The sequence below is a fragment of the Massilia rhizosphaerae genome (genome assembly GCF_016093545.1).
GTDB classification, from domain to species: Bacteria; Pseudomonadota; Gammaproteobacteria; order Burkholderiales; family Burkholderiaceae_D; genus Telluria; species Telluria rhizosphaerae.
In genome coordinates this window covers 55,601-112,271 of the sequence record NZ_JADKYX010000013.1, presented here as the reverse complement: position 1 = coordinate 112,271, position 56,671 = coordinate 55,601, and the positions used below count along the sequence as shown (strand labels likewise).

Genomic DNA, 56,671 nt, shown 5'->3' with positions numbered 1-56,671 from the left:
AGCCCTACCGGCTGAACCTGCTGGGCGAGTTCCCTTACCAGGTCCATGACGATTTGCCGATGTTCAGCCTGGACCACAGCGATTGCGTCGTATTCGCGGAACACACCTACGCGATGGCCTTGTCGCAATCGTGGGAGGAATTCTTCTGGATGCTGCAGCGCATCCGCTACCGCGACGGCATCATCGGCGTGGCCACGCGCAACCACTACACGGAGATGGACTGGAACGTCGCCAACCGCTGGCTCGTCACGGACATCAGCGCCGACCTGGCCGGCCCCGACGGTCCCACCTACACGATGACGATCGACCGCGCCCGCTTCCTCAAGACGCGCCACCACACGGACGCCAGCATCCCCATCGAGACGAGCACGCAGGCCTACGTGCCGAAAGACCGCGTGGCCGCCATCGCGGGCCAGCTGCGTGAAGGCGACCTCGTCAACGTGATCTCGACGCGCGACGGCCGCTACTGGGCGTCGCACGTGGGGCTGGTCGTGCTGGGCCCCGACGGCGAGCGCCACTTCATCCACTCGTCCGAGCCGCAGGTGCGCGAGGAAACGTTCGATGCGTTCATCGCCCGCGCCGCCGCGCGCGAAGAGCGCAACCGCCAGGCAGGCAAGAACGGCCAGGTGCTGGCCGGCTTCAAGTTCCTGCGCCTGAACGACGACATCGTGGTGCCGCCGATGGCGCCCCAGCCGCGCCCGGGCCGTCCGGCCGGCGCCTGACCCTCCCCCGTCCGGCGCCCGCGACCGCCGGACGGCAAGTTTCCCCCCGGCGGTAATCCGCCATCTCTCCCTTCCCGCCTTTCCGAATTTATTTCGGCAAATAAATTTCCTATTTTATTAAATGGGGAAATTTCTTTAAAACATATTCCCCAATTCAATTTCCTATTTTCATGTTCGTGTCATTTGCGACAAATTCCGTTTAGGCGGTTGAGCATGGTCAAACCCGTAATTCATATACGCCGAGATAATAAACTTACTCAGCAATATTTAATCTAACTGGCGGCACACTCCATCCATCGACAGATCACCTCAGGAACAAAAGCGCACGTTCGATCACCCGTTTGTTTTTACTGACGGATATTCATCTTTGCCAACTCACGCCGCGTTTCAGAATCATGATCAAGCTAAATCAAGCGCTTATCAGTCGATTTTGCTCCAGAATGGTGTCCCTGCATCGCACGACGAAAATCGCGCTGATGGTCACGGCTGATCTGATCGCACTGCCATTCTGTTTTCTGATCGCAATGCTGCTGCGCGGCGGCGATCTGAGACTGGCCTCTCATTTCGGGCCGGCCTCCTATATTCTGGTGGCGGTCGTGACGATCGCCGCATTTTCCGTTTCCGATTTATATCGCGCCGTCATTCGCTTCATCGACCAGCGCTTATTGAGCGTCACCGGCATCGCATTGGCCGTCGCCATTTTATGCGCCTACGCCGTCACGTTTTCGATCAAGGAAGAAAACTTCCCGCGCAGCGCATTGGCCATTTACTGGTTTATCGTCTTTTCCTATGTCATCGCGTCACGCATTGGCGTACGTAATTTTCTGCGCAATCAGCAGGCGGGCCCGCGCAGCGCCACGGAAGTGGTGGCCATCTACGGCGCGGGCGAAGCCGGCGCGCGGCTGGCCCAAGCCATGCGCAACAGCGACGAATACCGCCCGGTCTGCTTCTTCGACGACAAGCACGCGCTGAACGAACGCAACATCGGCGGGCTGCGCGTATTCCATACGGATCGCCTCGTGGAGATCGTGGGCGCGATGGGCGTCCGCGCCATCGTGATCGCCATCCCGTCCGTGTCGCCCGAGCGCCTGCGCGACATCATGCAGCGGCTCGCCCAGGCCGGCATTCCCACCAAGATCCTGAGCCGCCTCGTCGACCTCGCCGACGACAAGGTCACGCCGCGCGACAGCATCCGCGACCTGAAGTTCGAAGACCTGCTCGGCCGACCTCCGGTGCCGCCGCGCGTCGACCTGTTCGCCCGCTGCGTGCGCGGCAAGACGGTACTCGTGACCGGCGCGGGCGGCTCCATCGGCAGCGAGCTGTGTCGCCAGATCGTCACCCTCGGCCCGAACCGCCTGCACCTGCTCGACCACTCCGAGTTTGCGCTGTACACCATCCGCCAGGAGCTGGCCAACCGCGTCCCCGACATCCCCGTGGAAGCCCACCTGGGCTCCGTCTGCAATGCGGACCTCGTGGAACGCATCCTGCGCGCCGGTCCCGTCGACACGATCTACCACGCGGCCGCCTACAAGCACGTGCCCCTCGTCGAAACCAACATCGTCGAAGGCTTGCGCAACAACGTCCTCGGCGCCCAGGTGATCGCCAGCCAGGCGGCCAGGAACGGCGTCGAGACCTGCGTGCTGATCTCGAGCGACAAGGCCGTGCGGCCCACCAACATCATGGGCGCCAGCAAGCGCATCGCGGAGCTGATCTTCCAGGCCGCGGCGGTGCGGCAAGGTGTCGGCGACGGCCCGCGCACCACGTTCTGCATGGTCCGCTTCGGCAACGTGCTCGGGTCGTCGGGCTCCGTGATCCCCCTGTTCCAGCGCCAGATCGCGCGCGGCGGCCCGCTCACGATCACGCATCCCGACGTGTCGCGCTACTTCATGCTGATCCCGGAGGCGGCCCAGCTGGTGATCCAGGCCGGCGCCATGGCCAAGGGCGGCGACGTGTTCGTGCTCGACATGGGCGAACCGGTCCGCATCGTCGACCTCGCGCGCACCCTGATCGCCCTGTCCGGCCTAACCGAAAAGTCGCCGCAGAACCCGGACGGCGAGATCGAGATCCGCTACGTCGGCCTGTTCCCCGGCGAAAAGCTGCACGAGGAATTGCTGACGGACGGCGTCGTTTTCCCCAGCGACCATCCACGCATCATGCGCATGAAGGAAAACGCCTTGAGGCCGGGCGTGCTGGACACCTTCATCACCTGCCTGATGATGGCTTGCGAGACCCATGAGCGTCCCATGATCGAGGCGATGGTCAAGGCCATCGTCACCGAATACAGCCCCAACCGGTCCACGCTCGAACCGGCGACTTCCGCGACCGCGGCCACCGCACCGGCCGCGCCGGCTGCGGCGCCGCTCGCGGCCCCGCAGCCGCGCCTGGGCCTGATCAGGCGATTCGTGCCGTTCCGGATTTGACGACGACCCTTCCACCCACTGTTTGGCGAGGACACACATGCGTGACGAAAGCAAACCGGCCTATCTCGAACAGCTCACCACCCGGCTGCGTGAGCGCACCGCCGTCATCGGCATCATCGGACTGGGCTACGTCGGCCTGCCGCTGACCTTGCGCTATGCCGAAGCCGGTTTCCGCGTGCTCGGCATCGACATCGACGGCGCCAAGGTCGAACGCCTGAACGGTGGCGAAAGCTACATCCACCACATCGCCGCCGCCGACATCGCCCGCGCCCGCGAACGGGGCTTCGAAGCCACCACCGACTTCTCCCGCGCCGGCGAGCCGGACGCCCTGATCATCTGCGTGCCGACGCCCCTCAACGCCTACCGCGAACCCGACCTGTCGTTCGTGCTCGACACGACGGACGCCCTGCTGCCCTTCATGCGGCCCGGCCAGCTGCTGTCGCTGGAAAGCACCACCTATCCCGGCACGACGGACGAGGAACTCAAGCCGCGCCTGGAATCGCGCGGCTTCTCGATCGGGCAGGACGTCTTCCTCGTGTTCTCGCCCGAGCGCGAAGATCCGGGCAACCCCGACTTCCACACGCGTACGATCCCGAAAGTGTGCGGCGGCGTCACGCCGGCCTGCCTGGAAGCGGGCATCGCGCTGTACAGCCCGGCAATCGACCGCGTCGTGCCCGTCAGCTCGACCCGCGCGGCCGAACTGACCAAGCTGCTGGAAAACATCCACCGCGCCGTCAACATCGGCCTCGTGAACGAGATGAAGATCATCGCCGACCGCATGCAGATCGACATCCACGAGGTGATCCGCGCGGCGGCCACGAAGCCCTTCGGCTTCACGCCCTACTACCCGGGCCCGGGCCTGGGCGGCCACTGCATCCCGATCGACCCGTTCTACCTCACCTGGAAGGCGCGCGAATACGGCCTGCACACGCGCTTCATCGAGCTCGCCGGCGAAATCAACAGCGACATGCCGCACTGGGTCATCGGCAAACTCACGGACGCGCTGAACCGGCGCGGCAAGGCCGTGATGGGCAGCCGCGTGCTCGTGCTGGGCATCGCCTACAAGAAGGACGTCGAGGACATGCGCGAATCGCCGTCCGTGGAACTGATGGAGATCCTGCGCGAGAAAGGCGCCGTCGTCGACTATTCCGACCCGCATGTGCCCGTGTTCCCGCGCATGCGCGAACACCATTTCGACCTCAGGAGCGTCGAGCTGACGCCGCAGCGAATCGCGTCCTGCGACGTCGTGCTGATCGCGACGGCGCACAGCGCCTTCGACTACGAACTGGTGCGCCAGTACGCCAGCCTGATCGTCGACACCCGCGGCGTCTACCCGTCGCCGTTGCCGAACCTCGTCAAAGCCTGAGGAGCCCCCCATGCGCCAGTATCCCGCTCCCATCACGGACCGCAAGATCCGCTTCGCGCTGGTCGGCTGCGGACGCATCGCCGCCAACCACTTCGAAGCGCTGAGACAGCACGAGGACCGTGCCCAGCTGGTCGGCGTGTGCGACGTCGACCCGCGCGCCCTCGACCGCGCCGTCGGAGCCACCGGCGCGGCCGCCTACACGAGCCTGGAATCGATGCTGCGCGATTGCGCGGCCGACGCCTTCATCGTCACGACGCCGTCCGGCCTGCATCCCGAGCAGGCGATCCGCATCGCCCAGGCCGGCCGCCACGTGATCACGGAAAAGCCGATGGCCACGCGCTGGGACGACGGCAAGCGCATGGTGGCGGCGGCCGACGCGGCCGGCGTGCGCCTGTTCGTCGTCAAGCAGAACCGCCGCAACGCCACGCTGCAGCTGCTCAAGCGCGCCGTCGACAAGAAGCGCTTCGGCCGCATCTATATGGTGAACCTGAACGTGTTCTGGACGCGCCCGCCCGAGTATTACCGCAGCGCCGGCTGGCGCGGCACGTGGGAATTCGACGGCGGCGCGTTCATGAACCAGGCCAGTCACTACGTCGACCTGATCGACTGGATCATCGGCCCCGTGGAAAGCCTGCAGGCCTACACGGCCACGCTGGCGCGCGACATCGAGGTCGAGGACACGGGCGTGCTCAGCCTGCGCTGGCGCAACGGCGCGCTCGGCTCCATGAACGTCACGATGCTCACCTACCCGCGCAACCTGGAAGGGTCGATCACGGTGCTGGGCGAACACGGGACCGTGCGCATCGGCGGCGTCGCCGTCAACGAGATCCAGCAATGGGAATTCGCCACGCCGGACCCGGACGACGCGCTCGTCACGGACGCCAGCTACCAGACGACGTCCGTGTACGGTTTCGGGCATCCGCTGTACTACGACAACGTGATCCGCGTGCTGCGCGGCGAGGCCGAGCCGGAAACGGACGGCCGCGAAGGCCTCAAGTCGCTGGAAGTGCTCGTCGCCGCGTACATGTCCGCACGCGACGGAAAACGTGTCGCGCTGCCCCTGGAGTACTGACATGAACATCCATGACACCCCGGCCGAACCCCAGGCGATCCATCCCAGCGCCATCGTCGACGCGGGCGCCGTGCTCGGGCCGGGCACGCGCGTGTGGCATTTCACCCACGTCTGCGGCGGCGCCCGCATCGGTGGCGGCTGCTCGCTCGGACAGAACGTCTTCGTCGGCAACGACGTCGTGATCGGGAACGGCGTCAAGATCCAGAACAACGTGTCCGTGTACGACGCCGTCACGCTCGAGGACGACGTGTTCTGCGGTCCCAGCATGGTGTTCACGAACGTCTACAACCCGCGCGCCGGCATCGTTCGCAAGGACCAGTACCGCCGCACCGTCGTGAAGCGGGGCGCCACCATCGGCGCCAACGCGACGATCGTCTGCGGCGTGACGGTCGGCCGCCACGCGTTCGTGGGCGCCGGCGCCGTCGTCAAGCGCGACGTGCCCGACTTCGCCCTGATGGCGGGCGTGCCGGCGCGCCAGATCGGCTGGATCAGCCGCTTCGGCGAACGCCTGGCGCTGCCGCTGTCCGGCAGCGGCGAAGCCACCTGCCCCCACACGGGCGACGTCTACGTGCTGCGCGACGGGATCTGCACCTTGGCCCCGGCGTCCCATCAACCGTGATCACCTCTTCCCGACCGCCATGGAATTCATCGATCTCAAATCCCAGTACCTCGCATCGCGCGACCAGATCAACCGGCGCATCCAGGCCGTGCTCGACCACGGCCAATACATCATGGGGCCGGAAGTCGCCGAGCTCGAGGCACGGCTGGCCGCCTACACGGGCGCGCGCCACTGCGTCACGGTCGCCTCGGGCACGGAGGCACTGCTGATCGCCCTGATGGCGCTCGGCATCAAGCCGGGCGACGAAATCATCACGACACCGTTCACGTTCATCGCCACGGCCGAGACGATCGTGCTGCTGGGCGCCGTTCCCGTGTTCGTGGACGTGGACGGGCGCACCGGCAACCTGGATCCGGCCCTCGTCGAGGCCTGCATCGGGCCGCGCACGCGCGCCATCATGCCCGTCGCGCTGTACGGCCAGCCGGCCGACATGGACGAGATCGACGCCATCGCGGCCCGCCACGGCCTGGCCGTGATCGAGGACGCGGCGCAAAGTTTCGGCGCGGACTATCGCGGCCGCAAGAGCTGCAACCTGTCGACGATCGCCTGCACGAGCTTCTTCCCCAGCAAGCCGCTCGGGTGCTACGGCGACGGGGGTGCGCTGTTCACGAGCGACGACGACCTGGCGCGCGCCATGCGCGAGATCCGCGTGCACGGCCAGAGCCGGCGCTACGTGCACACCCGGATCGGCGTCGGCGGCCGCATGGACACGCTGCAATGCGCCATCGTGCTGGCCAAGCTCGACCTGTTCGACTGGGAGCTCGCACAGCGCCGCCGCGCCGCCGCCACGTATGACGCCCTGTTGGCGGGTCAGGTCGACCTCGTCGCCCGCAACGCCGACCGCACCAGCGCGTTCGCCCAGTACACGGTGCTGGTCGACCGGCGCAACGACGTCCAGCGCGCCCTGCAGGACGCCGGCATCCCGACGGCGGTGCATTATCCGGTGCCGATCCACATGCAGCCGGCGTATGCGCACCTGGGCGGCGGCGCGACGTGCCCCGTGGCGCGCGCCCTGGCGGACCGGGTCATGAGCCTGCCGATGAGTCCCTACCTGCCCGACGAAGACATCCGGCGGGTGTGCGCGGCACTGCTGCAAGCCGTCGGTACGCCGGCCGAACAGGCGGCTGCCGGCGCGCCGGCCCGGCCCTCCTCAACGGCGGCCGTGCCCGTATGAATCTGCCCGGCTTCTGGAGACACGTGGCAACTGTCCTGGGCGGCGCGCTCGGCGCCCAGGCGTTGCCCTTGCTGGCGGCACCGCTGATCACGCGCATGTGCACGCCCAGCGAGATGGGGGCCTTTTCGGTGTGGCTCGGCGTCGTCGCCGTGTCCGCCATCATCGCCACCCTGCGTCTCGAGACCGCCATGATCCTCGATCACGAACCGGAACAGCAGCGGGTCTGCTTTTCCGTCGTGTTCTATTGCGCCAGCACGATCTCCGTGCTCGTCTCGCTGTGCGCGCTGCTGGCCCACGCGCTGGGACTGGCCGCGCTGAGCGGGCAATCGTGGGGCGCGCTGCTGCTCGTCGGCGCCGGCACCTGGCTCACGGCCTACACCCAGACGACACTGGCGTACGCGACGTCGCACAAGGCCTTCGGCAAGGCCGCGCGGGCCAAGGTGTGGGGTGCCGGCACCATTGCACTCACCCAACTGCTCCTGCTGATGCTGGGCGCCGGCGAAGCGGGCCTGCTGATGGGCCAGTTGATCGGGCTCGCGGCCGGCCTCGCCGCGGCCACGCTGTTGCTGCGTCCGCCACGTCCGCGGCTGGCGTTGCGCCTGGATGGCGCCGCGTTTGCGTATCTGCACCGGCACCGGAAATTCTGGCGCTTCTCGCTGCCGTCCAACCTGCTCAACGCCCTCGTGAGCCAGATGCCGCTGTTCCTGATCGGCTGGCGCCACGGCGCCGTGGCGGCCGGCCTGTATGCCCTCACCCAACGCGTGCTGTCGGCACCGGTGTCGCTGCTGGCATCCTCCGTGCTCGAAGTGTTCAAGCGCGAATCCGTGCACGAGTTCCAGACGCTCGGCCATTGCAGCCATGCATACCGCTACACGTTCAAGGCCTTGTTCATGCTGGGCGCGGGGCCGGCCCTCGTGCTGCTGCTGTTCTCGCCCGAGCTGTTCGGCCACGTGTTCGGGGCTTCCTGGCGCCCCGCCGGCGAACTGGCGCAGATCCTCGCGCCCTTGTGCTTCCTGAATTTCATCGCGAGCCCGCTCAGCTATGTGTTCTTTGTCACGGGCAAGCAGCAGGTCGACCTGATCTGGCAGATCGCGCTGTTCTTCACGACATTGGGCACCTTCCTGATGCCGGGATCGCTGCATGACAACGTGCTGTGGTACGCGATCGGCTATTCGGTGCTCTACCTGGTGTATCTGCACATGTCGTGGCAGATCTCGCAGAATCGCCTGGCGGCGGCATGAGGGCCAGCGCATGAAGACGAAGACGACCTACGGCGCCGCCACTTCCGCACGCGAGCAGCTGCTGCTGAACTCTGCGTTCTTCCTGCTGTTCCCCGGCTTCTTCTATTACCACACCCTGCTGGGCACCGGCACGATGGGGGCCTTCCTGGGCGGCTATTTCTCGCCCATGTCGCTCGTCTATATGCTGCCGCTGGCATTGGTCTACTACAGACGCCTGCGCCGGGATCCATGCCGCCTGTCGCCGATCGACATGCACTACGGCCTGTTCAATGCCTACTTCATCGCGGTGATCGTCGTGAACGCGGCCGGCGGGGCCGACCGGGCCATCGTGGCACACCACCTGGGCGGCATCCTGTTCATGGTGAACACGTTCTTCATGTTCGCGCTCATCGACTTCGAACACCGGCAATTCCGCCTGATGGGCCTGGCCAGCCTTGCGGCCATGAGCGCGATCGTGTTCACGTTCTCGATCGACGGCGTGTTCTTCCTGGGCGCGCTCGGCATCGCCAAGGATCCGGACGCCCTCGCCACCTACCAGGGTTTCTCGCGTTCCTACCTGATGACGATCCTGCCCGTCCTCGCCTACACGCGTTCGCTGCCGCTGCGCCTGGTCCTGTATGCCGGCGGCGCAGCCACGCTCTACGTCAACACGGCACGCAGCGAATTCGCGGCGCTGCTGTTCGTGATTCCCATCATCGAATTCTATTACTCGCGCCACAAGCTGGTGTTCATCTGCCTGGCCGTGCTGGCCACGTTGCTGGTCATGGCACACATGGACGAGATCATCGCCGCGCTGCCCGACAACCGCATTCTCGAATTACTGGATCTGTCGCAATCGACGTCCGCCAACAAACGGCATCACCTGGCGCAGTACGCCGAGCACACCATCGCCGCACACCCGCTGCTGGGCGATTACGGCAGTTACACCCTCGGCTATTACTCGCACAACGTGCTCTCGGCCTGGGTCGACCTGGGCCTGTTCGGTTTCGTCTATCTGCTGGCAATCACGGCGCTGCCGGCCGTGCCGATGTTTTTCAAGGAGTATTTTGCCGGCCGGCGCCGCCCGGAGTTCATCCACGCGTTCGCACTGGCCTGCGTCACCCTGCTCCTGCTGATCTCTTCCCACTACTTCACCGACATGCTGATCGGTGCCACGCTCGGCGCTTACGCGCAATACCGGTACGAGAGAAAACATGGCAAATATCGTCCACCTGACATCAGCCCATCCGCGCTACGATACCCGGATTTTCATCAAGCAGTGCCGCAGCCTGAACGAACGGGGACATGACGTGACGCTGGTGGTGGCCGATGGTCTGGGCGACGAAAGCGTGGACGGCGTACGCATCGTCGACGTCGGCCGGCCTGCCGGCCGCGTCGAACGGATGCTGAAGACCACGCGCCGCGTGCTGCGCACGGCGCTGCGGCTCGATGCGGACGTCTACCAGCTGCACGATCCTGAGCTGCTGCCGGCCGGTTTGCGCCTCAAGCGCAACGGCAAGCGGGTGGTCTTCGATTCCCACGAGGACGTGCCGATGCAACTGCTCGCCAAACCCTACCTCGGCAAGATGGCGCGGCTGACGCTCTCGCGCGCGTTCGGCCTCTACGAAAAATATGCATACCGCCACTTCGACGGCCTGATCGCGGCGACGCCATGCATCCGCACACGCCTGGCGCGGCTGCATCCGCACACGGTCGACATCAACAATTATCCGCTGCTGCAGGAATTCGGCGAGGCGGCCGACTGGGACCGCAAGGCTCAGGAAGTCTGCTATGTCGGCAGCATCTCGGCCATCCGCGGCATCCGCGAACTGGTGCGGGCTTGCGAGCTGCTGCATTCGCCGGCGCGCCTGGCGCTCGTCGGCACGTTCTCCGAACCTGCTTTGGCCCGCGAAGTCGCGCGCTCTCCGGGCTGGGCGCGGGTGCAGGCGCACGGCCACCTCGACCGCATCGGCGTGCAGCAGGTCATGCGGCGGTCGATGGCGGGGCTCGTGACGTTGCACCCCGTCGTCAACTACCTCGATGCGCTGCCCGTCAAGATGTTCGAGTACATGGCCGCGGGCCTGCCCGTCATCGCGTCGCGCTTTCCGCTGTGGCAGGACATCGTCGAAGGCAACCAGTGCGGCGTCTGCGTCGATCCCGGTAATCCGGCCGCGATCGCCGCCGCGATCGACCACTTCTGCCGCCATCCGCACATTGCGCGGCGCATGGGCGAAAACGGACGCCGCGCCGTGCACACGCGCTACAACTGGCGCAGCGAGGCCGACAAGCTCGCCGCGTTCTACGACGCCCTGCTACCGGGCTGCGCGGCCGGGTGCCGCGCGGGCCACGGCGACGGCCTGCATGCCGGCTTCCCCTAGGCATTGAAGTCCGCTGCGCTTCCGCCCGTTTTCCACCGACCGTGCACCGCCGAGCCCACGTACCATGACGACCCTGCTGCGCCATTTCGACACGCTGCGCCAGGTCCTCGCTCTCCCCCGAGCGGACCTGTGCTTCGATACCCGGATCGAGCCGGACGACATCCCGGCCACCTATCGCTATTACACGAAACCGCATCCGCGCTACAAGCTCATCGGCCACAAGACGATCGGCGCCGCGCTGGTCGACCTGGCCCGCTATCCCGCCGCGCCGGCCTACTTCGATGCCATCCAGGGCAAGAACAAAGGCGCGTGGCACGCCAAGCGGGCCAGGGCACGCGGCTATGTCTGCACGGAGATCGAACGCAACGACCACGTCGACGCCATCCACGCGATCAACACGTCGCTCGACGTGCGCCAGGGACGGCCGATGGACGGCAAGTACCTGGACAAGGTCACGCGTTACGAGCGCCAGCCCCACTTCGACTATTACGGCGTCCTGAACGACGCGGGCCGGCTCGTCGCCTACGCGAACATCGGACGCTACGGCAATTTCAGCGCGTTCTCGCAATTGATCGGCCTGCGCAACAACGACGGCATCATGCACCTGCTCATCGTCGAGATCATCGCGCGCCTCATCGAGCGCCAACGCGTGCGCTACGTCATGTACGACACGTTCTTCGGTGCGCAGTCCGGGCTGCAGCACTTCAAGCGCATCGTCGGCTTCGAACCCTATCGCGTGAAGTACCGGCTGCAATGAAGACCTTGCTCAACCGTCTCTACTCGGACTACCTGATGCCGTCGCGGCTGTCCGAGTACGATGCCCTCCTCGTCCGGGCCGCCGAGCGCGGCTACCGGCAGATATCCGTGCGCGACTTCCACCGCGCCATCGGCCGGGACACGGCGCCGCCTGCGCGCGTGCTGGTCCACCGCCACGACATCGACAGCGACCTGCGCACGGCGCGCAAGATGTTCGCGCTCGAGACGAAACATGGCGTCCGGGCCAGTTATTACTTCCGCCTCAGTACGCTGGACTACGGCTTCATGCGGGACATCGAGGCGGCCGGCAGCGAAGCCAGCTACCACTACGAGGAAGTCGCGACGTATGCCAAGCGCCACCGCCTGCGCCGCGCCGACGAGGTGCGGGCCCGCTTCCCCGAGATCCGCGAGCAGTTCGTGCGCAACTTCATGCGCATCGGCGAGCACCTGGGCACGCCGATGACGACGGTCGCCAGCCATGGCGACTTCGCCAACCGCCGCCTGAACGTGATCAACCACGAGCTCTTGAGCGACCCGGACCTGCGCCGGCGCTGCGGCATCGAATGCGAAACCTACGATGCCGACCTGCTGCGCCACTTCGACGTCTACATCAGCGACCGGCCGCCCCCCGTGTACTACCACCCGCTGTCGCCGTTCGATGCGCTCGGCCGCCACGAACGCGTCTGCTTCCTCACCCATCCCGTGCAATGGGAAACGAATTGGCTGGAAAGCACCCGCTGCAACGCGGTGCGCCTGGCCGAAGAAGTGGTGTGGCACACATGAATATCCTGCTGATCAACCACTACGCCGGATCGGTACGCCACGGCATGGAATACCGTCCTTACTACCTCGCGCGGGAATGGGTGCGCGCGGGGCACGAGGTCACCATCGTCGCCGCCTCTGCCTCGCATGTGCGCACGCAGGCGCCGACCATGGGCCTGCGCACGCGGATGGAAGAAACCATCGACGGCATCGCCTACGTCTGGCTGGCGACACCGCCGTATCGCGGCAACGGCGCGGCGCGACTGCGCAATATGGCGGCGTTCCTGTGGCGCCTGCACGCGGCGGGCGACCAGCTGGCGCGCACGGTCAAGCCGGACGCCGTGATCGCGTCCAGCACGTATCCGCTCGACATCTGGCCGGCCGCCCGCATCGCGCGCCGCGCCGGCGCCCGCCTGGTGCACGAGGTACACGACCTGTGGCCGCTGTCGCCGATGGAACTGGGCGGCTATTCGCCCCGCCATCCGTTCATCATGCTGCTGCAGGCTGCGGAAGACTTCGCCTGCCGCCGCGCCGACGCCATCGTCTCGATCCTGCCCAAGGTGCGTCCCCACCTCGAAGCGCACGGCATGGCGCCGCACAAGCTGCACCTGGTGCCGAACGGCGTCGATCCGGACGAATGGAAAGGCGCTGCGGTGCCGCTGCCCGGCCGGCTCGACGTCGTCCTCGACGGCTTGCGCCGGCAGGACCGGTTCATCGTCGGCTATGCCGGCACGCACGGCATCGCGAACGCGCTCGGCACGCTGCTCGACGCGGCGCACCGGCTGCGCGGCCGTCCCGTCGCCTTCGTGCTGGTCGGCGGCGGTCCCGACAAGCCCGCGCTGGAGGCACGGGCCGCCGCGCTGGGCCTGGACAACGTCCACTTCTTCGACCCGGTCGCGAAATCCCAGGTGCCCGCCCTGCTGCGGCGCTTCGACGTCGCCTACATCGGCTGGCGCCGCCAGGCGCTGTACCGCTTCGGCATCTCGCCGAACAAGCTGATCGACTACATGATGGCCGGCCGTCCCATCGTCCACGCCGTCGAGGCCGGCAACGACCCCGTCATGGAGGCCGGCTGCGGATTGACGGTCGCACCGGACGATCCGCAAGCCATCGCCGACGCCGTACTCGCCATGCAGGCGCTGGACGCGCCCACGCGCGCCGCGCTCGGCCGGCGCGGGCGCGATCACGCGCTGGCCAACCACACGTATCCCGTCCTCGGTCGACGCTTCCTGACCGCACTCGCTGGAGAACCGCCATGCCTGAAGACCTGACCTCCACCAACGCCCCCGTCACCGCCACGCCTTTCCTGCCGTTCGCCCTGCCCGATATCGACGAGGCGGAAATCGACGCCGTCGTCGCCTGCCTGCGCTCCGGCTGGGTCACGACCGGCCCGGCCACCCGGCAATTCGAGCAGGATTTCGGCGCCTACCTGGGCAGCGGCCTGCAGACGATTTCCGTGAACTCCGCCACGGCGGGCCTGCACCTCGCGCTGGAAAGCCTGGGCATCGGCCCCGGCGACGACGTCATCGTCCCCACGCTCACGTTCACGGCCACGGCCGAGGTCGTGCGCTACCTGGGGGCCCGTCCCGTGTTCGTCGACGTGGAACCGGACCGGATGACGCTGTCCGTCGAGGCCGTCGAAGCGGCGCTCACGCCGCGCACGCGCGCCGTCGTCCCCGTCCACTATGCCGGCCTGGCCTGCGACATGGATGCCCTGCTGGCGCTGGCGCGCCGCCATGGTCTGCGCGTCGTGGAGGACGCCGCGCACGCCTTCCCGACCCGCTACAAGGGCCGGCTGGTCGGCACCCTGGACAGCGACGTCACCGTGTTCAGCTTTTACGCCAACAAGACGATGACGACGGGTGAAGGCGGCATGGTCGTCACGCGCGATCCCGAACTCGCGCGGCGCGTGCGCGTGATGCGCCTGCACGGCATCAGCCAGGACGCCTTCGACCGCTACGTGTCGCACAAGCCGGCCTGGTATTACGAGGTCGTGGCCGCCGGCTTCAAGTACAACCTGACGGACATCGCCTCCGCCATCGGCATCCAGCAACTGCGCAAGATCGACCGCTTCGCCGCGCGCCGGGCCCACCTGGCGCGGCGCTACCACGACGGCCTCGCGGGCCTGCCGTTGCGGCTGCCCGCCCGTCCGGACGGCGCCAGCACGCATGCCTGGCATTTGTACGTGGTCCGCCTGGCGCCGGAGGCGCGGCTCGGGCGCGACGCGCTGATCGCCGAGCTCGCCCGGCGCGGCATCGGCACCAGCGTGCACTTCATTCCGCTGCACCGCCATCCTTACTGGCGCGACACCTACGACCTGTCGCCCGCCCGCTTCCCCGTCGCCGAAGCGTGCTACCAGGGCATGCTCACGCTGCCGCTGTACACGAAGATGAGCGACGCCGACCAGGACCGCGTCATCCGCCACCTGGTCGAGCTGCTGGCATGAGCAAGCGCCTGTTCGACGTGGCGGCGGCAGCGCTCGGCCTGATCCTGCTGGCGCCCGCGCTGCTCGCGATCGCGCTGTGGATCCGGCTCGACTCGCCCGGACCGGCGCTGTTCCGCCAGCGCCGCGTCGGACGCCACGGCCGCCACTTCCACATCTATAAATTCCGCACGATGGCCGACCGCCCCGACGGCGGCCGCCAGCTGACGGTCGGCCAGGACCCGCGCATCACCCGCGCGGGCCGCTTCCTGCGCCGCACGAAACTGGACGAACTGCCCCAGCTGTTGAACGTGCTGGAGGGCACGATGAGCCTCGTCGGCCCGCGGCCGGAAGTGCCGCGCTACGTCGACCGCTATCCGCCTGCGGTACGCCAGACCGTGCTGTCGGTGGCGCCCGGGATCACGGACCTGGCGGCCATCCTGTACAAGGATGAGAACGACATCCTCGGACGCGCGCAGGATCCCGAGCGGACGTACGTCGAGACGATCCTGCCCGTCAAGCTCGAGTATTACCAACGCTATGTGCGCGAGCGGACGTTCTGGCTCGACCTGCGCATCATCTTCCGGACGCTCGCCGCGATCCTGAAGTAGCAAGCCGGTTGCCGCCATGGACTGGTCCAAACTGTTCCACCTGGGCGACTTGTCCCTCACGCTCCCGGCCGGCAGTGCGATCGCCGCGTGGCTGCTGGCGGCCCGCGCCTGGCGCGCCGCCCTCGGCTGGTGTCTCGTGTTCGGGCTCGCGCTGGGCCTCGTCGCGGCGACCAAGGTCGCCTTCCTGGGCTGGGATACGGGCTTGCCGGCGCTGGGCTACAAGGCCGTCAGCGGCCACGCCGCCGGGTTCACGGCCGCCGTCCCCACGCTGTGCTGGCTAGTGACGCAACGCTGCGCGCCGGCGGTGCGTCGCGGTGCCGCCCTGCTGGCGCTCGGTCTCGGTGTCGCCGTGGCCATGGCCCTCGTCCATGCCGGCGAACACACGCCGGCCGAAGCCGTCGCCGGCTGGATCATCGGCACGGCCGCGTTCCTTTGCACCGTCCACCTGGCGGGCGGCGCACCCGCGCCGCCGACGGGCCGTGCCATCGCCTGCGCCGCCCTCGCGTCCGGCGCGACGGCACTGGCCCTGCACGCGGTGTCCGTCGGCTACTGGATGGTCCGGCTCGCGTTGGCCCTCTCCGGCAATTCCTATCCCTACCCCTGGGACAACTGCGGCTAAGGTCCCGGGTCCTTTCATCAGGAGGTTTCCATGTCAACCACGCACCTTCCATCCATCCACTGGCAGCGACAGAGCCAGCTCGACAACACTACCGGTTGCTCCGTGCTGATCTCCCTGATGCGTGGCCTGGCGGCGTTGCAAGTCGCGGCCGCGCACCTGCGCGCCGAAATATTCCCGGGGCTGCATGAGATCGTCCATCCCCCCATCTATTACCAGGCGCTGGCCTTCGCCACCGGCTTCGCGCACCAGGCGGTCGTCATCTTTTTCCTGATCAGCGGCTGGCTGGTCGGCGGCAGCCTGCTCAACAAACTGGGACGCGCAGCCGGGCCGGCGGACGCCGCGGAGGACGATACCTCGCCGTGGCTGCCCTACGCGATCGATCGCCTCACACGGCTGTGGACGGTCCTCATCCCGGCCCTGTGCCTGATGCTGCTCGTCGGTATCCTGACGAACGGCGTCGATCCTTCCCGCGCCGATGTGGCGACCGCCAACGACTACTCGGCCACCACGTTTCTCGGCAACCTGGTGGGTCTGCAAACCGTCGTCGTGGAAAATTTCGGGGGCAACTATGCGCTGTGGAGCCTGGCCAACGAGACCTGGTACTACATCCAGTTTCCCCTGCTGCTGATCATGTTCTTGAGCCGAAGCCGCGTACGCCAGGTTGGTGCCGCGGCCCTGCTCCTGGTGCTGGGCACGTCCCTGCCTTTCTCGATCACCTTGTACTTCACGCTCTGGCTGCTTGGCGCCGCGTTCTCGCGCATCCGCATCGACTGCGGCAATGGCGCGCGCCTGGCCACGATCACGGTCGCGGCCGCCTGTTCGATCTACTTCCGCCTGCGCGGCAGCAATGACGACCTCAACCTGACCTCGTTCGCGCAAGATCTCGTGTACAGCCTGCCCTTGCTCGTCTTCCTGGCGTCGATGCAGACGCCGCTCGCCACGACCTCGTCCTGGATGCACGGCATCACCCGGGTTGCGCACACGCTGTCGGAGTTTTCGTTCACGCTCTACGTCACGCACATTCCCATCATCAAACTGCTGCGGCACGCCGGGCTGCAAACGTTCGGGCGCGATCGCCTTGTACCCCATGCGCCACTGGATTACGCCGTGTATGCCGGCATGCTGGCGATCCTGCTGGCCGCCGCATGGCTGTCGTACCGGCTGTTCGAATCCCATACGTTCCGCGTGCGCCGCGCGGTCAAGAATGCGCTGCAGCCACGCCCCCGGCGCGCGTCGATGGCTTCGTCCTCGATGAAGTGACAGGTGGTCCTCACCCTCCATCCGGCCACGATCACGCCGGCGGTCGACTCACCGTCCGCGCGATCGCCCGTTCGCTGCAACCGCACGCGCGGCCTCGCAGCACGCGCAGCAAGCTGGCGCGGATGTCCCGCGCTCCAGGAACCGTTCGCTTGGAATCGTCCTTGGAATCGTCAATGCGAGGCAGTCGACCGCTTCGTCCGACCTCCACGCCGTAAAGGATGGAGGTCGACGCAACCCTTCCGCTCAACCGGCGGAAAAGCCGATCTGTCCCGCCGCCGTGAACTTGGTATAGGCACCGTAAGCGCCGAGGCGGGGCGCCATGTCGTTGAACAGCACGCCCTGGGGGGAGATCCCGGCGTGGTTCAGGCGCTTGATCGATTCGTTGATCTCGGATTCGTTCGTGCGCCCCGAGCGGGCGACGATGAAGACGGCGCCCGCGTGCCCGCCGATGATCAGTGCATCCGCCACGTCGAGCAACGGCGGCGGATCGAGCAACACCAGGTCGTAGTGGGCCGCGACCCGGTGCAGCAGGCCGCCGAAGTTCAGGTGCAGCAGGAATTCGGAACGGTTCGGCGGCAATTCCCCCGTCGGGATGAAGTCGAGGTTCTCGACGACGTCGTGATGGATCACCTCGTCGATCGACGACTGGCCCAGGATGGCACGCGACAGGCCCCGCTCGCGGCTGATGCCGAAATAGCGGTGGAGCTGGCCGTTGCGCAAATCCGAGTCGATCAGCAGCACGCGCTTGCCGCTGGCCGCCATCACGGCCGCGAAGTTGGCGGACACGAAGGACTTGCCGAGGCCCCGCGTGGGTCCGGCGAACATCACGATATTGTTGCGGAAATGAGGCATGGAAAACAGCAGCGCGGCGCGGAAGCTGCGCAGGCTTTCGATGGCGGGATCCTCGGGAATGATCTGGGCCAGCAGCGGCAGCACGCCGCCGTCGCTCCTCGCCTTGCGCATCAGCTTGTCCTGGTTATTGCTGTGCGGGATGGTCGCATAGACGACGCGCGCACGCAGCAACCGCTCGATGGCTTGCGGATCGTCGATCCCGCCCATCATGGCCTTGCGCGTGAACGCGATCAGGGTGCCGAGGAACAGGCCCGTGACGACGGCCAGCGCCACGATCAGCGGCCGGTTCGGCTTGATCGGCTTTTCCGGCGCGATCGGCGCGTCGACCATCCGCACATTGCTGACCCGTCCGACCGAAATCAGGCGCAATTGCTGGGCGGTGTTCGACAAGGCCGTATAGAGATCGGTATTGACCTTGATGTCGCGCGTCAGGCGCGCTTCATCCTGCTCGAGCACGGGTAAGTCCTTGATGCGGGCGTTGACCTGGTCGATTTCCGTGTCGACTTCCTTGAGCTGGCGGTTGATCGCGGCGACGATGGGATGGTCTTCCGTGAAGCGGGCCAGCAACTCCGTCTTCTTCTGGATCAGGTCCATGCGCCGTGCCCGCGCCGCCGCGGCCTGGGCCAGGCTCATGCGCGCTTCTTCCTGCAGGTCGACCGTGTTGTGGGCGTTACGGAACTGGTTGTAGCGGTCTTCCGCCTGTTCCAGCTGGCGCTTGAGGATGGGCAGTTGCTGATTGAGGAAGGCCAGCGACTTTTCCGCTTCCTCGGTCTTGCGCGCGAGATTCTGCCGCATGTATTCACGGCCGAGTTCGCTCAGCACGGCATACGTGCGACGCGCATTCTCTCCCTGCAGCCTGACTTCGATGATGCCGGACTGCTTGCCCTGCTCGGTGATCACGAGCGCGTTCTGGATCGCCTCGATCATCGCGAAGCGCGACATGCGGCGCAGGCGGAAGCGGCCGCCCGGATTCGCGGACAGGCGGTCGACCTTGAGTTCGATGAGCCCTTCGGGCGTCGGCACGCGGTAGCGCAGCCCGACCTCGCCTTCGAACACGATGCGCTGGCCGCCGCCGGAAAACCGGTAGCGGTCGTGGCCGAGCGCCGTCAGCGTGAACTCGCGTCCCAGCCATGCCTCCGGCACTTCGAACAGCGACACCTCGGCCCGTTCGCTGCCCCAGACGTAGCCGCCGTAACCGAACAGGCCCGGCTTCGACAGCGCGTTGGCGTTCTGGTTGGCGAACCAGAAGCCGGCGATGGGGAAGTACTTGGGCCGCACGTCGATGTACAACTGCAGGTTGTCGACCGCGCGCGAGACGACCATGCGCGAGCGCAGCAACTCCATCTCGGCGATGGCCGCCTTCTTGGTTTCGAACAGCGACGACGCTTCGGAGAGGATGTTCTTCGACGCGTTCGGGCTTTCTTCCTCGACGTGGATCATCAGATTGGCTTCGAACACGGGCTTGGCGACGAGCGCGTACAACACGGCCACCAGGGTGATGAAGGCCGTGATGCCGCCGATCAGCCAGCGGCTGTCGTACAGCGTGTTCAGGTAACCCCTGAGGTCGAATGCGGGTTCCTCGCGCGGCCCGTCGACGGCGCGCGGATCGAACGGCACGCCGATAATCGGCGGGCGGGGCATGACGGGCGACAGGGCGTGCGACTCACCAGTGGTACTCATGGGGTGCTCCGTGGATCGGCATGGGCAGGCATGACGGAATGGGCGTGGACGATGGGGTCAAGGCCGGTTGGCCGCGTTCACCGCCGACGTCAGCGCGCCCGGGAACAGGAGGCTCAGGTTGCGGTTCCAGTTGGCCAACGGCGTCGCCGCCACGTACACGATGTCCTTGGGTTGCAGCTCGAACGCTTCGGCCATCGCCAGCGATCCGGCCACGCGCGCGTCGAGCTGGAACACGCGCGTGCGCTGCGGCGTCTTGCGCACCACGTAGACCTGGCGCGCGTCGCCGCTCAGGGGGCTGATGCCGCCGCTCTCCCCCAGCGCTTCGTTGAGCGTCAGGCGGCCGTCGTGCATGGTCAGCGCCTTGGGCGTGACGACCTCGCCCGACACGAACACCTTGCTTTCGTCGCGCGAGTGCACGCGCACGACGTCGCCCGGCGCGAGCATCACGAGGCCGGGATTGATGTTCTTCTGGACCAGGTCGCGCAGGTTGATCGCGTAATGCGCCTTGCCGCGTTCCAGTTCGATGCGGCTCTGGTCGGCCGTGGGCAGCAGGCCGCCGGCGCGGTTGATGGCTTCGACCAGCGTCATCGGGATGTCGTTGATGGCCTGCAGGCCGGGCGACTTGACCTCGCCGTCGATGTACACACGCTTGCTGCGGTAGGCCTGTACGCGCAGCGTCACGTTCGGGTTCGCGAGATACTTCGCGAGCCGTGACGTCAGCAGTGCGCGCGCCTGCTCTTCCGTCAGCCCTTCGACGCGCAGGAGCCCGGCCAGCGGGAACTGGATGCGGCCCTGGTGGTCGACGACGAAGCCCTGCGGCGCCGCATTCGCGTTCGTGGCCGCGGCCGCGGCCAAGGCGGGATCGGCGTTGGCCGCCGTGACGAGACCGCCCGTCAGCTCGGGGTGGTCCCACACGACGATCGCCAGGATGTCGCCGCTGCCGATCGCGTACGGCGGCGGGTTCGGCACCAGCAGTTGTTCCAGGTCTTCGTTGGCGCGCACCTGATGCCGCTGGCGTTCCGCCGCGATCAGCCGTTCCGTGATCATTTCCGTCGGCGGCGCGGGTTCGTCCGCCCCGGCCTGGTCTTGCGAACGGAAATGGATGGTGGGCGCACAGCCCGCGAGCAGGCCGGCGAACAACCATGGCAGGGCCACGGCCGGGATCCGGACCGCGGCGAATCTTAGAAATTGCGTGATGGAAGCATTCATGTGTTGCCTGTCGAAATGGGCTGCCAACCTCTGGCAATCAGAGTCAGGGTAAGCCGCTCAACCGGCAGGACTTTGGCGCACGTCAAGCACCAGGCATAGGTCAACCGCGGGCGCCGGCGGTCGTCAGCGCATCTCTTCCAGCAGGCGCAGGGCGCCGGCGAAGCGCCACACGCGCCGCAATTCGACCACGTCGTAATTCGCCGCGACGTTCGGCGGAAACACCGAGTAGCGCGCGTTCAGCCGCACGACGCGGCGCACGAATTCGTCGATGTCGGCGCGCCCGCTGGAGCGAAGGATGACCACGTCCTCGACGCTGCCGTCGCTGCGGATCGCCACGCTGACGATAACGTGAAAGACATGATGGTCGGGGCGTGAGTTGCCCTGGCCATCGAAGGCCATCGATGTGAGCGCACGCTGGATCAGACAGGTTGAGGAATCAACCCGAACTTGACCAGTGACTTGATCCAGCGTGGAGCGTTCTTCCTGACCGACAGTTCTTCATAATTGGTGGCGCTATCCCGGTAATACTGGCCACGCTGGAGCATGAAGAAGATGGTGCGTAACAACTTGTGGGCGATGGCGATGATCGATCGTTTGTGACCGCGCCGAATCAGCAATGCTTGAAACTTCGATTTGAACACGCAGGTCGTGCGACTGGCGGAGTGGGCGAATTCGCACAACAGGCGCCGTACGTAAGGGTTGCCTTTACCGACCCGTCCGGATTTTCGCTTCCCCGCCGATTCGTTGTTGCCGGGGCAGACGCCAACCCAGGAGGCAAGGCGATCGGGGCTGCCGAACGCGGTCATGTCGGTGCCGATCTCGACGAGCAGCATCGCTGCGCCGATGACGTCGATACCTGGTAACGTCTGCAATAGCGCCATCGCGTTTCGGTGCTCGACCATCCCGGCTAGCAATTGATGATCGAAGCGGGTGATCCGCGCTTCGATCTCTTCGATGTGTTGCATGAGCTCGCCAAGGACGAAGCGGTGGCTCGACGTCAGGTCGCCTTGCAAAGCGTCGAACAGTTCTTCGCGGCTGGCCTTGAAGCGTTTGCTGGCCAGTTCGAGGATATCGTGCACCGGAGCGCCGGCGATCAGCGCCTTGACCATCTTGCGCGCCGCGGCTCCATGCACATCGCTGACGACCACGCCCAACCGGATGCCGCTGTCGGTCAGCACTTTGTGCAGACGATTCTTTTCCGCCGCGAGTTGCCCGACCAGCTTTTGGCGCTGGCGCGAAATCAGACGCAGCTCACGCAATTGCGCCGGTGGAATGAACGATCCACGCAACAGCCCGGCCCGCGCCAGGGTGGCGAGCCACTGAGCATCGCCGATGTCGGTCTTGCGGCCCGGCACATTCTTGACATGCTTGGCGTTGACAACCAGCGTCTTGATGCCGGTCGCTTCCAACGCGGCGTACGGGCTCTTCCAGTAAATGCCCGTGCTTTCCATAACGACCAGTTCGGCTCGCAGTTGCAGAGCCCATTCGGCCAGGGCCCGGCGATCGCGTTTGAAAGTGCCGAACTGCCGCTGCTCGATCCGGCTTTCCCCGGACTCGTCCTGAACAATCGCACAAGCCGTAATTTGCGCCTGGTGCACGTCTAGGCCAATCACACGTTTGTGGAGCGTCGTCAATTCCATCTCGCCTCCTTCCGCTATAAGTCAAAAGTGGAAGGCGGCGATGCGCAAAGCTGAAGGAGCCTGAAGGCGACAAGTCGCCAACGGCCTGCTTAACGTTCGCTCTCTGAGACGCAATCCGGGGTACGAGTCAGCTGCGCGGGTCACGTTAGGGTCGGGGTACGATCCTCCACGATTACAGCTCGACCTCTATCGCCGACCTTCCACCCTCAACTGTCTTTCATGTCCCGGGGTGGCATCGCGACGCTCAGCAATGAACGTTGGGGTCGATGCGCACGACGCCGGCCGCCAGCTGCCCCTCGCTCAGGACCGCGTTGCGCTCGATCTTCTGGCGCACGCTGTCGATGTACATGCGCAGCGGAATGTCGTGACGCGCGGCCTGCGCGAGCGCGCGCCGCAGCGTGCGTGCGGCGTCCTCGGCCGGGCGCACGGCCTGCGGCACGGATTTCAGGATGTCGATGCCGCGCATCAGCTCGTGCGCACGCGAGCCCAGGTCGCTGCCCAGCGCGGCGCGCCCGACCGTGCCGTTGCCCGGCCCCGCGCCATCGCCCGCGCGTGCCGGCCCCGGCGCAGCCGTCGGCGCCGGCCCGCCGGCCAGGTCCCGTTCGCGGTCGCGGCGCGCCTGCTCTTGCGCGAGCCGGGCGCTCTCCTCGGCCTGACGGCGTGCGGCCTGTTCAGCCTGCTGTGCACGCTCCTGGCGCAAGCGTTCGTCGGCCAGTTGGCGGGCACGCTCCTGTTCCGCCAATTGCTGGCGCGCGTTTTCTGCCGCGCGGCGCTGCTCCTCCATCTGTCGTGTGCGCTCCTGTTCCTGCTGGATGCGCTGCTGCTCCGCCAACTGCTGCGCACGTTCCTGCTCGGCCTGCTGCGCCGCGCGTTGCTGTTCGGCCAAACGCTGTTCTTCCTCCTGGCGGGCGCGCGCCTGCGCTTCGTCGGCCAACGCCGTCTCGAATTGCGCGGACTGCTCGGCGAGGCGCTGCCGCTGCACCTCGGCCTCGGCGCGCAGCCTGGCTTCGGCGTCCTGGCGCAGGCGGGCTTCGTCCGCTTCGCGCCGGCGCTCCTGTTCGCGCTCGCGTTCGTCGGCCAGGCGGGCGCGCTCGGCCCGAGCCTCGGTCCCGGTTGCAGCGTCGTCGTCGACGGCCTTGTCGGGCGTAGGCGCGGGCGCGGGCGGCGGTTCGGTACGCGCCAGCGGGTCCGGTGCGGGATCGGGTGCCACGGCCGGCAGCGGCACGTCGAACGTGTTGTCCCGATGCGCTTCCTGCGCGATCACGCGCGCGTGCAGGCCGTCCGCCACGTGCGTGGCCGGCGGCTTGCGGCGCCGCTTGACGACGCGTCGCGGCGGCGGCGCGGGTACAGGCGTCGGCACGGCCGGCGGTGGCGCAGGCGCGACGGGATCGACGAGTCTGAACCCCTGATGCGGCACCTCAGGCAATGGCAACGGCGCCGGCGTCGGCTGCGCCTGGACAACCGGATGCGCCGCGACGGGTGGCGGCGGCGTCGGCACGGGCACCGGCACCGGCACCGGCGGCGCAAGGGTGACGGTAGGCGCAGGGGCCAGCCGGACGGTGATCGGCCCGGCGGACCCGGGCCGCAGGCCGGGAATGCCGAACTGCAAAGACAGCACGAGTGCGTGCAGCAGCACGGAAACCAGCACACCCATTGCCAGCCGGCGCTCGGATGCGTCCATGGATGAGGCGGCGCGTGCCGCGGTGGCGTTGGGCATGCTGGTCGTGAGCGTCAGGGATACACGGTGAAATGTTGACGAATTGATAGCACAGCTTACACGCGACAGTAAAGGGGGTGCGCACGGTTCGGAACGCTATTTGCAATCCCGGCTACAATAAATTGGACCGATCAGCAAGGAGAGGTTCGCATGTCGCCTGGATTTATTTTCGCTACAGGGATCGAAAACAGCATTCCGACGATCGACAACGGTCGGGTTCGGATGGACGAGATGGAAAAGTGCGGCCATTACAAGCATTGGCGCACGGACTTCGACCTCGTCCAGGAACTCGGCCTGAAGGTCTTGCGCTACGGCCCGCCGCTGCACAAGGCCTGGCTCGGCCCGAAACGCTACGACTGGGAATTCGCGGATCTGTCGCTCAACGATCTGCGCCAGCGCAATATCGCATCGATCGTGGACCTGTGCCACTTCGGCCTGCCCGACTGGCTCGGCAACTTCCAGAACCCGGATTTTCCCGAGTTGTTCGCCGATTATGCCGGCACGTTCGCGCGGCGCTATCCGTGGCTGCAGTTGTACACGCCGATCAACGAGATGTCGATCTGCGCCCTCTTTTCCGCCCTGTACGGCTGGTGGAACGAGCAGATGACGACGGACCGCGCCTACGTCACCGCGACGAAGAATCTCGTCAAGGCGAACATCCTCGCCATGCACGCCATTCTGAAAGTCCGTCCCGACGCCTTGTTCATCCAGAGCGAATCGACGGAATACTTTCACGCCGAAAGTCCATCCGCCATCGGCCCCGCCGAGTTGTACAACGCGCGGCGCTTTCTCTCGCTCGACCTGAATTACGGCCGCCGTGTGGATTCGGAAATGTACGAATACATGATGGACAACGGGATGACGCGCGAGGAATACCATTTCTTCCTGAATAATAATCTGAAGCACCACTGCATCATGGGCAACGATTATTACCAGACCAACGAGCACTACGTGTCGGCGGACGGATTGACGCGCGCGGCCGGTGAAATCTTCGGCTATGCCGTCATCACGCACCAGTACTACAACCGCTACCGGCTGCCCGTGATGCACACGGAAACGAATCTGTGCGAAGGGCCGCGCGGCGACGAGGCTGTGCACTGGCTGCGCAAGGAATGGGCCAACGTCCTGCGCGTGCGCAACAATGGCGTGCCGCTCGTCGGCTTCACGTGGTATTCGCTGACGGACCAGGTCGACTGGGACACGGCCCTGCGCGAGAACAACGGCAATGTCAACTCGCTCGGCTTGTACGACCTCGACCGCAAGATCCGCCCCGTCGGCATCGCCTACAAGGAACTCGTGCGCGCCTGGATGGAAGTGCTGCCCACGCAGAGCGTCTGCCTGCAGGTGCCGATCGTGATGCCGCACGAATTCCAGCGCCACGTGCCGCCGCCCAGCGGCTGGCCGTTCGACGAGAATGCGACCATGGCCCCGCGCACCGAAGAGCGCGAATGAGCCCGGCTACGCCCACCGTCGTCGATACGTTCCCGGCATCCGGCGCGGACGTCGCGGCGGGCGTCAAGCAGCAACTGGAAGCCGACGCGCGGCGGTTCGGCGGCCTGCGTCTGCTCGACGGCCGCTTCATGGTCATCCAGCATGCAATTGGCACGCCGAAGCGCCGAGGCGCAAACGCTTGGTAAGGCACCAAATAGATTGGCCTGCCCAACAGGAATCGAACCTGTGACCCGCAGCTTAGAAGGCTGCTGCTCTATCCAACTGAGCTATGGGCAGTGCAAGGAAGGACCGGACGGCAGGGGCCGGTCTTCACAAATGAAAACGGGCCGTCCGCGACAGCCCGTTTGCAAAACGGTGGTCGGAGTACAAGGATTCGAACCTTGGACCCCCTGCTCCCAAAGCAGGTGCGCTACCGGGCTGCGCTACACTCCGATTGGAACGATCATACCCCGCCGGGCGGTAAGCGTCAATGAAGCCTCCCGCCCCGCACAGGTCACACTTCGAAGCGGGCGGCGATCCGTTTGGCCATCGTTTCGGCCAGTTCGGCGCTCTTCGCTTCCACCATGACGCGTACCAGCGGTTCCGTTCCCGACGGACGGATCAAGACGCGGCCATCGTCGCCCAGTTCGCGTTCGACATGGTCCTTCTCGGTCACGACGGCGGCGTTCTTCGTCCAGTCGGTGCCTGGCTGCACGCGGACATTGATCAGCGTCTGGGGATACAGTTTCAGATCGCTGCAGCAATCGGCCAGCCCACGGTCGGAACGCTTGAGTGCGGTCAGCACCTGCAGCGCCGAGACGATGCCGTCGCCCGTCGTGTGCTTGTCCAGCGCCAGCAGGTGGCCGGAGCCTTCGCCGCCCAGCAGCCAGCCCCGCTCCTGCATCATTTCCAGGACATAACGGTCGCCGACTTTCGCGCGCGCGAAGCCGATGCCCATGTCCTTGAACGCCACTTCGAGCGCCATATTGGTCATCAAGGTGCCGACGGCGCCGGCCACCGGGCCCGTCGCCATGCGCGCCCGCACCATCACGTAGAGGAGCTCGTCGCCGTTGTACAGGCGGCCTTCGGCGTCGCACATGATCAGGCGGTCGGCGTCGCCGTCCAGCGCGATGCCGAGATCGGCCTTGTGTTCGAGAACGGCCGCGGCCATCGCCTTCGGTGCCGTGGCGCCGACGCCGTCGTTGATGTTGAAGCCGTCCGGCTTGGTGCCCAGTTCCACGACCTCGGCACCCAGTTCATGGAACACGTGCGGGGCGATGTTGTACGCGGCGCCGTGGGCGCAGTCCACGACGATCTTGAGGCCGCGCAGGTCGAGTTCGTTCGGGAACGTGCTCTTGCAGAATTCGATGTAACGGCCCTGGGCATCGCGCAGGCGCGTGGCACGGCCCAGTTTTTCCGACGACACGCAGCCCATCGGCTGGTCGATCATCTCCTCGATTTCGAGCTCGACGGCGTCCGGCAGCTTGGTGCCGTGGCCGGAGAAGAACTTGATGCCATTGTCCTGGAAGGGATTGTGCGAGGCCGAGATCACGACGCCGGCCTGCAGGCGCAGCGCGCGCGTCAGGTAGGCGATCGCGGGCGTCGGCATCGGGCCGGCCAGCATCACGTCGACGCCCGCCGCCGAGAAACCCGCTTCCAGCGCCGCTTCCAGCATGTAGCCGGAAATGCGCGTGTCCTTGCCGATCAGGACCGTGGGACGCTCGCTCGTGCCGGCCTTGTCCTTGGCCAGCACCTTGCCGGCCGCGTAGCCCAGGCGCATCACGAAATCAGGGGTGATGGGCGACTTGCCCACCAGGCCGCGTACGCCATCGGTACCGAAATATTTGCGTGCCATTAAATTCTCTTCATCTATTGATTATTCGTAGTGGCCGCTTGCCAAACCTTCAGCGCATCCACCGTCTCTGCCACATCATGGACCCGCACGATCCGGGCGCCCTGCGCTACCGCAGCGAGCGCGCCGGCCAGGCTGCCCGCCAGGCGCTGCTCCACGCTGCGCCCCGTCACGGCGCCAATCATCGATTTGCGCGACAGCCCCGCCAACACCGGCTGGCCTAGTTCACTTTCCATGCGGCTTATGCTTTGGAGCAAAGCATAATTATGCGCGACACTCTTCCCAAAACCAAATCCGGGATCGATCGTGATGCGTTCGCGCGCCACGCCGGCCGCCAGCAGCGCAGCTATCCTCTCGCGCAGGAAGGCGATCACATCGGCCACCACGTCCCCATACGCGGGCTGCACCTGCATGTCCTGGGGCGTGCCCTGCATGTGCATCACGCACAGCGCGCAGTCGCTGTCCTTCACGGCCTCGATGGCGCCCGGCGCCCGGAAACCGTTGATATCGTTGATCATGTCGGCGCCCGCGATGATCGCCTCCCGCATCACGTCCGGCTTGCACGTGTCGATCGACAATGGATAGCCCAGTTCGCGCAACGCATAAAGCGCCGGCATGACCCGGCGCAGTTCTTCGTCGGCGGGCACGCTGGGCGAGCCCGGACGCGTGGATTCGCCGCCGATGTCGATGATGTCGACGCCGTCCTTGATCATCTGTTCGGCCCGCTCCACGGCGAATTCGAGGGCCTGGTAGCGGCCGCCGTCGGAAAAGGAATCCGGGGTCACGTTGAGGATGCCCATGACCAGTGGCCGCTGGGCGAGGTTATAGCCGAAACGGCCGCACTGCAGGTATTGACGCATGACGAAAGACCAACGGGATGAAGAATAAAAAGGCACCCGCTCGGGGTGCCTTTTGGTGCAACGAGGTCGGCGATCAGGCCGGCGCGGTCGCGTTCTGGGCGACGCCGCCGCCGTTGTCGCTCGGCGGCGTGCGCTTGGTCAGCACGACCGACTTGGGCGGACGGGGCTCGCGGCCGGCCATGATGTCGTTGATCTGGTCGGCGTCGATGGTTTCCCACTCGAGCAGCGCCTTCGTCATCACTTCGACCTTGTCGCGGTTTTCTTCCAGCAGGCGGCGCGCCAGCGTGTATTGCGTGTCGAGGATGTTGCGGATCTCGGCATCGACTTTTTGCTGCGTCGCTTCGGAAATGGTCTTCACGGAGCCGCCGAAGAAGCCTTCGTTCGGATCGTCCTCGTAGACCATCACGCCCATGCTTTCGGACATGCCGAAGCGGGTCACCATCGAGCGCGCCAGTTTGGTAGCGCGGGCGAAGTCGTTCGATGCGCCCGTCGACATCTGGCCGACAAAGATTTCCTCGGCGATGCGGCCGCCGAACAGGATCGAGATTTCTTCCAGCATCTTGTCCTTGTAGCCGGACAGGCTGTCGTGTTCCGGCAACTGCCACGTCAGGCCCAGCGCATAGCCGCGCGGCATGATCGTGACCTTGTGCACGGGATCGGCCTTCGGCAACAGCTTGGCGATCACTGCGTGGCCGGACTCGTGGTACGCGGTGTTGCGGCGCTCTTCCTCGCGCATGACCATCGACTTGCGCTCCGGACCCATGAAGATCTTGTCCTTCGCGTCTTCGAAGTCGCTCATCTCGACGAGCCGCTTGCTGCGGCGCGCGGCGAACAGCGCGGCCTCGTTGACGAGATTGGCCAGGTCGGCGCCGGAGAAGCCCGGGGTGCCGCGGGCCAGGATGTCGGCCTTCACGTCGGTGCCGATCGGCACTTTACGCATGTGCACGTTGAGGATCTGTTCGCGGCCGCGGATGTCGGGCAGGCCCACCATGACCTGGCGGTCGAAACGGCCCGGACGCAGCAGCGCCTTGTCCAGCACGTCGGCACGGTTGGTCGCGGCGATCACGATCACGCCCGATGATGCCTCGAAGCCGTCCATCTCGACCAGCAGCTGGTTCAGCGTCTGTTCGCGCTCGTCGTTGCCGCCGCCCATACCGGCGCCGCGGTGGCGGCCGACGGCGTCGATCTCGTCGATGAAGATGATGCACGGCGAGTGTTTTTTCGCGTTCTCGAACATGTCGCGCACGCGCGACGCGCCCACGCCGACGAACATCTCGACGAAGTCCGAACCGGAGATCGAGAAGAACGGCACCTTGGCTTCGCCGGCGATGGCGCGGGCCAGCAGCGTTTTACCGGTACCCGGGGGGCCGACCATCAGCACGCCGCGCGGGATGCGGCCGCCCAGTTTCTGGAACTTGGTCGGATCCTTCAGGAAGTCGACGATCTCGCCCACTTCTTCCTTCGCTTCGTCGCAGCCGGCGACGTCGGCGAACGTGACGGTGTTGTTCGTTTCATCCATCATGCGCGCCTTCGACTTGCCGAACGAGAATGCCCCGCCCTTGCCGCCGCCTTGCATCTGGCGCATGAAGAACACCCAGACCCCGATCAGGAGCAGCATCGGGAACCAGGAAATGAAGACTTGCTGCAGGAACGACGGCTCCTCGGGCGGCTTGACGTCGAAGCGGACGTTGTTGTCGCGCAGGTCGCCGATCAGGCCGCGGTCGAGCATCGTCGCGGTGGTGTGGACCTTGGTGTCGTCGGTGCGGGTCGCGGTGATGCTCGACCCTTCGATCACGACGTCCTTGATGCGTTTCGCCTTGACGTCATCGAGCAGCTCGGAATAAGCAATGGTCTTGCTGCCGCCCGCGACGCTGTGGTTGTCGAACTGCTTGAACAGCATGAACAACAGCAGCGCGACGACCACCCAGATGGCGGATTTGGAAAACATATTATTCACGAAGACTCCTCTGATGCGAACGCATCTTTTCCCATTTTTTCAAAGGCAGATTTTACCGCATTAAGCAGGCGGTGCCACGCACGGCCGCTCTTGGTGCCTTGTACGCCACTATAGCCGGTTTTTATTTCCGCTGCGCAGGCATCATGAACATTCCATCCCGCGCGGAACGCAGATATGGCTGTCCTTTGCTGATGTGCGGTTGCGCTCCTGAAAATCAAGGGCGATCGCGGCGATTTTCGCGGTGTCAGCTCGCCGGATTCTTGAGACCGCGCCCCAGCAGGAAGATTTCCGATGATTTGTCGCGACTGGCCTTGGGCTTGATCTGTTTGACGACCTTGAATTCGGTACGGAACTTCTCCAGGATCTGGGTGAACCCCATGTCCTTGAAGCATTTCACTAACAATGCGCCGGATGGTTTGAGGTGCATTTGAGAGAACTCAATAGCAAGATCAATCAAATCCTCCATGCGCGCCGCATCCGCCGACGGAATGCCGGACAAATTCGGCGCCATATCGGACAGCACGAGGTCGGCCATGCGGCCCTGCAGGACGCCGGACAGCTCGTCGAGCACGTCCTGCTCGCGGAAATCGCCCTGGATGAAATGCATGTCGGCGATCGGCTCCATCGGCAGGATGTCGAGCCCGATCATCGTGCCCTTGATGCCGCCCTCGTCGCCGCCGGCCAGCTTGCGCCGCGTGTACTGGCCCCAGCTGCCGGGGGTGCAGCCGAGGTCGACGATCACCTGGCCCGGCTTGATGAGCTTTTCGCTTTCGTCGATTTCCTTCAGCTTGTAGGCCGCACGGGCCCGGTAGCCCTCTTTCTGTGCCAATTTGACATAGGGATCGTTGATGTGATCGTGGATCCAGTTTTTATTGAATTTGTTCTTGGCCATTCGCGTAAAATACTGCTTTTAATAGGTATCTCAAAATAACATCATGATCAAACTTACACCGGTCGAGCGTGCGGCGCTGCGTGCGGAAGCCCACGGACTCAATCCTGTCGTCATGATCGGCGAAGCCGGTCTGACCGAGGCCGTCCTGAAGGAAATCTCGTCCAGCCTGGATGCGCACGGCCTGATCAAGGTCCGCGTGTTCGGCGACGACCGCGAAGAGCGCGTCGCGATCTACGAACGGATCTCCGCCGAACTGGACGCCGCCCCGGTGCAGCACATCGGCAAGCTGCTCGTTCTGTATCGTCCGAAGAAGGACGCCGTCAAGGAACGTGCGACGAAGACGGGCAAGGGCCTGCGCGAAGTCACCATCGTCAAGCCTAGCCCCAGCGGCACCAAGAAGCCGACCGTGACCAAGGTCTTGCTGAAAGGGAACGAGCGCGTGACCCAGGGCGGCAACATCAAGCGGGCCAAGGCGCGCCAGGCCAGCACCAAGAAGACGGCGTTGAAATAAATCCCTCTTCAAAAAATTAACCGGGGCCGATGCCCCGGTTTTTTTATGCGTCGACGCATGCATGGTGGGCGGAGGCCGCCCACCCTATGTCATTCGTTGCCCCCGACAATGACATACCGTAGGGTGGGCGGCCCTCCGCCCACCAAAACGCCCGCATTATCGGGCTTTCACGACCAGAATCGCGCCCAGGATACTCTCGGCCAGGTACAACGCCTGCGACACCCCGTGCAAGGCCGCGAACGTCCCCCACTGCGGTGATGCCCGCACACCGGCCGGTCCGGCCGCCGCGCGGATCGCCGCCATCGTCGGCTGCAGCCCCAGGTAGACGACCAGGCTGCACGCCAGCATGCCGCCGGCCAGTCCGTACAGCCAGCGCCGGCGCCGCGCGTCGAGATCGGCCGAACGCGCGACGACCAGGACCAGCAGCACGGCCAGCGCGATCGCGAGCCAGGCCGAACGCGTCAGCATCATGCCGACGACGTTGCCGGCCTGGGTGCTGTCGAGGACGGCGAACGCGCTCGGCGCGGCCAGGTAGCTGACCGCCCACACGCTGCCGGCCCACAGGGCCGCGAGCAGCAGGCGCGCGTTGGCGACCATCGCGGCGGACTCAGACGTAGCGGACTTCCAGGATTTCGTATTCGCGCGGACCGGACGGGGCCTGCACTTCGACCACGTCGCCGGCGTATTTGCCGATCAGCGCGCGCGCGATCGGGGACGTGACGGAGACCTTGTTCTCCTTGAGGTCGGCTTCATCGATGCCGACGATCTGGTAGGTGACTTTCTGGCCGTTCTCGAGGTCCTCGAGGTCGACCGTGGAGGCGAACACGACGCGGCCTTCCGCGTCCAGCGTGGACGGGTCGATGATCTGGGCGGTGGACAGCTTCTGTTCCAGCTCGGCGATGCGGCCTTCGACGAAGGCCTGGCGTTCCTTGGCGGCGTCGTATTCGGCGTTTTCGGACAGGTCACCATGCGAACGCGCCTCGGCGATCGCATCGATCACGTTGCGGCGTTCCTTGGTCTTGAGCTGGTGCAGCTCTTCCTTCAACTTCTCGGCGCCGAATTTGGTCAATGGAGTGTTCATGGCTACTCGTTCTCAGTGTTTGCGGACGTACCAAGTGAAAACCACAGAGCCGCACGGCGCGAGCCGCGCGAACTCTGTGGTCTTAGGTACTGCTCAGGTACTGCTTTGCCGCTTAGTTTAAGGTTTTATGCAGGCCTTGTAAATCGTACACCCGCAACTCGTCCAGATGGCGCATGCCCTGCACGGCCGCCTCGGCACCGGCGATGGTCGTGTAGGTGACCACGCGCGACTGCAGCGCCGACGTACGGATCGTACGCGAATCGGCGATGGCGCTGCGCTTCTCTTCCACCGTGTTCACGACCATGGCGATCTCGTGGTTCTTGATCATGTCGACGACGTGCGGACGGCCCTCGATCACCTTGTTGACCGGGGTGACCGGGATGCCGGCCGCGGCGATGACGGCCGCGGTGCCCTTGGTCGCGACGAGCGAGAAGCCCAGGTCGACGAGGTCGCGCGCCACCGTCACGGTGCGCGGCTTGTCCGAGCCCTTCACGGACAGGAACACGCGGCCCGACGTCGGCAAGGTGATGCCGGCGGCCAGCTGCGACTTGACGAAGGCTTCGCCGAACGTCGTACCCACGCCCATCACCTCGCCCGTCGACTTCATCTCGGGGCCGAGGATCGTGTCGACGCCCGGGAACTTCACGAACGGGAACACGGCTTCCTTGACGCTGTAGAACGGCGGCGTGATCTCTTTCGTGATGCCCTGCTGTGCGAGCGTCTGGCCGACCATGCAGCGCGCGGCGATCTTCGCCAGCTGCAGGCCCGTCGCCTTCGACACGAACGGCACGGTGCGCGACGCGCGCGGGTTCACTTCCAGCACGTACACGGTATCGACCGTCTGGCCGTCCACTTCCGACTGCTGGATCGCGAACTGCACGTTCATCAGGCCGACGACGTTCAGCGCCTTCGCCATCAGCGAGGTCTGGCGCTTCAGTTCATCGATCGTGGCTTGCGCCAGCGAGTACGGCGGCAGCGAGCACGCGGAGTCGCCCGAGTGCACGCCGGCCTGTTCGATGTGCTCCATCACGCCGCCGATGAACGTCGTCTCGCCGTCGGAGATGCAGTCGACGTCGACTTCGATCGCGTCGTTCAGGAAGCGGTCCAGCAGCACCGGCGAATCGTTCGACACCTTGACCGCTTCGCGCATGTAGCGCTCGAGGTCGCGCTGCTCGTGGACGATCTCCATCGCGCGGCCGCCCAGCACGTACGACGGGCGCACGACGAGCGGATAGCCGATCTCGGACGCCAGCGCCAGCGCTTCGGCTTCCGTGCGCGCGGTGCGGTTCGGCGGCTGGCGCAGGCCCAGGTCCTGCAGCAGCTTCTGGAAGCGCTCGCGGTCTTCGGCCGCGTCGATCATGTCCGGCGACGTGCCGATGATCGGGACGCCGTTCTTTTCCAGGTCCAGCGCCAGCTTCAGCGGGGTCTGGCCGCCGTACTGGACGATCACGCCTTCCGGCTTTTCCAGGTCGACGATTTCCAGCACGTCTTCCAGGGTCAGCGATTCGAAGTACAGGCGGTCGGACGTGTCGTAGTCGGTCGACACGGTCTCCGGGTTGCAGTTGACCATGATGGTCTCGTAGCCGTCTTCGCGCATCGCGAGGGCCGCGTGCACGCAGCAGTAGTCGAACTCGATGCCCTGGCCGATGCGGTTCGGACCGCCGCCCAGCACCATGATCTTCTTCTTGTCCGTCGGGTTCGACTCGCATTCCTCGTCGTACGTCGAGTACATGTACGCGGTGTTCGTCGCGAATTCGGCGGCGCAGGTGTCGACGCGCTTGTAGACCGGACGGATGCCGAACTCGTGGCGCTTGGCGCGCACGGCTTCCGGCGTCGTCTGCATCAGGAAGGCCAGGCGGCGGTCCGAGAAGCCCTTCTGCTTCAGCTTGTACAAGGTCGGCTTGTCGAGGCTGTCCAGCTTCTGGTGATCCAGCCACAGCTCGATGTCGACGATTTCTTTGATCTGGATGAGGAACCACGGATCGATCTTGGTGAGGTTGTGCACCTCTTCCAGGGTGAAGCCTTGCGCGAATGCGTCGCCCACGTACCAGATGCGCTCCGGACCCGGCTCGCCCAGTTCTTCCTCGATCTTTTCGCGGTCGCGGGTCTTTTCGTTCAGGCCGTCGACGCCCACTTCCAGGCCGCGCAGGGCTTTCTGGAACGATTCCTGGAACGTGCGGCCCATCGCCATCACTTCGCCGACGGACTTCATCTGCGTCGTCAGGTGCTTGTCCGCGGCCGGGAATTTCTCGAACGTGAAGCGCGGGATCTTGGTGACGACGTAGTCGATCGACGGCTCGAACGAGGCCGGGGTCGCGCCGCCGGTGATCTCGTTGCGCAGCTCATCGAGCGTGAAGCCGACGGCCAGTTTCGCCGCGACCTTCGCGATCGGGAAGCCGGTCGCCTTGGAAGCCAGCGCGGACGAACGCGACACGCGCGGGTTCATCTCGATGACGATCATGCGGCCGTCCTTCGGGTTGATCGAGAACTGCACGTTCGAGCCGCCCGTGTCGACGCCGATCTCGCGCAGCACGTTGATCGACGCGTTGCGCATGATCTGGTATTCCTTGTCCGTCAGGGTCTGCGCCGGCGCGACGGTGATCGAGTCGCCGGTGTGCACGCCCATCGGGTCCAGGTTCTCGATCGAGCAGACGATGATGCAGTTGTCCTTCTTGTCGCGGACGACTTCCATCTCGTACTCTTTCCAGCCGAGCAGCGATTCCTCGATCAGGAGTTCCGACGTCGGCGACGCTTCCAGGCCGCGCTTGCAGATCGCTTCGAACTCTTCCTCGTTGTACGCGATGCCGCCGCCCGAGCCGCCCATCGTGAACGACGGACGGATGATGGTCGGGAAGCCCAGTTCGCGCTGCACGGCGCGTGCTTCGTCCATCGAGTGGGCGATGCCGGAACGGGCCGAGCCCAGGCCGATCTTGGTCATCGCTTCCTTGAACTTGAAGCGGTCCTCGGCCTTGTCGATGGCTTCCGGCGTGGCGCCGATCAGCTCGACCTTGTACTTGTCCAGCACGCCGTGGCGGTGCAGGTCCAGCGCGCAGTTCAGCGCGGTCTGGCCGCCCATCGTCGGCAGGATCGCGTCCGGGCGCTCCTTGTCGATGATGCGCTCGACGGCCTTCCACGTGATCGGTTCGATATAGGTGACGTCGGCCGTTTCCGGGTCGGTCATGATGGTCGCCGGGTTCGAGTTGACCAGGATGACCTTGTAGCCTTCTTCGCGCAGCGCCTTGCAGGCCTGGGCGCCGGAGTAGTCGAATTCGACCGCCTGGCCGATGACGATCGGGCCCGCGCCGATGATCAGGATGCTTTTGATGTCAGTACGTTTTGGCATTTATTTCTTCTCGCTTGCGTGGGCTTGCATCTTGCTGATGAAACGGTCGAACAGGTAGGCGACGTCGGTCGGGCCGGGCGACGCTTCCGGGTGGCCCTGGAAGCAGAACGCCGGCTTGTCCGTGCGCTCGAAACCCTGCAGCGAGCCGTCGAACAGCGACACGTGGGTCACGCGGCAATTGGCCGGCAAGGTGGCCGCGTCGACCGCGAAGCCGTGGTTTTGCGAGGTGATCAAGACCTGCTTGGAATCCAGGTCCTGCACCGGGTGGTTGGCGCCGTGGTGGCCGAACTTCATCTTGACGGTCCGCGCGCCCGAGGCCAGCGCCATGATCTGGTGGCCGAGGCAGATGCCGAACGTCGGGATGCCCGACTCGATCACTTTCCTGGTCGCGGCGATCGCGTAGTCGCACGCGGCCGGGTCGCCCGGACCGTTGGCGAGGAAGATGCCGTCCGGGTTCAGCGCGAGGGCTTCTTCCGCGGTGGCTTGCGCCGGCAGCACGGTGATCTTGCAGCCGCGCTCGGCCAGCATGCGCAGGATGTTGCGCTTGACGCCGTAGTCGAAGGCGACCACGTGGAACTTCGGGTTCTCCTGCTTGCCGTAGCCCTGGCCGAGCTTCCATTCGGTCTGGTCGAACACGTACGGTTCCTTGACGGACACGACCTTCGCCAGGTCCATGCCGTTCAGGCCCGGGAACGAGCGCGCCAGCTCCAGCGCCTGTGCTTCCGACGGTTCGTTGCCTTGCGTGCCGGTGAGGATCGCGCCGTTCTGGGCACCTTTTTCGCGCAGGATGCGGGTCAGCTTGCGGGTGTCGATGCCGGCGATGGCCACCACGTTCTCGGCCTTCAGGTAATCCGCCAGCGACTGCGTGGAACGGAAATTCGAAGCCAGCAGCGGCAGGTCACGGATGATCAGGCCGGCGGCGTGCACCTTGGTCGCCTCGACGTCTTCCGGATTGACGCCGTAGTTGCCGATGTGCGGATAGGTCAGCGTCACGATTTGACGCGAATAGCTGGGGTCAGTCAGGATTTCCTGATAACCGGTGATGGCGGTATTGAACACCACCTCGCCGGTCGTGTGACCGGCGGCGCCGATCGAATATCCTTTGAAAATGGTTCCGTCTGCCAGGGCAAGGATGGCTGGAACGGCTGGGCCAGAAAAAAATGGCGGCAAGGGCAACTCCCGATAAAGTCGCCGTAGGCTGCGCCACGTCAGACCGGCCTGAACAGGGTGTGGGCAAGCAATCGCCCGGTGTTGCAGGTCGTTAGATAGAGGTATGGGTGGGTAGTCGCTACGGCAGATAAGTGATGGCTAAACCTCTGAATTATAGCGCGATTTATATCGGCCGGCAATCGCCTTGCCTACCCTTTTCGTCTAAATGCCCTGCGGAAATCGCTCCTCGCGGTCTGGTGGGCACGTTCCATTTGAGGCCCCCGGCCTCAAATGCCCACCAAGCGGGAATGGAAATTACAGGCCCAGCGCCGCGATACCGGCCTTGGCGATCTGCGCATCTTCCGCCGACTTCACGCCCGACACGCCCACGGCGCCCACCACGTAGCCGTCCACGACGATGGGCACGCCGCCTTCCAGCATGCCGTCCAGTTCCGGCGCGCGGGCGAACGACACGCGGCCGTTGTTGATCATGTCTTCGTAGATCTTGGACTCGCGGCGGCCCAGCGCGGCCGTCTTGGCCTTTTCCGGGGCGATGTGGGCCGACACCGGCGCGGCGCCGTCCAGGCGCTGCAGCCACAGCGGGTGGCCGCCGTCGTCGCAGATCGCGATGACGACGTTCCAGCCGTTCGCGACGGCGTGGCTTTCCGCGCCGGCGGCGATCTTCTTGATGTCTTCGAGGGTAAGAACTGGCTTGGTTTGCATCTTGATGTCTTTCTTTCGTGTTGCGTTACAAAAAGGTACGGCGATCAGCGCGCGGCCGCCAACGGGGCCGGCGTGCTTTGTTTGGCCTTGAGCTTGGCCTTGAGTTCCGCCATCACGCCGGCCGCGGCCTGCTCGCCCGCCAGCACCGCCAGGTTGCGGCCGTTGAAGTCGGCGCTGCCCATCGCGCCCAGCGCGGGCGTGATGACGACGTCGGCATTCTTCAGTTCGAGCTGGTTCAGGCGCTGGCCCATGATGGTGAACGTCTGCATCAGGACGTCCACGGAACTGGCCGTGGCTTGCGCTTCCGTCACGCTGGAGATATTGACGGCGATGATGAATTCGGCGCCCATCTCCTTCGCGAAGCGCACGGGCACGGGCGCGACGAGGCCGCCGTCGACATAGCTGCGGCCGTGGATGACGACCGGCTGGAACACGCCGGGCACGGACGACGACGCGCGCACCGCCATGCCCGTGTTCCCGCGCCGGAACAGGATCGGCTGGCCCGTCCTGAGGTCGGTGGCAACGGCGCCGAACGGGATTTTCAGCTTTTCGATCGGCCGGTTGTGCACGGCCTTGTTGACATAGGCCTGCAGCGCCTCCCCTTTCAGCACGCCCGGCGCCTTGCTGAAGAACGGGATCGCCCAGTCGGAGATCGTCGCCTCGTCCATGTCGAGGGCGATCTTCTGCAGTTCGAAGCCGTTGTAGCCGGACGCGTACAGCGCGCCGACGACGGAACCGGCGCTCGTGCCGACGATGATGTCGGGATAAATGCCCTGCGCTTCCAGGGCCTTGATCACCCCGATGTGGGCAAAGCCGCGCGCGGCGCCGCCGCCCAGGGCGAGTCCGATTTTCACGTGACGGAGCGGGATGGGCACGGGTGCGGGCACGGGCGCGGCGGCGACCGGCTCGGCCGGCCGGGTCGGCGCGGAGCCGCAACCGGCCAGCACGGCCGCGGCGCCGAGCGTGGCAAGAAGGGAACGTCGGGAGAGGGGCATCCGGGGGAACAGAAAACGGGACAAAGATGGGATTGTAACCCGATCCGGCCGGTTGCCGGCCACCTTCACGGCGGCGTCGCCCCCGGCGCCGGCGCGGACGAATCCAGGGACGCGAGAATCGCCTCGCGGCACGTTGTCAGGATCTCGTCGGCCAGCGGAGACGCGTCTGGACAGGCACGCGACATGACGACGGCGCCGACCGCGTGCGCCACCAGGTCGAGGATCCGGGCCCGGTTGCCGCCCGTGCCGCCCAATGCGGCCAGCAGGCGCTCGATGCCATCGGCGAACGTCGCACGGACCGCGTCCGGCTGACGTGCCGCATCGCCGCCGAGCGCGGCCATCGTGCAGCCGGTCGCGCGCGCGTCGCGGTGCGCGCGCGAGACATAGTGCCGGGCGAACGTCGCCGCGTCGACACCGGTGGTCTGCGCCACCGTCTGCGCGATGCCGCAGGCCGCCGCTTCCGCCATCAGGTCCGCCTTCGAGCCGAAGTGCTTGTAGAAGCCGCCGTGCGTGAGCCCGGCGGCGTTCATCAGGTCGGCCACGCCGATGCCGTCGTAGCCGCGCTCGCGAAACAGCGCGGAGGCCGTCTCGACGACGCGCGCCCGGTTGGCCTGTACCTGCGCCTTCGTGATTTTCATGTCCGCTCCCGTGCAATCGTGTCCGCCCAGGCTCGCACTATACATTGATGTCATCTGTAATCAAAGCATTGACTTTTTTGATGACGATCATCATCATTATCGCGTCAGCCCACCTTCTCCATCTACCCGCATCGGCACATCATGAAAGCTCTCACCTTCCAGCGCTACGGCAAGTCGCCCGGCATCGGCTTCGCCGACGTACCGCAACCCGTCTTGCAGCCGGACGAACTGCTGGTCGAAGTCCACGCGGTCGGGTTGAACCCCATCGACAACATGATCCCGACGGGCATGTTCAAGCCCATCCTGCGCTTCCGGTTGCCGGCCACGCTGGGCTGCGACGTGGCCGGCGTCGTGGTCGACGTCGGCAGCCGCGTCACGCGCTTCAAGCGCGGCGACGCCATCTTTGCCTGCGTCTTCGACCTCGGCCGGGGCACCCTGGCCGAATTCGTGGCGGTGCCGGAGCATGCGGCCGCACCGAAACCGGCCAACCTGGACTTCGCGCAGGCCGCCTCCATTCCCATGGCCGGGCTCACGTCGTGGCAGGCGTTGAAGGAGCGCGCCGGCGTGCGCGCGGGCCAGAAGGTGTTCGTCCCGGCCGGATCCGGGGGCGTCGGTTCGTTCGCGCTCCAGTTGGCGAAGCATCTCGGCGCGACGGTGGGCACGACGACCAGCACGGCCAACGTGGGCCTGGTGACCGGCCTGGGCGCGGACGAAGTCGTCGACTACACGAAACAGGCGTTCGAGGACGCGCTGCGCGACTACGACGTGGTGCTCGGCACGCTCAGGGGCGACATGCAGGAGAAGGCGGTGGGCATCCTCAGGCCGGGCGGCCGGATCGTGTCCCTCGTGGGCCCGCTCGACGCCGCCTTCGCGCGCGCGCGCGGGCTGAACGTCGTGCTGGCATTCGTGTTCGGGCTGATGAGCCGAAAGATCCGGCGCCGCGCGGCCGGCCGGCGTGTCGACTATTCGTTCCTGTTCGTGCGGCCCGACGGCACCCAGTTGGCGGCCATCGGCGAACTGCTGGCGGCGGGGCGCCTGCGCCCGGTGATCGACTCGGTGTTCCCGTTCGACGACGCGCCCGCGGCGCTGGACTACCTGGCCCGCGGCCGTGCGAAAGGCAAGGTCGTCGTCCAGCTCAGGTGAGCGGGCGCATGCGCGGCGCGCCCGCCGTCAGCCCGGCAGCGACGTGTTCGGCAACGTCGCGGTGAACACGCTGCCCTTGCCCGGCACGGAACGGATCGCCAGCTTGCCGCCGTGGCGCAGCAGCACGTGCTTGACGATAGCCAGGCCGAGGCCCGTGCCCTGCGTCTCGCGCGAGCGGCTCTTGTCGACGCGGTAGAAGCGCTCGGTCAGGCGCGAGATGTGCTGCTCGTCGATGCCGATGCCGTTGTCGGCCACCTCGAAGCGCAGGTCGTTCGGGCCGCGCAGCCAGCGCAGTTCGATCTTGCCGCCTTCCGGCGTGTAGCGCACGGCATTGCTGGCCAGGTTGCCGAACGCGCTGCGCAGTTCTTCCGTGCTGCCCATCACGTCCGGACCGTCGACGGTGAAGTCGATCTCGTGGCGGCCGTTCGACAGTGCGCGCGCATCGGCCGCCACCTGCTCGACGAGTGCCTTGATGTCGACCCGCTCGCGCTTCAGGAGATACTCGTCGGACTCCAGGCGCGACAGGGTCAGCATGTCCCCGATGAGACGCTGCATGCGCTGCGCCTGTTCCGTCATCAGCATCAGGTGCGCCGTGCGCGTCTTCTCGTCCAGACCCGGATCGGCCAGGGCGATCTCGAGGAAGCCGACGATCACCGTCAGCGGCGTGCGCAGCTCGTGCGACGCATTGGCGATGAAGTCGCGGCGCATGGCTTCGATGCGCTCGGTCTCGGTGGCGTCGTGGGACACCAGGATCTGGCGCCGGTTCTCGAACGGGATGATCTGGACGATCAGCTTGCGGTTGCGGATCGACAGCGTGAGCGGTTGTTCGTAGCGGCCGAGGATCAGGTAATCGATGAATTCCGGGTGGCGGATCAGGTTCGTCACGCGCCGGCCCTTGTCGTGTTCCAGGGTAAGGCCCAGGTGGCGCTCGGCCGCCGGGTTGCACCATTCGAGGAACAGGACGTCGTCCATGATCGCCACGCCTTCCGGCAGCAGGTGCATGGCCTGGCGAAAGCGCGCCAGCCATTCCGTCAGCTCCTCGCGGTTGCGTTCGTCGTCGCGCCGCAGGCGGTACAGCCGGGCGAAGACGTCCGTCCAGGCGCCCCACCCGTCCGGCAGCTTGCTGCTCTGCGGATCGTTCAGCCATTCGCCCAGCTTGTGCAGATACGTCAGTTGGGACACGAGCAGGCCGAGGGTGATGAGCAAAGCGAGCGCCAGCCCGGACACGGGACCCAGCAGCCACCAGGCGATGCCGGCGACGGCGAGCATCACGCCCAGGCGCAGCAGCGCCGGGACCCAGAACATGACTCGAGAATTCAAACGGACGACCTTTCTATTTTTCTTTCTCGCTCAGCATGTAGCCGACGCTGCGCACCGTCTTGATCAGCTTTTCCGCTTCCTTGAGGGCCTTGCGCAGCCGGAGGACGTGGACGTCGACCGTGCGCTCCTCGACGGCCGCCGCGTCGCCCCAGACCTTGTCGAGCAGCTGGCTGCGCGAGAACACGCGCTCGCGGTGCGCCATCAGGAATTTCAGCAGGCGGTATTCGGCATTGCCCATCTCGAGCTGGCGGCCGTCCAGGGTGACGGTGCAGCTGGCCGGATCGAGCGTGACGGGACCGGCCGTCAACGGCGCCTCGGCCAGGTGCGGGCTCTTGCGGCGCAGCAGGGCTTTCGAGCGGGCCACCAGCTCGCGCGGCGAGAACGGCTTCGTCACGTAATCGTCGGCACCGGTATTGAGCCCCGCGATCTTGTCCTCTTCCATGCTCTTCGCCGTCAGCATGATGACGGGGATGTCCTGGAAGTCGCGGTCGCCGCGCAGGCGCGACAGCAGGCGCAGGCCGCTCTGGTCGGGCAGCATCCAGTCCAGCAGCAGCAGGTCGGGCCTGCCGTGCACGATCGAATCCCACGCCGACGCCACGTTCGGGGCCGTGCGGATCTCCCAGCCCGTCTCGCGCAGCGAATAGCTCACCAGTTCGACGATCGCCGGTTCATCCTCGACGATCAGGACGCTCGTGTTGGCCGCCATCGATCACCCTTCGCCGCCGGCCGCGGCGGCGCCCGTTGGTTTGCTGTGACGGATGTCGCGTCCCTCGACGACGTAGATCACGTACTCGGCGATGTTCTTGGCGTGGTCGCCGATGCGCTCGATGGCCTTCGCCACCCACAGCACGTCCAGCGCCGACGAGATCGTGCGCGGATCTTCCATCATGAACGTGATCGTGCTGCGCAGGATCGTGCGGAATTCGTGGTCGATCACGTCGTCCTGGGCGATGATCTGCACGGCGGCCTTGCCGTCCAGGCGCGCGAACGCGTCCAGCGCGTCGTGCAGCATGTCGGCCGTGGCGCGCGAGATCGTGCGCACGGTCTCGTAGTGATTGAAGCTGACCATGCCGCGCTCGTGCAGGCTCTTGGCCGTGCGCGCGATCTTGGTCGCCTCGTCGCCGATGCGCTCGAGGTCCGTGATCACCTTGATCGTCGCCATCACCGTGCGCAGGTCGTTGGCCGCCGGCTGGCGGCGCACGATCAGGTGGCTGCAGGCGTCGTCCAGCTGCACTTCGAGCTGGTTGACGGAATGGTCGTCCGCGATGACCTTGTCGGCCTGCTCGGTATTGCCGACGCGGAAGCAGTTCAGCGCCTCGTCGAACTGCGTTTCCACCATGCCGCCCATCAGCAGCACCTTGGAACGGATCGCCTCCAACTCCTGGTCGTACTGCTTGGAAGAGTGCTCGCCTACCATGTGATTGGTTCCTATTGAATATCGTAATTTTAACTTGCCTGGCCCATTGTTAGCTTTTCGGGGGGCCCTACAACCGTAGCGAGCGGCGGCAGGGGTGGCCGAGAAGCGCAGCCGTACATCCGGTACGGCGAGCATCGCAGGCCGGCCCTGCAACGCGCAGTAGGTTGTAGGGCCTCCCCTCGCTCAGCCAAAGCGACCGGTAATGTAGTCTTGCGTTTCTTTGCGCACCGGGTTCAGGAACAGCTGGTCGGTCTCGCCGAATTCCACCAGTTCGCCCAGGTACATATAGGCCGTGTAGTCCGAGCAGCGCGCGGCCTGCTGCATATTGTGCGTGACGATGGCGATCGTGTAGTCGCCCTTCAGCTCGCTGATCAGCTCTTCGATCTTCGACGTCGAGATCGGGTCCAGCGCCGACGTCGGCTCGTCCAGCAACAGCACGTCCGGCTTCACGGCGACGCCGCGCGCGATGCACAGGCGCTGCTGCTGGCCGCCCGACAGCGACAGGCCGCTCTTGTTCAGCTTGTCCTTCACTTCCGTCCACAGCGCGGCTTTCTTGAGCGCCCATTCCACGCGCTCGTCCATCTCGCCCTTGGACAGGTTCTCGTACAGGCGCACGCCGAACGCGATGTTGTCGTAGATCGACATCGGGAACGGCGTCGGCTTCTGGAACACCATGCCGATCTTGGCACGCAGCATGTTCACGTCGACACCAGGCTCCAGGATGTTGCGGCCGCGGTAGAGAATCGAACCCTCGGCGCGCTGGCCCGGGTACAGGTCGTACATGCGGTTCAGGGTGCGCAGCAGCGTCGACTTGCCGCAGCCCGACGGGCCGATGAACGCGGTGACCTGCTTGTCGTGGACGTCCAGGCTGACGTTCTTCAGGCTTTTCGTCTTGCCGTAATAAAAGTCCAGGCCGGAGATCTCGATCGTCTTGGTCTTCGGCTTGGCACCGTTCGCCGTCTGGGCCGGGGTGGACAGGGTCTGGGTCATCATGGTGGCTGGGTTCATCGTCGCTTGGGTCAAGATCAATTACTGCGGGTTCTTTTGGCGGAACAGGGTCCGCGACAGGATATTCAGGAGCAGGACGCTGAAGGTGACCAGCAGGGCGGCCCCCCAGGCCAGGCTGCGCCAGTCTTCGTACGAGCTCATCGCGAACAGATAGATCGCCACCGGCAGGTTGGCCATCGGCTGCTTCATGTCGAGGCTGAAGAACTGGTTGTTCAGCGCGGTGAACAGCAGGGGCGCCGTCTCGCCGGCGATGCGGGCCACGGCCAGCAGTACGCCCGTCACGACGCCGGCGCTCACGGCGCGCAGGCGCACCATCATCGACACCTTCCAGCGCGGTGCGCCCAGCGCGAACGCCGCTTCCAGCAGGCTGTTCGGCACGAGGTGCAGCATGTTGTCCGTCGTGCGGACCACGACCGGGATCGCGATCAGCGACAGCGCGACCGAACCCGCATAGCCCGAGAAATGCTGGAAACGGGCGACGCACAGGGCGTACACGAACAGGCCGATCACGATCGACGGCGCGGACAGCATGATGTCCGTGACGAAGCGGGTGACGGCCGCGAATTTATTGTTCTGGCCGTACTCGGCCAGGTAGATGCCCGCGAGGATGCCGATCGGGGTCGAGACCGCCGTGGACAAGCCCACCATCATGAGGCTGCCGACGATGGCGTTGCGCACCCCGCCAGGGCTGCCGGGTGCGGGCGTGTCCATCGTGAACAGCGTGTGCGACACGGCTCCAAAACCATTGATCAGCAAGGTCGCGAGAATCCACAGCAGGAAGCCGAGACCGGTGGCCATCGCCAGCACGGACAGCGCGATGCCGATGCGGTGTCCGAGCAGGCGGCGGCGGTAGACGGAATTGACGGCGACATCCATTACTTCACCCCTTCTTTGCGGGACATACCCACGAGCATCAACTTGGCGGCCGACAGCACGATGAACGTGATGGCGAACAGGATCAGGCCCAGCGCGAACAGCGAAGAGACGTGCAGCGGCGAACTGGCTTCGGCGAATTCATTGGCCAGGGTGGAGGAAATCGAGTTACCCGGCGAGAACAGCGACAGGGCGATGTCGTTGGCGTTGCCGATGACGAACGTGACGGCCATCGTCTCGCCGAGCGCGCGGCCCAGGCCCAGCATCACGCCGCCGACGACGCCGGCGCGGGTGTAAGGCAGCACGATCTTGCGCACGACTTCCCATTTGGTGCAGCCGAGGCCGTATGCGGATTCCTTCAGGACGGCCGGGACGATTTCGAACACATCGCGCATGACGGAGGCGATGAACGGGATGATCATCACGGCGAGGATCAGGCCGGCGGTCAGCAAGCCCAGGCCCATCGTCGGCCCCTGGAAGAACGGGCCGATGAACGGCAGCACGCCCAGCGTGTGTTTCAGCAGCGGCTGGACATAGTCGCCGAACAGCGGCGCGAACACGAACAGGCCCCACATGCCGTAGATGATCGACGGCACGCCGGCCAGCAGCTCGATGGCCATGCCCATCGGGCGGCGCAGCCAGGTCGGGCAGATCTCCGTCAGGAACAGGGCGATGCCGAAGCTGATCGGGAACGCGACGAGCAAGGCGATGAGCGACGTCACCAGGGTGCCCGTGATGGCGATCAGGGCGCCGAATTTATCGTTGACGGGGTCCCACTCGTTGGTCACCAGGAAGCTCGCGCCGAATTCACGGAACGCGGGCGCCGCGCCGATCGCCAGGGACACGATGATGCCGACCAGGACCACCAGCACGGTGGCGGCGAACAGCAAGGTCACCTTGTGGAAGATGAAGTCCTGGATGCGCTGCACGCGCATGGTATTGCGCAGTGCGACGTTGCGGGCCTCTTCCTGCAACGCGGCCTGGCCGGCCTCGTCGGCGGCGAGTGCGGGATGTGCGTTCATGTTCTCGTCCAATTTATTACCTAAAAGCAAAACGCGTCGCTCCCACCCGCCCGACCGCTCGCCGGGAGGGTGGGAGCGACGCTACCCACGTTTCGGGTTATTGCTCAATTACCAGATTGCCTTGCCCGAAGCATCTTTCAGGTTGTTTTTCCAGGCAGCTTCCACGAGCTTGGCGGTCGCGGCCGGCATCGGCACGTAGTCCAGCTCGGCGGCGGAGGCGGCGCCGTTCTTGAAGGCGTAATCGAAGAACTTCAGGACTTCCTTGCCCTTGGCGGCGTCGGCCTGCTGCTTGTGCACCAGGGCGAAGGTCGCGCCGACGATCGGCCAGGCGGCCTTGCCCGGCTGGTCGGTCAGCACCACGCCGAAGCCCGGGGCCTTGGCCCAGTCGGCGTTGGCGGCCGCGGCCTTGAAGGCGTCGTCGCCCGGCTCCAGGAAGTTGCCGTCGTGGTTCTTCAGCTGGGTGTGCGTCAGCTTGTTCTTCTTCGAGTAAGCCCACTCGACGTAGCCGATCGAACCCTTGATGCGCTGGACGTTGGCGGCGACGCCGTCATTGCCCTTGCCGCCCACGCCGACGGCCCATTTCACGGCCGTGCCGGCGCCGATCTTGGCCTTGAAGTCCGGGTTGGTCTGCGACAGGAAGTTGGTGAACAGGAACGACGTGCCCGAGCCGTCGGCGCGGTGGACGACGGTGATGTCTTCGGCCGGCAGCTTGACGCCCGGGTTCAGCGCGGCGATCGCCTTGTCATTCCACTTGGTGACCTTGCCGAGGTAGATGTCGGCCAGGACCGGGCCGGTCAGCTTCAGCTGGCCCGGGGCCACGCCTTCCAGGTTGACGATGGCCACGACGCCGCCCATGATGGTCGGGAACTGCATGAGGCCGGCCGAGTTCAGCTCTTCCACCGACAGCGGCATGTCCGACGCGCCGAAATCGACGGTCTTGGCCTTGATTTGCTTGATGCCGGCGCCCGAGCCGATCGATTGGTAGTTCAGGCCGTTGCCGCTGGTCTTCTTGTACATTTCCGCCCACTTCGAATAGATCGGGTAAGCGAAAGTCGAACCAGCACCGGTGATGTCGGCGGCCAGGGTCGCGGTGCTCGCGAACGCGGCGGTGGTGCCGATGATGATGGTTGCCAGCAGTTGCTTCATGCGCATATCAAGTCCTTTGGTTAGGTAGGTGACACGAGTGATGCTGCGCAGTGTAGTGAACAAATATGACGCCATTATGACATGGTCAATTCGACCATATGACATCCGGGATGCATAATGTGACAGCCCAAAAAATCATGTCACACGATTGGCGCCGCCCTGTCGCACGGCGGGCTGGACGTTCGAGAGAAAGCGCCTTGTAAATACCCTGCGGTCTGCTAATTTGAAAGTATTGAACGGCATGGAGGATTTATCCTACAAACGCAGAACAATACGGCTGTACAAGGATCGGAGGGAACGCCCAACGGCGTTGATGGTTATGTTATTTATATCTGGAATGCTGACCGGCATCGTGGTCCTCGTCTTGTACGAGGTGATCTTGGAAGGCCTCGGCAGCGCGCAAAAATTGCACGACCGCTATCACGAATAGCATTGGAGGCCGACGACGCCTCATCAAAGAAAAAGCGGCGGGGCCACCGGCACCCGCCGCTTTTCTTGCCGGCCCAGCCGGACGTCAGCGCAGGAAGCGCGACAGTTGGCTCATCGAACTCAAGTCCAGGTTCAGGAACTGGAACCCGGCCTTGAATTCGCCGTTACTGAAAATACAATACATGACCTTGACGCGGGCATGCAGCGGGAACGGATTGCCGTCGACCAGCAAGTCGAAACCCACCTGGCCCGTCTGCCCCGTGTGTAACGGATGCGGCACCGTGACGCTGACGCCGCTGGTGCCGACGTCGGACGTGCGGCCCTGGACGGGCGGCTGCCCTTCCATCGCCAGGATCGCCCTCACCTTCAAGATCTTGCGTGCGGAATTCCTTTGATCTGTAACCACGATACGCTAATGTTGCTTTTGGAAACGAGGTAAGATTATAGGCGCAATGGCAATCCTCGTGTTAGCGATATCTAATTTCTCAGGAATCAATCCAGCTCGCGCAGCTTGCTGAAGGCTTCGTCGATGCGTTCGACGGCCACGATGGTCATGCCCTCGATTTTTTGCTTGGGCGCATTAGCTTTCGGAATCACAGCCACGGAAAAGCCGAGCTTCGCGGCCTCGCGCAGGCGCTCCTGGCCGCGCGGCGCCGGGCGGATCTCGCCGGCCAGGCCCACCTCGCCGAACACGACGAGACCTCGCGGCAGCGCCTTGTTGCGCATCGATGAATTAATGGCAAGCAGCACGGCGAGGTCGGCCGCCGGCTCCGTGATCTTGACGCCGCCCACCGCGTTGATGAACACGTCCTGGTCGAACGCAGCGATGCCGGCGTGGCGATGCAGCACGGCCAGCAGCATCGCGAGGCGGTTCTGTTCCAGGCCGACGGACAGCCGGCGCGCGTTCGGCAAATGGCTCGCGTCGACGAGCGCCTGCACCTCGACGAGCAGCGGCCGCGTGCCCTCCTGCGTCACCATCACGCAGGAACCGGGCACCTGGTTGTCGTGTTGCGACAAGAACAAGGCGGAGGGATTCGACACGCCCTTCAACCCTTTTTCCGTCATCGCGAACACGCCCAGCTCGTTGACGGCGCCGAAGCGGTTCTTGATGGCGCGCACGAGGCGGAAGCTGGACTGCGTATCGCCTTCGAAATACAGCACCGTGTCGACGATGTGCTCCAGCACGCGCGGGCCCGCGAGCGCGCCCTCCTTCGTCACGTGGCCGACGAGGATGATGGTGACGCCGGTCTGCTTGGCCACGCGCGTGAGCTGGGCCGCGCATTCGCGCACCTGCGACACGGAACCGGGCGCCGACGTCAGCGCGTCCGAATACAGCGTCTGGATCGAATCGATGACGGCCACGTCCGGCTTGAGATCGGCAATGGTGCCCAGGATTTTTTCCAGCTGGATCTCGGCCTGCAGCTTGAGGTCCTTCGCCTCGACCTGCAGGCGGCGCGCGCGCAAGGCGATCTGGGCGCCGGATTCCTCGCCGGAGACGTACAGCGTGCTGCGCGCGGTGGCCAGGTTCGCCAGCGCCTGCAGCAGCAGGGTCGACTTGCCGATGCCGGGGTCGCCGCCGATCAGCACGACGCCGCCCGCGACGAGGCCTCCGCCCAGCACGCGGTCGAATTCGTCGATGCCCGTGCCGAAGCGCGGCACGTCGATGGCCTCGATGTCCTTCAGCGACAGCACGGGCGCCGTCTGCGCGAGGCTCTTGTGCATGTGCGGCGTCTGCGACATGCGGTTCAGGCCGGCGGTCTCGACCTGTTCGGACATCGTGTTCCAGGCCTTGCAATCGGCGCACTGGCCGGTCCAGCGGCTGGCGACGGCGCCGCATTCGCCGCAGACGAAACTGGTACGGGGTTTAGCCATGATTCCTTATTTATAAAACGGGATCGCACCCGAGCGGCGCCTCGGCCACGCGCACGCGCGGCGCCAGGGCGCACATCAATTCATAACCGATCGTGCCGGCGGCCTGGGCCACCTCGTCGACGGGCAGGCCGTCGCCCCACAGCGTGACCTTGCTGCCCACGCGCGCGTTCGCGATCGGCGACAGGTCGACGGCCATCATGTCCATCGACACTCGGCCCACGAGCGTCGTGCGGACGCCGTCCACGAGCACGGGCGTGCCGTGCTCGGCGTGGCGCGGGTAGCCGTCCGCATAGCCGCACGCGACGACGCCGACCATCATGGTCCTGTCCGCCTGGAAGCGGCTGCCGTAGCCCACGCTGTCGCCCGGTTCCAGGTGCTGGATGCCGATGATTTCCGATTTCAGGGTCATCGTCGGCAGCAGGCCGTACTCCTTGGCCGACCGGCCGCCAGGCGTGCCGCCGTACAGCATGATGCCCGGCCTGACCCAATCGCTCTGCAGGTCCTGGATCAATGCCGCCGTGTGCAGCACGCCGCCGGAATTCGACAGGCTGCGCGCGCCCGGCAAGCCGTCCGCGCCGCGGCGGAAGCGCCGGACCTGCTCGGCGATCGACAGGCGCGGATGCTCCAATTCGTCCGCATTGGCGAAATGCGTCATCAACGTGATGTTGCGGATGCCCGGGACGGCGCGCAGGCGGGCATGGGCCGCCGCGAACTCTTCCGGGCGGAAGCCGAGGCGGTTCATTCCCGTGTTCATCTTGAGGTGCACGTCGATGGGGCGGTACAGCCGGGTATATTCGAGCATCTTGATCTGCTCGATGCAGTGCACGGCGCTGTCGATGCCGTGCTCGGCCAGCAGCGGGATGTCCGACGTGTCGAAGATTCCCTCTAATAAAAGAATCGGTTTCGTCCAACCCAGCTCGCGCAGGCGCAGCGCGTAGTCCGTTTCGACCAGCGCCAGGCCGTCCGCTTGCGCGAAGCCGCGCATGCCCCGTTCCAGGCCATGTCCATAGGCGTTCGCCTTCACCACGGCCCAGACGTTCGCCTGCGGCGCACAGGCGCGTGCGCGGGCCAGGTTGTGCTGCATGGAGTCGAGGTGGATGGTGGCGTGCAGGGGGCGTGGCATGGCTTGCAGATGGGGACGCTGGGGGCAAACGAAAGGCTTATTTTACCTGCGGCAGTGAAATGCCGTATTGTCGATTTCTTGGGCGAACCGGCCTTTCATGGTATAAAGCAACCCATCCAGTTTTTTGAACCTCTCGAATGAATCGTGGTTTTTATACCATCATGGCGGCGCAGTTCTTCTCGTCGCTGGCGGACAATGCGCTGATATTTGTCGCGATCGGTATGCTAACGGCGATGAAAGCCCCCGCTTCCCTGACTCCGCTGCTGAGGGAGTCATTCGTCCTGTTCTATGTCCTGCTGGCCGCTTTCGTCGGTGCCTTCGCCGATTCGATGCCCAAGGGACGCGTGATGTTCATCGCTAATTTAATCAAAGTTTTCGGCTGCTGCCTGATCTTCTTCGGCGTGCATCCCCTCGTCGCCTGCACCGTCGTCGGCTTCGGCGCCGCCGTCTATTCGCCGGCCAAATACGGCATCCTGACCGAACTTCTGCCGCCGGACAAACTCGTCGCGGCCAACGGCTGGATCGAGGGCCTGACCGTCATGTCCATCATCCTCGGCACCGTCATGGGCGGTGTCCTCCTCAGCGTCCACGGCGGCGCCTGGCTGGCGTCGCTGGGCGTGCCCTATATCGACACCGCGACCAAGGCGGAGCTCGCCGTCCTGATCGGCGTGTACGCGCTGGCGGCCGGTTTCAATCTGCGCATTCCCGACACGGGCGCCCGCTACGAACGCCAGGAACGCAATCCGGCCAAGCTGATCGCCGACTTCGCCGATTGTGCGTCCACGCTGTGGAAGGACAAGCTGGGGCAGATCTCGCTGGCCGTGACGACCTTGTTCTGGGGCGCCGGCGCCACCTTGCAGCTCATCGTGCTGAAGTGGGCCGAGCGCTCGCTGCACATGCCGCTCGACAAGGCCACGAGCCTGATCGGCGTCGTCGCGATCGGCGTCGCCGTCGGCGCGGCGATGGCAGCCAAGATGATCCCGCTGAAGAAGTCGCTGACCGTCATCCCGCTGGGCATCATCATGGGACTCGTCGTGACGGCGATGACCATGGTGTACTCGCTGGCGATCGCCGTGGTCCTGCTGCTGCTGATCGGTTTCCTGTCCGGCTTCTTCGTCGTGCCGATGAACGCCCTGCTGCAGCACCGCGGCCACGTGCTGATGAGCGCCGGCCACTCGATCGCCGTGCAGAACTTCAACGAGAACCTCTCCATCCTCACCATGCTGGCGCTGTACGCCCTCATGATCACGCTGAACCTCGACCTGAACGTCATCATCGTCCTGTTCGGCCTGTCGCTGGCCGGCATCATGTGGCTCATCGGCCGCCGCCACGCAGCGAACCAGCGCGAACACGATTCCCTCGCGCTGATCGGCGAACACAAGCACTAAAATTCGGGGTCAGAGCACAAATTCGGGGTCAGAGCACTTTTTCGGGAAATTGATCGGCGAAGGCTACTACCTCGATGCGGTTCGTCACCGCTATCTGCTCGCGCTCTCACCACATCACACATCCCAGCACACGCCGGCATCGACCGGCAGCAGCCGGCTGGGCGGCATGGGCTTGCGTGCGCGAGCAATGTCTCACGAGCCTTTGTATCAAAAAGTGCTCTGACCCCGAATTTGGCCGGAAATGTGCTCTGACCCCGAATTTAGGTGGCCCGTTCGCGCCAGTCGTTCGGGACGATGAATCCGCGTTCGAATTCGACGATGCCATCGGGCTCTTCGCGCACGAGCGCCACGAGTACGGGTGCGTCCGATGCGAGGAAGTGGTCGTCCAGTTCCGCCCCCAGTTGGGCCTTGTCCAGCATCCACGTGGCCGATTGCGCGCGGAACGGCGGTAGCCATTGCAGGCGCGGCAGGATCAGGAAGCGGTCGCCGGGCAGCGCTTCCAGTTCGTCGAGCGCGCACCAGAAGCCGCGGCAGTGGCCCGCCGTGATCCCTTGCATCGCCTGGTAGGTGCCCCGCGGGTAGAACAGCCAGCCCTTCACGAGCGCACGCGCCGCGACGACGGGCCGCGGCAGCACCTCCTGCGCCGCCGGATGGCCGCCCAGGGCCAGCTGGCGGTCGAACACCTTGCGCATCTTGCGGCCGAGACTGTCCGCCAGGTTGGGACCGACGAACGTGTCGAAGCCCGCCGCCGAATCGCCCCGCAGCAGGTAGAACTTCGTCGCGAACTCGATATGTTCGACGCCGCCCTCGCCCGCATCCAGTAGAAAATCGAACTCGCCGATCGTGTCGTTGCGGCTCGCGCGCACTTGCACGCCGTGCGCGACGAGGCGGCCCTGGTGCGCGAAATAAAAGGCCATCAGCTTTTCCGCGTACAGGCCGAGGCGCGTATGCATCTTGGCGCCGAGCGCCGCGTCGAGCGGCGCCGGATCGGCGTCGAGCCCGGCCAGCCAGCGCTCCGTCTCCGGCGTCACCGGGCCCAGCGTGGCGATGCGGCCTTCCCAGTGCGGGTCGTGGATGTCGAGCAAGTCCGGCGCGTCCAGCAGCCACGCCAGCGCCCGCACCCGCGCGCGCCGCAGATGGCGCCAGCGGCGCTCGAAATAGGCCTGGTAGGTGTCAGCCCGGTCGCGCACGGGCGTTCCTTGCCCGGCACAGATCGGCCCAGGCCAGCGCCTTGTCGGCGCCGCGCCGCAACAGTTCGCCCGGATGCAGCGTGGCCACCAGGTCGACGGTGCCCCCGCCCGCATCGAGCGCGTGGACGGTGCCGCGGCTGCCCGCCAGCGGTTCCGGCAGCGGCCGGCCCAGCAGCGTGTTGGCGGCGATCTGGCCGAGCGTGAGCACGGTGCCGGCGCCCGTCAGCGCCACCTCGCGTTCGAGATAGGGACGGCACGCGGCCGCCTCCTGCGGCGTGGGCGCGCGGTCGCCGCCGCTGCCCGTCGTGGGACGGCACTTGATCAGGTTCGTCACGTAGACGTCGCGCTCGCGCCCCATGCCGACGGCGGCCAGCATATTGTCCAGCAGCTTGCCGGGATCGCCCGCCAGCGGCACGCGCGCCTTCTCGTCGGCCGCCGTCGTGGCGCCGGCCGCGACGACCCAGCGCGCCGTCTTCGCGCCCGTACCCGGCACCGGCGCGCGGCCTTCGCGGCAGGCGCTGCAGCGGCGGCAGGCGGCGATGGCGACGGCCAGCTGGTCCCAATCCATGGCCGCGATTTCTTCCGGCGTGGCGTTACCCGGCAGCGCGGCGTCGTCCCACGCCGAATCGGCGTCGGCCGGCGGCGCCAGCGCGGACACGGATTGCGCGACCGGTTGCAGTGGCGACGGCCCAGGAGCGCGCGGCTGCGACGGCGGTGCGGGCCGCCGTGGCGGCGGCGGCGGCGCGGCCGGTTGCGGCGGCGCCTCGACCGGCGCCAGCGCCGACGCCGACTGCGCCACCGGCTGCAGCGGCGACGGTCCCGGCGCGACGGCCGCCTCCATGCTGGCCGGCTCGGCGGCGGCAGCTTCGCGGACGGGCGCCGGCGCCGTGCGCAACTGCCACAGCGGGCCGAGGCCCATCTCGTTCAGGAAGATGGCGTCGCGTTCACTGACCCCGTTCATAACACATACCTCATCACGATCGCATCCTCGCGCCGGCCTTCGTGCGCGGGGTAATAACCTTTGCGGCGCCCGATCTCGGCATAGCCGTAGCGCCGGTACACCTGCTGCGCGCGCGTGTTCGACGGCCGCACCTCCAGCAGGATCGATTCCATGCGCTGGGCGCGCGCGCGCGCCGCGATGCGGTCCAGCAGATAGCGCCCGACGCCGCGGCCATGCAGCGGCGCCGCGACGGCCACGTCCAGCAGATGCGCTTCGTCGAGCGCGTACATCAGCAGGAAGTAGCCGGCCAGCGCGCCATCGGGCGCGCGCAGCACCCACGCGTCGTAGCCGCTCGCGAGCGAATCCATGAAATTCGCGCGGCTCCACGGATGCGGGAAGACGCTGCATTCGAGGGCGTGCACCTCGTCGACGTCGTCCACCACCATCGGACGCAGTGCCAGGTGCGCGCAATCGTTCATCGCGCGTCCGCCTTGGCCGCGTTGATGGCCTGGCGTTCGGCGCTCGTGTACGCGACCTTGTTGCGCAGGTACAGCGGCTGCGCTTCGTCGGCCGGCACCGCGCGGCCCGCGGCCAGCGCGGCCACGCCCAGCACGGCGAGTTCGCGCGCGTGCGGCAGGATGTCGGCATGCGCGCCCGCGGCGAACGCTTGCGTCGCGAACGCGTCCGGATACGCGGCGAAGCCGTTGCCGCACGCGGCGAGGCCGGGCACGGGTTCCGGCGCGACGGCGGCGGGCAGGCACAACGCCGGCGCGCGCACGGCCTGCCATTCACCGTTCCAGCGGTACTGCGCCCAATAGACTTCGCCCATGCGCGCATCCAGCACGGCGAGCACCTCCGTCGCTCCGGTGCGTGCGCGGCACGCCTCGGCCATCGCTTCCAAGGTGACGAGCGCCAGCACGGGCTTCTGCGCGCCGAATGCGAGGCCTTGCGCGACGCCGCACGCCGTACGCACGCCCGTGAACGAGCCGGGACCGGCGCCGAACGCGATGGCGTCGCAGTCGGCCAGCCGCACGCCGGCTTCCCGCAGCAGCTCCTGCACCATCGGCAGGACGGACTGCGAATGCGTGCGCACGCCGGACGATTCGCGGGTCAATACGGGGGCATCCGCGCCGGCCGCGCTGTTCAACAACGCGCAGGACGCCAGCTCGGACGAGGTTTCGATTGCGAGGATGATAGGCATGGCGTATTGTAACCCGCCGGCCCGGCCGGCCAAAAGCGCGGAACCGTTGTAAAATCCCGCCCATGTCCAGCCTCACCCTCGAGCCCGATACCCGCGACCAGGTCGCCGCCGCCCTGCATGGCGAGGACTGGATCGTCGCCTGCCTGTGCGCCGCCTGGTGCGGCACGTGCACGTCCTACCGTGCCGTGTTCGACGGCCTGGCCGCGCGCCATCCGGACAAGACCTTCGTCTGGATCGACGTGGAAGACGAGGCCGACGTCGTCGGCGACCTCGACGTCGAGAACTTTCCCACCCTGCTCGTGCAGCGCGGCGACGTCGTCGCGTTCTTCGGCACGATGCTGCCGGATGCGGGCGTGGCCGATCGGCTGATCCACGCGCAGGCCGAGCTTAGCGCCGATGAACTGATGCGCCAGGCGCAATCGACGCCGGAGCGGCAGGCGTGGCAGCGCGAATGCAATCTGCGCAAGCTGCTGGCGGACGCCGGCGCGTGATCACGCCAGGCGCAGCGGCAGGCTGCGCAGGCGCTGCCCCGTCAACTTGAACACGGCGTTCGCCACGGCCGGCGCGACGGGCGGCACGGCCGGTTCGCCCATGCCTTCCGGCGCCGCCGCGCTGGGCATGATGATCGTCTCGACGACGGGCGCATCGAGCATCCGCAGCACCGGATA

53 protein-coding genes and 2 tRNA genes (2 of these 55 cut by a window edge) are annotated in these 56,671 nt (G+C 65.8%); 22 read left to right on the top strand and 33 right to left on the bottom strand.

Features of this window, described 5'->3' with window-relative positions; translation table 11 throughout:
• The 16 genes from ISF28_RS19060 to ISF28_RS18985 all read left to right on the top strand — a co-directional run.
• Positions 1-722, top strand: partial view of an N-acetylmuramoyl-L-alanine amidase-like domain-containing protein gene (locus ISF28_RS19060; RefSeq protein WP_198118755.1) — the 3' portion only. Its footprint begins 256 nt before the window's first position; only the last 722 of its 978 coding nucleotides appear in the window; the start codon falls outside the window, past its left edge; it ends in the stop codon at positions 720-722.
• Between the two features lie 476 nt (positions 723-1,198).
• The gene (locus ISF28_RS19055; protein WP_229519198.1) at positions 1,199-3,142 is read left to right on the top strand and encodes a polysaccharide biosynthesis protein; all 1,944 of its coding nucleotides are present in this window, start codon (positions 1,199-1,201) and stop codon (positions 3,140-3,142) included.
• Between the two features lie 37 nt (positions 3,143-3,179).
• Positions 3,180-4,508 (top strand): nucleotide sugar dehydrogenase, encoded by a 1,329-nt coding sequence (locus ISF28_RS19050; protein ID WP_198118753.1) that lies wholly within the window; start codon positions 3,180-3,182, stop codon positions 4,506-4,508.
• Positions 4,509-4,518: 10 nt separating this feature from the next.
• Positions 4,519-5,580: a Gfo/Idh/MocA family protein gene (locus tag ISF28_RS19045; protein ID WP_198118752.1), complete on the top strand. Its 1,062-nt coding sequence runs from the start codon at positions 4,519-4,521 to the stop codon at positions 5,578-5,580.
• Position 5,581: 1 nt separating this feature from the next.
• Positions 5,582-6,199, top strand: a complete 618-nt coding sequence (locus tag ISF28_RS19040) for an acyltransferase (protein WP_198118751.1) — start codon at positions 5,582-5,584, stop codon at positions 6,197-6,199.
• A gap of 19 nt (positions 6,200-6,218) precedes the next feature.
• Positions 6,219-7,373, top strand: a complete 1,155-nt coding sequence (locus ISF28_RS19035) for a DegT/DnrJ/EryC1/StrS family aminotransferase (protein ID WP_198118750.1) — start codon at positions 6,219-6,221, stop codon at positions 7,371-7,373.
• Positions 7,374-7,396: 23 nt separating this feature from the next.
• Entirely contained in the window at positions 7,397-8,614 is a 1,218-nt protein-coding gene (locus ISF28_RS19030) for a lipopolysaccharide biosynthesis protein (protein ID WP_370663467.1), read from the top strand.
• A 10-nt stretch (positions 8,615-8,624) separates the two neighbouring features.
• Positions 8,625-9,902: an O-antigen ligase family protein gene (locus ISF28_RS19025; protein ID WP_198118748.1), complete on the top strand. Its 1,278-nt coding sequence runs from the start codon at positions 8,625-8,627 to the stop codon at positions 9,900-9,902.
• Positions 9,808-10,971, top strand: a complete 1,164-nt coding sequence (locus ISF28_RS19020) for a glycosyltransferase family 4 protein (protein WP_198118747.1) — start codon at positions 9,808-9,810, stop codon at positions 10,969-10,971. The genes ISF28_RS19025 and ISF28_RS19020 overlap by 95 nt, the downstream gene beginning before the upstream one ends.
• A 64-nt stretch (positions 10,972-11,035) precedes the next feature.
• Positions 11,036-11,728: a hypothetical protein gene (locus ISF28_RS19015; protein WP_198118746.1), complete on the top strand. Its 693-nt coding sequence runs from the start codon at positions 11,036-11,038 to the stop codon at positions 11,726-11,728.
• The gene (locus ISF28_RS19010; RefSeq protein WP_198118745.1) at positions 11,725-12,510 is read left to right on the top strand and encodes a polysaccharide deacetylase family protein; all 786 of its coding nucleotides are present in this window, start codon (positions 11,725-11,727) and stop codon (positions 12,508-12,510) included. Before ISF28_RS19015 ends, ISF28_RS19010 begins: the two co-directional genes overlap by 4 nt.
• Complete coding sequence (locus ISF28_RS19005; RefSeq protein WP_198118744.1) at positions 12,507-13,760, top strand: glycosyltransferase family 4 protein; 1,254 nt, start codon at positions 12,507-12,509, stop codon at positions 13,758-13,760. Before ISF28_RS19010 ends, ISF28_RS19005 begins: the two co-directional genes overlap by 4 nt.
• The gene (locus ISF28_RS19000; RefSeq protein ID WP_198118743.1) at positions 13,745-14,935 is read left to right on the top strand and encodes a DegT/DnrJ/EryC1/StrS family aminotransferase; all 1,191 of its coding nucleotides are present in this window, start codon (positions 13,745-13,747) and stop codon (positions 14,933-14,935) included. Before ISF28_RS19005 ends, ISF28_RS19000 begins: the two co-directional genes overlap by 16 nt.
• A complete protein-coding gene (locus ISF28_RS18995; protein ID WP_198118742.1) occupies positions 14,932-15,522 on the top strand; it encodes a sugar transferase in 591 nt (196 codons plus the stop codon). Before ISF28_RS19000 ends, ISF28_RS18995 begins: the two co-directional genes overlap by 4 nt.
• A 16-nt stretch (positions 15,523-15,538) precedes the next feature.
• Positions 15,539-16,141: a phosphatase PAP2 family protein gene (locus ISF28_RS18990; RefSeq protein WP_198118741.1), complete on the top strand. Its 603-nt coding sequence runs from the start codon at positions 15,539-15,541 to the stop codon at positions 16,139-16,141.
• A gap of 30 nt (positions 16,142-16,171) precedes the next feature.
• Positions 16,172-17,401, top strand: a complete 1,230-nt coding sequence (locus ISF28_RS18985; RefSeq protein ID WP_198118740.1) for an acyltransferase family protein — start codon at positions 16,172-16,174, stop codon at positions 17,399-17,401.
• Between the two features lie 243 nt (positions 17,402-17,644).
• Here the strand turns inward: ISF28_RS18985 and ISF28_RS18980 are convergent, their stop codons facing one another.
• From ISF28_RS18980 to ISF28_RS18960, 5 genes are all read right to left on the bottom strand, one after another.
• Positions 17,645-19,933 carry a polysaccharide biosynthesis tyrosine autokinase gene (locus ISF28_RS18980; protein ID WP_198118739.1) on the bottom strand — a complete coding sequence of 763 codons (2,289 nt, stop codon included), beginning with the start codon at positions 19,931-19,933 and terminating at the stop codon, positions 17,645-17,647.
• 57 nt (positions 19,934-19,990) lie between these two features.
• The gene (locus ISF28_RS18975; RefSeq protein WP_198118738.1) at positions 19,991-21,142 is read right to left on the bottom strand and encodes a polysaccharide biosynthesis/export family protein; all 1,152 of its coding nucleotides are present in this window, start codon (positions 21,140-21,142) and stop codon (positions 19,991-19,993) included.
• Positions 21,143-21,265: 123 nt separating this feature from the next.
• The gene (locus ISF28_RS18970) at positions 21,266-21,541 is read right to left on the bottom strand and encodes a TonB family protein (RefSeq protein WP_229519197.1); all 276 of its coding nucleotides are present in this window, start codon (positions 21,539-21,541) and stop codon (positions 21,266-21,268) included.
• Between the two features lie 20 nt (positions 21,542-21,561).
• Positions 21,562-22,782, bottom strand: a complete 1,221-nt coding sequence (locus ISF28_RS18965; protein ID WP_198118736.1) for an IS110 family RNA-guided transposase — start codon at positions 22,780-22,782, stop codon at positions 21,562-21,564.
• A gap of 244 nt (positions 22,783-23,026) precedes the next feature.
• Complete coding sequence (locus ISF28_RS18960; RefSeq protein ID WP_198118735.1) at positions 23,027-24,436, bottom strand: hypothetical protein; 1,410 nt, start codon at positions 24,434-24,436, stop codon at positions 23,027-23,029.
• Positions 24,437-24,730: 294 nt separating this feature from the next.
• Between ISF28_RS18960 and ISF28_RS18955 the strand changes: the two genes are divergently transcribed.
• Positions 24,731-25,951, top strand: coding sequence for a family 1 glycosylhydrolase (locus ISF28_RS18955; RefSeq protein ID WP_229519196.1), 1,221 nt, complete (start codon positions 24,731-24,733; stop codon positions 25,949-25,951).
• Positions 25,948-26,136, top strand: a complete 189-nt coding sequence (locus tag ISF28_RS18950; RefSeq protein WP_370663466.1) for a type 2 periplasmic-binding domain-containing protein — start codon at positions 25,948-25,950, stop codon at positions 26,134-26,136. The genes ISF28_RS18955 and ISF28_RS18950 overlap by 4 nt, the downstream gene beginning before the upstream one ends.
• A gap of 14 nt (positions 26,137-26,150) precedes the next feature.
• On the opposite strand, the gene ISF28_RS18945 is transcribed toward ISF28_RS18950, so the two are convergent.
• From ISF28_RS18945 to ISF28_RS18920, 6 genes are all read right to left on the bottom strand, one after another.
• Positions 26,151-26,227, bottom strand: a tRNA-Arg gene (locus ISF28_RS18945).
• A 79-nt stretch (positions 26,228-26,306) separates the two neighbouring features.
• A tRNA-Pro gene (locus ISF28_RS18940) sits at positions 26,307-26,383 on the bottom strand.
• Between the two features lie 61 nt (positions 26,384-26,444).
• On the bottom strand, positions 26,445-27,785 hold the full coding sequence (gene glmM / locus ISF28_RS18935; protein ID WP_198118733.1) for a phosphoglucosamine mutase: 1,341 nt from the start codon (positions 27,783-27,785) through the stop codon (positions 26,445-26,447).
• Positions 27,786-27,799: 14 nt separating this feature from the next.
• Positions 27,800-28,642 (bottom strand): dihydropteroate synthase, encoded by an 843-nt coding sequence (gene folP / locus ISF28_RS18930; protein ID WP_198118732.1) that lies wholly within the window; start codon positions 28,640-28,642, stop codon positions 27,800-27,802.
• 73 nt (positions 28,643-28,715) lie between these two features.
• On the bottom strand, positions 28,716-30,599 hold the full coding sequence (ftsH, locus tag ISF28_RS18925; protein ID WP_198118731.1) for an ATP-dependent zinc metalloprotease FtsH: 1,884 nt from the start codon (positions 30,597-30,599) through the stop codon (positions 28,716-28,718).
• Between the two features lie 244 nt (positions 30,600-30,843).
• Complete coding sequence (locus ISF28_RS18920; RefSeq protein WP_198118730.1) at positions 30,844-31,491, bottom strand: RlmE family RNA methyltransferase; 648 nt, start codon at positions 31,489-31,491, stop codon at positions 30,844-30,846.
• Positions 31,492-31,534: 43 nt separating this feature from the next.
• On the opposite strand from ISF28_RS18920, the gene yhbY reads away from it, so the two are divergent.
• Positions 31,535-32,002 carry a ribosome assembly RNA-binding protein YhbY gene (gene yhbY / locus ISF28_RS18915; protein WP_198118729.1) on the top strand — a complete coding sequence of 156 codons (468 nt, stop codon included), beginning with the start codon at positions 31,535-31,537 and terminating at the stop codon, positions 32,000-32,002.
• Between the two features lie 156 nt (positions 32,003-32,158).
• On the opposite strand, the gene ISF28_RS18910 is transcribed toward yhbY, so the two are convergent.
• From ISF28_RS18910 to ISF28_RS18880, 7 genes are all read right to left on the bottom strand, one after another.
• A complete protein-coding gene (locus tag ISF28_RS18910; protein ID WP_198118728.1) occupies positions 32,159-32,599 on the bottom strand; it encodes a DUF4149 domain-containing protein in 441 nt (146 codons plus the stop codon).
• Between the two features lie 10 nt (positions 32,600-32,609).
• Positions 32,610-33,083, bottom strand: coding sequence for a transcription elongation factor GreA (greA, locus tag ISF28_RS18905; RefSeq protein WP_075795596.1), 474 nt, complete (start codon positions 33,081-33,083; stop codon positions 32,610-32,612).
• Between the two features lie 112 nt (positions 33,084-33,195).
• Complete coding sequence (gene carB, locus ISF28_RS18900; RefSeq protein ID WP_198118727.1) at positions 33,196-36,426, bottom strand: carbamoyl-phosphate synthase large subunit; 3,231 nt, start codon at positions 36,424-36,426, stop codon at positions 33,196-33,198.
• Positions 36,427-37,596, bottom strand: a complete 1,170-nt coding sequence (gene carA / locus ISF28_RS18895) for a glutamine-hydrolyzing carbamoyl-phosphate synthase small subunit (RefSeq protein ID WP_198118726.1) — start codon at positions 37,594-37,596, stop codon at positions 36,427-36,429.
• A 294-nt stretch (positions 37,597-37,890) separates the two neighbouring features.
• Positions 37,891-38,298, bottom strand: coding sequence for a GlcG/HbpS family heme-binding protein (locus ISF28_RS18890; protein WP_198118725.1), 408 nt, complete (start codon positions 38,296-38,298; stop codon positions 37,891-37,893).
• Positions 38,299-38,342: 44 nt separating this feature from the next.
• Complete coding sequence (locus tag ISF28_RS18885) at positions 38,343-39,293, bottom strand: patatin-like phospholipase family protein (RefSeq protein WP_198118724.1); 951 nt, start codon at positions 39,291-39,293, stop codon at positions 38,343-38,345.
• A 65-nt stretch (positions 39,294-39,358) separates the two neighbouring features.
• Positions 39,359-39,931 carry a TetR/AcrR family transcriptional regulator gene (locus ISF28_RS18880; protein ID WP_198118723.1) on the bottom strand — a complete coding sequence of 191 codons (573 nt, stop codon included), beginning with the start codon at positions 39,929-39,931 and terminating at the stop codon, positions 39,359-39,361.
• 141 nt (positions 39,932-40,072) lie between these two features.
• Between ISF28_RS18880 and ISF28_RS18875 the strand changes: the two genes are divergently transcribed.
• The gene (locus ISF28_RS18875; protein ID WP_198118722.1) at positions 40,073-41,074 is read left to right on the top strand and encodes an NADP-dependent oxidoreductase; all 1,002 of its coding nucleotides are present in this window, start codon (positions 40,073-40,075) and stop codon (positions 41,072-41,074) included.
• 27 nt (positions 41,075-41,101) lie between these two features.
• Here ISF28_RS18875 and phoR read toward each other — a convergent pair whose 3' ends face one another.
• The 10 genes from phoR to alr form a co-directional block, all read right to left on the bottom strand.
• The gene (phoR, locus tag ISF28_RS18870; RefSeq protein WP_198118721.1) at positions 41,102-42,394 is read right to left on the bottom strand and encodes a phosphate regulon sensor histidine kinase PhoR; all 1,293 of its coding nucleotides are present in this window, start codon (positions 42,392-42,394) and stop codon (positions 41,102-41,104) included.
• A 13-nt stretch (positions 42,395-42,407) separates the two neighbouring features.
• Complete coding sequence (locus tag ISF28_RS18865; protein WP_198118720.1) at positions 42,408-43,100, bottom strand: response regulator; 693 nt, start codon at positions 43,098-43,100, stop codon at positions 42,408-42,410.
• A gap of 3 nt (positions 43,101-43,103) precedes the next feature.
• Positions 43,104-43,811 (bottom strand): phosphate signaling complex protein PhoU, encoded by a 708-nt coding sequence (phoU, locus tag ISF28_RS18860; protein ID WP_198118719.1) that lies wholly within the window; start codon positions 43,809-43,811, stop codon positions 43,104-43,106.
• 183 nt (positions 43,812-43,994) lie between these two features.
• Positions 43,995-44,804: a phosphate ABC transporter ATP-binding protein PstB gene (pstB, locus tag ISF28_RS18855; protein ID WP_370663471.1), complete on the bottom strand. Its 810-nt coding sequence runs from the start codon at positions 44,802-44,804 to the stop codon at positions 43,995-43,997.
• Between the two features lie 36 nt (positions 44,805-44,840).
• Positions 44,841-45,695, bottom strand: coding sequence for a phosphate ABC transporter permease PstA (gene pstA / locus ISF28_RS18850; protein WP_198118718.1), 855 nt, complete (start codon positions 45,693-45,695; stop codon positions 44,841-44,843).
• Entirely contained in the window at positions 45,695-46,627 is a 933-nt protein-coding gene (pstC, locus tag ISF28_RS18845; protein ID WP_370663470.1) for a phosphate ABC transporter permease subunit PstC, read from the bottom strand. Before pstC ends, pstA begins: the two co-directional genes overlap by 1 nt.
• A gap of 195 nt (positions 46,628-46,822) precedes the next feature.
• Positions 46,823-47,866, bottom strand: coding sequence for a phosphate ABC transporter substrate-binding protein PstS (gene pstS, locus ISF28_RS18840; protein ID WP_198118716.1), 1,044 nt, complete (start codon positions 47,864-47,866; stop codon positions 46,823-46,825).
• 508 nt (positions 47,867-48,374) lie between these two features.
• Positions 48,375-48,695 (bottom strand): PilZ domain-containing protein, encoded by a 321-nt coding sequence (locus tag ISF28_RS18835; RefSeq protein WP_198118715.1) that lies wholly within the window; start codon positions 48,693-48,695, stop codon positions 48,375-48,377.
• A gap of 86 nt (positions 48,696-48,781) precedes the next feature.
• A complete protein-coding gene (gene radA, locus ISF28_RS18830) occupies positions 48,782-50,161 on the bottom strand; it encodes a DNA repair protein RadA (RefSeq protein WP_198118714.1) in 1,380 nt (459 codons plus the stop codon).
• A gap of 10 nt (positions 50,162-50,171) precedes the next feature.
• The gene (alr, locus tag ISF28_RS18825; RefSeq protein WP_198118713.1) at positions 50,172-51,284 is read right to left on the bottom strand and encodes an alanine racemase; all 1,113 of its coding nucleotides are present in this window, start codon (positions 51,282-51,284) and stop codon (positions 50,172-50,174) included.
• Positions 51,285-51,421: 137 nt separating this feature from the next.
• On the opposite strand from alr, the gene lplT reads away from it, so the two are divergent.
• Entirely contained in the window at positions 51,422-52,672 is a 1,251-nt protein-coding gene (gene lplT / locus ISF28_RS18820) for a lysophospholipid transporter LplT (protein ID WP_198118712.1), read from the top strand.
• 260 nt (positions 52,673-52,932) lie between these two features.
• Here the strand turns inward: lplT and ISF28_RS18815 are convergent, their stop codons facing one another.
• From ISF28_RS18815 to tsaB, 4 genes are read right to left on the bottom strand one after another with little or no spacing between them, the layout of a single operon-like run.
• On the bottom strand, positions 52,933-53,862 hold the full coding sequence (locus ISF28_RS18815) for a DUF1853 family protein (RefSeq protein ID WP_198118847.1): 930 nt from the start codon (positions 53,860-53,862) through the stop codon (positions 52,933-52,935).
• On the bottom strand, positions 53,846-54,823 hold the full coding sequence (locus ISF28_RS18810; RefSeq protein ID WP_198118711.1) for a uracil-DNA glycosylase: 978 nt from the start codon (positions 54,821-54,823) through the stop codon (positions 53,846-53,848). The genes ISF28_RS18815 and ISF28_RS18810 overlap by 17 nt, the downstream gene beginning before the upstream one ends.
• Positions 54,820-55,281, bottom strand: a complete 462-nt coding sequence (rimI, locus tag ISF28_RS18805) for a ribosomal protein S18-alanine N-acetyltransferase (protein WP_198118710.1) — start codon at positions 55,279-55,281, stop codon at positions 54,820-54,822. The genes ISF28_RS18810 and rimI overlap by 4 nt, the downstream gene beginning before the upstream one ends.
• The gene (gene tsaB / locus ISF28_RS18800) at positions 55,278-56,003 is read right to left on the bottom strand and encodes a tRNA (adenosine(37)-N6)-threonylcarbamoyltransferase complex dimerization subunit type 1 TsaB (RefSeq protein ID WP_198118709.1); all 726 of its coding nucleotides are present in this window, start codon (positions 56,001-56,003) and stop codon (positions 55,278-55,280) included. Before tsaB ends, rimI begins: the two co-directional genes overlap by 4 nt.
• A gap of 62 nt (positions 56,004-56,065) precedes the next feature.
• Between tsaB and ISF28_RS18795 the strand changes: the two genes are divergently transcribed.
• Positions 56,066-56,494 (top strand): thioredoxin family protein, encoded by a 429-nt coding sequence (locus tag ISF28_RS18795; protein WP_198118708.1) that lies wholly within the window; start codon positions 56,066-56,068, stop codon positions 56,492-56,494.
• Here ISF28_RS18795 and ISF28_RS18790 read toward each other — a convergent pair whose 3' ends face one another.
• A protein-coding gene (locus ISF28_RS18790) for a xanthine dehydrogenase family protein molybdopterin-binding subunit (RefSeq protein WP_198118707.1) crosses the window boundary here: on the bottom strand, positions 56,495-56,671 show its final stretch. Its footprint extends 2,145 nt past the window's final position; only the last 177 of its 2,322 coding nucleotides appear in the window; its start codon lies beyond the right edge, outside the window; it ends in the stop codon at positions 56,495-56,497.

Bases quoted from the DNA above. Each gene is read 5' to 3' on its own strand.
- ISF28_RS19055 (WP_229519198.1), top strand. From the start codon at position 1,199: ATGGTCACGGCTGATCTGATCGCACTGCCATTCTGTTTTCTGATCGCA.
- ISF28_RS19050 (WP_198118753.1), top strand. From the start codon at position 3,180: ATGCGTGACGAAAGCAAACCGGCCTATCTCGAACAGCTCACCACCCGG.
- ISF28_RS19045 (WP_198118752.1), top strand. From the start codon at position 4,519: ATGCGCCAGTATCCCGCTCCCATCACGGACCGCAAGATCCGCTTCGCG.
- ISF28_RS19040 (WP_198118751.1), top strand. From the start codon at position 5,582: ATGAACATCCATGACACCCCGGCCGAACCCCAGGCGATCCATCCCAGC.
- ISF28_RS19035 (WP_198118750.1), top strand. From the start codon at position 6,219: ATGGAATTCATCGATCTCAAATCCCAGTACCTCGCATCGCGCGACCAG.
- ISF28_RS19025 (WP_198118748.1), top strand. From the start codon at position 8,625: ATGAAGACGAAGACGACCTACGGCGCCGCCACTTCCGCACGCGAGCAG.
- ISF28_RS19020 (WP_198118747.1), top strand. From the start codon at position 9,808: ATGGCAAATATCGTCCACCTGACATCAGCCCATCCGCGCTACGATACC.
- ISF28_RS19015 (WP_198118746.1), top strand. From the start codon at position 11,036: ATGACGACCCTGCTGCGCCATTTCGACACGCTGCGCCAGGTCCTCGCT.
- ISF28_RS19010 (WP_198118745.1), top strand. From the start codon at position 11,725: ATGAAGACCTTGCTCAACCGTCTCTACTCGGACTACCTGATGCCGTCG.
- ISF28_RS19005 (WP_198118744.1), top strand. From the start codon at position 12,507: ATGAATATCCTGCTGATCAACCACTACGCCGGATCGGTACGCCACGGC.
- ISF28_RS19000 (WP_198118743.1), top strand. From the start codon at position 13,745: ATGCCTGAAGACCTGACCTCCACCAACGCCCCCGTCACCGCCACGCCT.
- ISF28_RS18995 (WP_198118742.1), top strand. From the start codon at position 14,932: ATGAGCAAGCGCCTGTTCGACGTGGCGGCGGCAGCGCTCGGCCTGATC.
- ISF28_RS18990 (WP_198118741.1), top strand. From the start codon at position 15,539: ATGGACTGGTCCAAACTGTTCCACCTGGGCGACTTGTCCCTCACGCTC.
- ISF28_RS18985 (WP_198118740.1), top strand. From the start codon at position 16,172: ATGTCAACCACGCACCTTCCATCCATCCACTGGCAGCGACAGAGCCAG.
- ISF28_RS18980 (WP_198118739.1), bottom strand. From the start codon at position 19,933: ATGAGTACCACTGGTGAGTCGCACGCCCTGTCGCCCGTCATGCCCCGC.
- ISF28_RS18975 (WP_198118738.1), bottom strand. From the start codon at position 21,142: ATGAATGCTTCCATCACGCAATTTCTAAGATTCGCCGCGGTCCGGATC.
- ISF28_RS18970 (WP_229519197.1), bottom strand. From the start codon at position 21,541: ATGGCCTTCGATGGCCAGGGCAACTCACGCCCCGACCATCATGTCTTT.
- ISF28_RS18965 (WP_198118736.1), bottom strand. From the start codon at position 22,782: ATGGAATTGACGACGCTCCACAAACGTGTGATTGGCCTAGACGTGCAC.
- ISF28_RS18960 (WP_198118735.1), bottom strand. From the start codon at position 24,436: ATGGGTGTGCTGGTTTCCGTGCTGCTGCACGCACTCGTGCTGTCTTTG.
- ISF28_RS18955 (WP_229519196.1), top strand. From the start codon at position 24,731: ATGGAAAAGTGCGGCCATTACAAGCATTGGCGCACGGACTTCGACCTC.
- ISF28_RS18950 (WP_370663466.1), top strand. From the start codon at position 25,948: ATGAGCCCGGCTACGCCCACCGTCGTCGATACGTTCCCGGCATCCGGC.
- glmM (WP_198118733.1), bottom strand. From the start codon at position 27,785: ATGGCACGCAAATATTTCGGTACCGATGGCGTACGCGGCCTGGTGGGC.
- folP (WP_198118732.1), bottom strand. From the start codon at position 28,642: ATGCGTCAATACCTGCAGTGCGGCCGTTTCGGCTATAACCTCGCCCAG.
- ISF28_RS18920 (WP_198118730.1), bottom strand. From the start codon at position 31,491: ATGGCCAAGAACAAATTCAATAAAAACTGGATCCACGATCACATCAAC.
- yhbY (WP_198118729.1), top strand. From the start codon at position 31,535: ATGATCAAACTTACACCGGTCGAGCGTGCGGCGCTGCGTGCGGAAGCC.
- ISF28_RS18910 (WP_198118728.1), bottom strand. From the start codon at position 32,599: ATGGTCGCCAACGCGCGCCTGCTGCTCGCGGCCCTGTGGGCCGGCAGC.
- greA (WP_075795596.1), bottom strand. From the start codon at position 33,083: ATGAACACTCCATTGACCAAATTCGGCGCCGAGAAGTTGAAGGAAGAG.
- carB (WP_198118727.1), bottom strand. From the start codon at position 36,426: ATGCCAAAACGTACTGACATCAAAAGCATCCTGATCATCGGCGCGGGC.
- ISF28_RS18890 (WP_198118725.1), bottom strand. From the start codon at position 38,298: ATGCAAACCAAGCCAGTTCTTACCCTCGAAGACATCAAGAAGATCGCC.
- ISF28_RS18885 (WP_198118724.1), bottom strand. From the start codon at position 39,293: ATGCCCCTCTCCCGACGTTCCCTTCTTGCCACGCTCGGCGCCGCGGCC.
- ISF28_RS18880 (WP_198118723.1), bottom strand. From the start codon at position 39,931: ATGAAAATCACGAAGGCGCAGGTACAGGCCAACCGGGCGCGCGTCGTC.
- ISF28_RS18875 (WP_198118722.1), top strand. From the start codon at position 40,073: ATGAAAGCTCTCACCTTCCAGCGCTACGGCAAGTCGCCCGGCATCGGC.
- ISF28_RS18865 (WP_198118720.1), bottom strand. From the start codon at position 43,100: ATGGCGGCCAACACGAGCGTCCTGATCGTCGAGGATGAACCGGCGATC.
- phoU (WP_198118719.1), bottom strand. From the start codon at position 43,811: ATGGTAGGCGAGCACTCTTCCAAGCAGTACGACCAGGAGTTGGAGGCG.
- pstB (WP_370663471.1), bottom strand. From the start codon at position 44,804: ATGATGACCCAGACCCTGTCCACCCCGGCCCAGACGGCGAACGGTGCC.
- pstA (WP_198118718.1), bottom strand. From the start codon at position 45,695: ATGGATGTCGCCGTCAATTCCGTCTACCGCCGCCGCCTGCTCGGACAC.
- pstC (WP_370663470.1), bottom strand. From the start codon at position 46,627: ATGCGCGTGCAGCGCATCCAGGACTTCATCTTCCACAAGGTGACCTTG.
- pstS (WP_198118716.1), bottom strand. From the start codon at position 47,866: ATGCGCATGAAGCAACTGCTGGCAACCATCATCATCGGCACCACCGCC.
- radA (WP_198118714.1), bottom strand. From the start codon at position 50,161: ATGGCTAAACCCCGTACCAGTTTCGTCTGCGGCGAATGCGGCGCCGTC.
- alr (WP_198118713.1), bottom strand. From the start codon at position 51,284: ATGCCACGCCCCCTGCACGCCACCATCCACCTCGACTCCATGCAGCAC.
- lplT (WP_198118712.1), top strand. From the start codon at position 51,422: ATGAATCGTGGTTTTTATACCATCATGGCGGCGCAGTTCTTCTCGTCG.
- ISF28_RS18810 (WP_198118711.1), bottom strand. From the start codon at position 54,823: ATGAACGGGGTCAGTGAACGCGACGCCATCTTCCTGAACGAGATGGGC.
- rimI (WP_198118710.1), bottom strand. From the start codon at position 55,281: ATGAACGATTGCGCGCACCTGGCACTGCGTCCGATGGTGGTGGACGAC.
- tsaB (WP_198118709.1), bottom strand. From the start codon at position 56,003: ATGCCTATCATCCTCGCAATCGAAACCTCGTCCGAGCTGGCGTCCTGC.
- ISF28_RS18795 (WP_198118708.1), top strand. From the start codon at position 56,066: ATGTCCAGCCTCACCCTCGAGCCCGATACCCGCGACCAGGTCGCCGCC.